Here is a 57671-nt window from a genome sequence, read left to right on the forward strand (position 1 = left end):
CACTGCGTTCTTAAAGGAAGAACGTTCTGCCCCTGGAATCTACGTCCATGGGTAGGGTTGTGATTGGTAGATATCACGCATGTCTAAAGCTGTGAATGAGGCCCACCTAAAAATGTAAAATTCGGACTGCGCCGAAGAGCACTCGCGTTTTGTGGTGGGTTGTTGAACGGCGAATTTACAGCGACTATTCAGGAGTCACACTTACCCAAATATCCACAAATTGAACCCCTTAAATCGTCTCCAGAGTGATCTCAGTGAATTGTCCAACTTCGCGGACATTTACGGTGCGGAGACGGTTGCTTTCGATCCGGCGGGGCATCGCTGGTTTGCCTTCATCTAAAAATACTGGCGTCATGGTCAAAATGATCCGGTCGAGTGCACCCGTGTCAAAGAATTGGCCCGCCAGATCGCCACCACCGACGATCCAGATATCGGTGTTTTCTGGATTGTTTTCCAGTATGGCGGGGAGAACATTGGCGACATCTCCATTCACTACTTTGACGGGTTTTCCTTCTGGCGTTTCCAAGTTCCTGCTGCTAAACACCCAGGTCGGACGGTCTCCATACACATCAGTCCACTTTTGGGGATCGCTTATGAAATCCAGATCTTTGAGCAGCCATTCATAGGTAGTAGATCCCATGACAAGGGTGCCAACTTTTGACAGGAAATTGCCGAAATCTTCAGAGGCACTGTTGCTGCCGGGGACGTCGAAAAGCCATTGCAGGGAGTTGTCTTTGTCTGCGATGAAGCCGTTGAGCGTGCTGGATGTGTTGTAGATGATCGCCATCACACGATGGTACCTACGATGGGGATCATGGGAATTAAACGTTTGGACAACGTGGCGATTGTGGTGGAATCGTTGGATGAAGCTGTTGGTTTCTTTGAGAAATTAGGGATGTCCCTAAATGGCCGAACAACGGCCCAAGGGGACTTCGTCGATCACACCGTCGGCCTCACTGGAGTGACTTCTGAGATTGCAGTTTTAGAGACTCCCGATCGGCATTCTCGGGTGGAGCTTACTCAATATCTGCATCCGGAACCGATTACAACCGCTCCACCCGCACCAAATCAGATTGGTATGCACCGTTTGATGTTTGCGGTGGATGATATTGAGGAAACGATCGCACATATCGGTGCGGAACCACTAGATGGGATCGCAAACTACGAGGACACCTACCGATTGTGTTATCTGCGCGGGCCGTCTGGAATTATCGTGGCGTTGGCTCAGGAACTCTAATTAAGGCGGCGCTTTCGCCAAGCCCGCCATACTGAGACGGTGGCGATTACTAAAACGAGCGCGAGAAGAGCTGGCCACACAGCAGGTTCGGGCTGTAACACGTTGATGATTGCCTGGATGACGGCGAGAAATGAGAAAAATCCCAGGAATCCAAGCAACGCTTCGAGTTGAAGCCCTTTGCGTTGCGATTCGGATTGATCCTGGGATTTATCAGCACTCATGAGTATCTAGTCTAGGCTTTCACGCCACCTGCGGTGAGTCCGGAGACAATGCGGCGTTGGAAGATCAGCACCATGATGATCAGCGGGATGGTCACTAATGCTCCTGCTGCCATCACGGCGGCGTAAGGGTATTCAAAAGCGCTTGGTCCGCTGAAGCGAGCGATCGCAACGGTGACTGGTTCTGTGGAAGTGTTGGAGAGCTGTCGAGCCAGCATGAACTCATTCCACGTTGCGATGAAAGCCAAGATTGCGGTGGTAAATAGTGCTGGTGCTGCCAGCGGAAGCAGAATCATTCGGAAGGCTTGGCCACGGGTGGCTCCATCGACTCGCGCTGATTCTTCAAGTTCCCACGGCAGTTGCCGGAAAAAGGAAACCAATGTGTAAATGGTCAGCGGTAGAGCGAAGGAAATATTTGGGATGATCAGTGCTTGGTAGCTGCCGATCCAGTTGAGGTCACCAAAAAGCTGGAACAGCGGAGTGACCAGGGCAATGCCGGGGAACATGGAGGCAGCCAGGATGATGCCGGTGACAATGCCTTTTCCGGGGAATTCCAGTCGGGCTAGAGCGTAGGCGGTGAACACTCCCACGAGAACAGCGATCGCTGTGGTGGTGACGCTGATGATCAGTGAGTTTCCAATCGCTGCAAGGAAGTTGTTGCCTTTGTCGGTGGCTAGCGCGTCACGGAAGTTATCCAAGGTGACGTGCGTTGGCCAGGGAGTGGTGTCAAAAGTGTGCTTGGAATCGCGTAGTGCGGTGATCACCATCCAGTAGAAGGGAGCCAGTCCCCAGAACAGGATGAATACCACTCCGGCGTAATTGAGGATCAGGCCTTTTGTTCGTTTAGTCATGGCTTAGCTACTTCCTTCACAGCAGAATCGTCCTTTACGGCAGTGCCCTTAGCAGCGGGTTTCTCATCCTTGGTTCCACCAAGCTTCTTTTTCTTCATCCCTCGCTGGCCTGAGACATCGGCTCCCAAGAATCGAATCATGATGAACGCGACGAAGAAGATCAGCAGGAAGATTAGCGTGGAAAGTGCGGAAGCGGAGTTGAAGTTGTTTTGACGCATATCTTCCACCACCAGTTGGGAGATAACAGCAGTGGGGGAATTGGAGGAGCTGGAGATCATGATGACTGGGAGGTCATACATGCGAAGCGCATCCAAGGTGCGGAAAAGAACTGCCACCATCAAAGCTGGGCGCACCAGCGGGAGGGTGATTTTGGTGAACTGTTGCCAGGTGGAGGCGCCGTCGACACGCGCTGCCTCGTAGGTGTCTTTGGGGATCATCTGCAGTCCAGCGAGGATAAGTAGCGCCATGAATGGTGTGGTTTTCCAGACATCAGCCAAAATAACAGCAGCTCTGGCAGCCCACGGGTCGGTGGTCCAACTGATGCTGAGGCCAAACATGGAGTTGATAATGCCTTGTGGCGCGAAGATGAACTGCCACAGTTTTGCAGTCACAGCGGTGGGGATTGCCCATGGGATAAGAATTGCTGCACGCACGAGGGCACGGCCACGGAATTCTTTGTTCATGATCAACGCCATCGCGGTACCGAGGATGGTTTCAAGGCCGACGGTGACCACTGTGAAGAATAAGGTGATGCGCAGTGATGGCCAAAAATCTGTGGCAAGTGTGCCGGGTGGGCAAGTGCGGATGGTACCGTCTGCGCCCATGCATCGTTGTGTTAGCCAGTAAAGGTAGTTATCTAGTCCGGCGAAGCCACCGTCGGTGAAGAGTCCCGTGGTGGGGTCGAGGCCTTTGTCGGCTTGGAAAGATAGCCAAATCGCGCGGACGATGGGGTAGCCGATCACCACGGCGAGAACTACCAGGGCGGGGGCGATTAGCCAGGCAGCGCTTCTGGCCTGTTTGAATGTGGCCATACGTCGTCGCTCCTTATAAGAGGTCAAAATAAGTTGATTACCAGTTCAGTGAAACTGCACATTCTTGTTATATGGATCATAATCCGCCGCGGCGAGTGATGGATACATCGGCTATTGCTTATAAAACCCATCTCGGAGAGTTACTCCATATTCCATCCATGCTTTTAAAGCAGAGAGCATTCCGGTCCATCCCATTTGGCTGCCTAGTGCTTCTTGGGCTCCGGCGTGGGTAAGTGGCCAGCTGCCTTCGGTGATGGTGAGTTTTGTGCGGGTGAAATCTCTAAACGGTTCGAATTCAAAATTAACGGATCGCAGCGCATCTGATTGTCCCCAGCGGATTTCAATTTGTTCGGCTTGGGTAGCGGAGACTACTTCAACGGGGAATGCGCCGGGAAAATCGGCAAAATCCCAGTAGACGGTGGCTCCAGTTTCTAGACGGCCGGACACGCCGCCAGTAGCAAAGTAGCGTTCTAGTTGCCGGGGGTCGGCAATTGCTTCATAGACTTGGACCGGGCAGCGGGAGATGTAGCCAAATGTGGAAATTTTAAGATCGTTGCTGGAAGCCATACGAACTCCTTTCAACGCGGAATCTATTACACCCAACAATAGGACAAAACTCCGGCCACCTCGCGGGAATCCGAACAGGATTTCAGGGAAGGTGGCCGGAGAATAAACCTAAAGCAGAAACCTTAAAGCCGAACTAGCTGGAAGCGTTTTCGATCGCTGCCTTCATGTCGGAGGTTGCCTGGTCAACGTCAACGTTGCCGTTTAGAGCTGCGTATGCGTTGTCCTGGATTGCCTTGGAGATGGCTGGGTAGAAAGGAGAAACTGGGCGTGGTGCTGCGTTTTCGAGGGATTCCTTCAGTGCTGGCAGGTATGGGTACTGCTCAACAAGGGACTCATCATCGTAGATGGATGCCAGAACTGGTGGGAAGGAGTTGTCTGCGAACCAGGTTTGGTTTTCTTCGTTGATGATGAACTCAATGAAGTCGCGGGCGGTTGCCTTGTTTTCGGAGTTGATGTTGATGCCGTTGTTGTAGCCTCCAAGGGTGGATACACCGACGCCGTCTTTACCAACCAGTGGCTGAACTTCAAATTTGCCTGCTACTGCTTCGGCATCTTCGGAGTTGGTGTACATGTATGGCCAGTTAATGGCGTAGGCGGTTTGGCCTTCGGTGAATGCGAGGTTGGTTTCTTCCTCGGTTGCGGCAAGTGAGGCCTGGGAGATGGTGCCGTCGTCGAAGCCGTCGACAAGCGCTTGAAGGCCTGCCTTGGCGTCGTCGCTGTCGACGGTGACGTCGCCGGAATCATCAAGCACGCTGCCACCCCAGCCTTCAATGAAGCCGATGGTGTTAACTGAAAGGCCTTCGTATTGCTTGAGCTGGGTGGTCAGGCAGTCAACGCCAGCTTCTTCTGCAAGGGTGCAGGAATCAACGAGCTCAGCCCAGTTGCTTGGTGCTTCTGGGATGATTTCGGTGTTGCGGAACAGCAGCTGGCCGTTGGTGTTTTGAGGCAGTGCATAAAGGGTGCCGTTGTAGGTTGCGGAATCCACGGTGGATTGCAGCAGTCCGGAGGTGTCTACCTCTAGGTCGCCTTCAAGTGGTGCAAGCCACTGGTTTGCGGCGAAGTCGGCGGTCCAGATGACATCGAGTGCCATGACATCGTAGTCAGAGTTACCAGCTTGGAGGGATTGAACGAGGGTTTCGCGCTGTGCGTCTGCTTCGCCGGCAAGTTCGTTGAGGGTTACTTGCTCATCGGGGTGGGCTTCATTCCAGCGATCGATAATTGGAATGACCTTGTCGGTGTCGTTCTTACCCATCGCAAAAGTGATGGGGCCGCGGCTATCTGCGCCTTCGCTAGCTGCGGAACTTGAGGAATCGGAGCTGGAATCTGAACTACAACCGGCCAGTGCGATCGCTGCCAGCAGGGTGGTGGCTGCAAGCGACGTGCCGGTCTTGCGGGAAATCGAGGACATAAAAAGTCACCTTTCTTGAACGACAGATGACTATCAATCTAATGACTTTGGACACGTTAGTGCAGTTTTTTGCACCAAATCACCCCCGGAGGGTCAAAAGAAAGATGCTTTTCGACGCCTCCCCACACCCGAAACTAAGCGATACGCTCTCCGGTCTCAAGATCGAAATGATGCGCTTGCGCTGCATCATAGGAAAAGGTCACAGGCGTGCCAGGAGAGGGAACTGAGCCTTCCACCCAACGCGCAACCAGGCGGTGGCCCTCCCAAGTGGCATAGACATAGGATTCAGAACCAAGCTCTTCAACAATATCCACCACAGCATCAATGCTGGTGAAACCCTCAGGGGTCTCATTGACCAACATTTTCTCAGGACGCACACCCATTGTTTGCCCATTGGCAGGAAAAAGGTTCATGGACGGTGAGCCGATGAAACCGGCAACAAATTCGTTGACGGGGGCGTCGTAAAGCTCTCTGGGCGGTGCGACCTGCTGCAGCAACCCGTCCTTCAAAACCGCAACCCGATCGCCCATCGTCATTGCTTCGACCTGGTCGTGGGTGACATACACCGTGGTGGTTCCCAGGCGGCGCTGCAAAGCAGCGACCTCAGCGCGGGTTTGCACACGCAACTTTGCATCCAAGTTGGACAACGGCTCATCCATGAGGAACACCTTCGGATCACGCACCAACGCGCGACCCATCGCCACACGCTGGCGCTGACCACCCGACAAATCTTTAGGCTTACGATCCAAAAACTCCGTCAACCCAAGGATCTCCGCAGCCTTATGCACCTTCGCATCAATTTCCGACTGCGGCAGCTTGGCCAACTTCAACGCAAAACCCATGTTCTTCGCCACCGTCATGTGGGGGTACAGCGCATAGTTTTGGAACACCATCGCGATATCCCGATCCGCCGGCTCCTGGCCCGTGACATCCAAACCATCAATTTTGATCACACCCGACTCCACGCCCTCGAGCCCAGCCAAAGCGCGCAGTGTGGTGGATTTACCGCAACCCGAAGGGCCGACGAGTACTAAAAACTCGCCATCAGCGATATCTAAATCAAGCTCATGAACAGTTGCGCGCTCCGCGCCGGGGTATCGGATTGTGACCTTGTCGAATGTGACCGTTGCCATGTTCTACTAAATTACCAGCACCAGTACACATTGTGGTTCTAATGGTGGTTTTAATGGGGTCAAAACGCCCCCGTCACACAAGAGATCTCCAGCGGGTCATCTGCACTCACGCGATTGATTAAATCCACTGCCTTTTCAAGTCGCAGATGCCGTAGCAACTCAAGCGAGTGGACCGAGCCCAACGCATCTGCCGCCTCAGCGCTGTCAAGCGCCACGGTTTCCAGCGCAGGCAGGGCGCCGAGCGCTTTCACGTTTAAAAGCTTTTCGACGTTTTCCTCCCTCACCACCCTCAACGTTGGGTGTGTTGCTAGAGGCGACAGATCGGTGTTCTCAAGATCAATCAAACAAAGCTGTTGTAACGGAAGGTGCTGAATACCTTCAAGATCAACTGTTTTGATATTTCTCAATAGCAGCGATTTCAGCGGAAGATCCAATACCGCAGATACAGTAAAAGAATTTAAATTAAACAGTCTGAGCGACTCCGTATCATCTGGAACATCCGCACGCACAAAAGGCCCCTGCGTACTTGGACGAACCTTGTGATCGACCTTCTTAGTAGGCCACGGATATCTTCTCTCTGCGAGAAAGTCGATCAGTGAATCTGCACACCGCACCGGCCCATCGTGGAACTCGCGCCCATACTGCAGAATCTGCCCTGGTACACCATTAGGTCCTGGTACAAGATCAATTCCTAGGACATTTCCACCATAATCGTGCGCAAAAGGAATCCACCCAGGGTGGAGAATGCGAGGCTGTGTGACTCCTGGAGATCCTTTGTCATAGGCAACACTGGAAGAGCAGCCCTGAGTTTGATGTTGCTTGATGATTTCCGAAGAGGAGTACACCGACCATCCACCGGTTAGTATCTTGCCTTCGATACTGAAATCAATCTCCGCCCCATTGCTGATTCGTAGCAGGGCATGCAAGTGAGATGGAATTTTATACCCAAGATACTTTTCTAACTCATAAGCTTTTTGCTCGGAGATTGGTGGCTGAGTGAAATACGCGGTGTCTCCCTTTGCACACAACTGATGTAGTTCAGCTAATTCTTCAGAAGTAATTGGTGGTGTCTCGAGGCGTTTGGTGTCTAAATCCACCGGCCGAAAAATTACGTGGTCTAGTTGAGAATCCACATCGCGTGCCTCCCAAAGCCCATTTTGATCAAGGGAGATTTCGATACTCAACGTGGCTTCATGATTGGTGGGGCGCAACGCATGCAAAGTGTCTTCGAATCGTTTAAAAATATCGAAGTCTTAAGGTTTGTCCCATCTTCTTTAAGACAAGTGATCTGTAATGAATAGGACCCCTGAAGAAAAGTACATTTTAAGATCAAGATTTGTGCAGCCGGGTTCTCCCTCAGAACCGTTGAAAGGACGCCGTGGGATTGGTCAATCGAGGCCGGTGGCAAAGTCATGCGCCCATTATTCACGAGAAAACTATCTAGACGCGGTGATTAGTTTTTTCGTTTGTAGCGATCTGATCCAAACGATCCGTATCAGCAAGTCCCGTCACGATGACCGTCGAGCCACCAACGGCGAGTGGTTCTAACACTTGATGATTAAAAGACTTGGTGTCTGACCACCCAGTAGCAAGAACTCGGGCTCCAGTTGGAATATCGGTGCGCTCAATGATTTCCGGTAGGGCAGGGGTGGGGTTGAAGAATTGGTCGCCATAGAAGCGGACGGTGGGACCAAAGTCGATCGCTCCGTTAGGCAATTCACCACCACTTTCAACGATGCCACGTCCAAAAGGATCATCACTGACTAGTAGTACATCGCTGTGAGCCTCATATGGCTTGTAGCGATCAAGAGATGTGAAAATAACATCAGCGTCGGTCTCGCCGGAAACGAAATCAACTTCAACACCCGTAGCTAAAGCACCAAGCACGATCACCGCAGCCTGCCAACTGACAGGAAGGTCGATCGCGATAGTGGATCCTTCTTCCAAATCAAGCTCATCAAGCAGCATGTTTCCTACTTTTGAAGCCCAGTTATCCAACGTGATCGCGGAGAAATCCAAACGAGCACCAGTGGTTTCGTTGTAGACAGTCAATCGGGGCGAAGCAGGATCAAGCGCGAGCAAATGTGAAAGAAGTTCCATGGCCCCCAGAGTAAATAAAAGATGCAGACTGTGCTTGAACGAAAAAATCCCTCCGGCAGATAAGAGCCGGAGGGAGGCGTCGAAAAGCAAAAATCTTTTAGTTCACGCAGCGCGGACCGTCGCCGCCGGCATCGAACTCTGGGCTCTCGATGGGCGCTCCGATATCGGCGCCGGGCTGGCCGACGGTGCTGGACGTCGCGGCGTTTGCTTCCGCGGTGGGGCCAGCGTAATCCTCGGAGGAGACAACGATGACGGTGTTGTCGTCGAGGGAGGAGTTAGCAACGATCGGCAGACCACCGAGGGCTTCGGAAATAGCTAGGGCCTTTTCGCTGTTTTCGTCGGCGGCGAGGATCTGAGACTCGTAGTAGAGGCCTTCGGCGGCATTGCCAGTTTCGGAGATGGTGTAACCCATTTCCTGGAGGTGCGCTGCGATGCCGTTGGCCAGGCCCTCGGTGTAGGAAGCGTTGAGCACGTGGACTTCGACCTGGCTTAGGTCAGGTGCCTGGTCAGCAGGTTGATCGGCGGACCCGTCTTCTGGAGCTGGCTCTGCTTCGCCGAGTGCTTCTTGGAAGAATGCGTGCACCTGGTTGACGTCGATGGTGACAACTGACTCGCCGTAATCGCCGGTGCCGTCGATAGAGGTAACCGGGATGGTGGCAAATGTGACGTTGCCGCCAGCGAGATTTTGAAGCTGAGTGGCAAAGCTCATGACTTCCCAGCCTTCATCGATGACGACGGAGCGGGTGACGGCATCCGCAAGTGCGGAAAGCTTTGCAGGGTTGGTAAGGGTTCCAGAAGACAGCACCTGATTAACAAGCGATGCCATATAAGACTGCTGGCGAACGATGCGGTCAAGGTCGCCGCGAGGAAGATCGTGGCGCTGGCGAACATAAGACAACGCGTCGGATCCACCTAAGGTTTGACGACCAGCGGGGAAGTTCGCGCCAGATAAAGGCTCATCGACGGCTTCGTTGAGGCAGACTTCGACACCACCGACAGCATCGGTGAGGAGGACGAATCCTAAAAGGCCAACTTCGGCGTAGTGATCAACAGTGATGCCGGTGAGATCTGACACAGCATTGATCAGACCTTCACGACCCGAATCCTTGGCGCGGGTTTCCAACTCGGACTCATTGGTAAAACCCTGGTCCATCAACTCAGTACGACGGGCATCCTTGTACGCTCCGTAGACACCGTTGATCTTCATGTTTCCGTACTCAGAATCATGAATATAAGTGTCGCGGGGGATCGACACAGCGGTGGCAGACGAGCCATCGTTAGGGATCCTAATCACCATTATTGTGTCAGTGTTGTCGTTTTCTTCATCGCCGGCACGAAGCATCGCCAGCTCTTCTTCCGACAAAGTATTGCCCTGAGCATCAGAACGTGAATCAGATCCAACAAGCAAAATATCGGTAGCGCCGTCAGCTGAATCGCCATCTTGAACGCCTTTACCTCCACCGAGTGAGAGGTTTCCAGACGCAACGCCGTCCACCTTGCCCACCGCGAAATAGCCCAAGCCTGACACCAACAACACCAGCACAGACACAAAAGCAATCACGCTTCTCAGTGCAGGATGCCCAGCTTGCTGAGTCGATTGCATTGCTGCCGGAGCAGGCTTAATGTCACGGACGGGACGATACTTTTCAGTCACGTGCGGCTAACCCTTCGCGGTAAGTTAAAAAAACAGGCAAGAAAACTGTGGTCCCGTGGAATTGGGGGCTGTATATATACAGTGTCGATTGTGAGGACTCGATGTGCTGCAGATCAAGCCTTCGAGTCACGGCGCGATAAGTGGAGCTTGTCTGAAACTCGGTTAAAAGCTCGCCGGAAAGCTCGCCCGAAAGCTTGTCTGAAGCGGGAAACTATCCTCACAATCGTTAAGAATTTCCACGAAACCATAGGTTCTGGACAATTCTAAGCCATATGGGAGCGTTTTCCTTATCCGTTGTCGGGAGTGGCGGATTCTTCTTGCAAACTTAAACCACTAAGCTTTCGCATCGTGAGTACTTTGAATTCCCCCATCGCTGTGATTACGGTGACCTATTCGCCAGGCAAGTACTTGGCGTCGTTCCTGGATTCCTTGCCAGGTGCGACTTCCTTGGACACCTACGTCGTGATGGCAGACAACGGATCGGTAGATGGCGTTCCTGAGCAGGCAGCAAGCGAGCGCAGCAACGTGGAGTTCTTGTCCACTGGCGGCAACTTAGGATACGGAACGGCAATCAATATCGCAGCCAGATCCTTACGTGCACGCAGGGAAGCCGGAGAGATCGATGGTGAATTTTTCCTCGTATCAAATCCCGATGTCGTCTTTGATAAAGACTCCATCGATCAGTTGTTAGAGTGTGCCAAACGTCACCCTCAAGCCGGAGCCATTGGACCGTTGATTAGAGAAGCAGACGGCTCGGCATATCCTTCGGCCAGAGCAGTTCCAACACTTGCCAACGGCATCGGCCACGCATTACTGGGATCCGTATGGAAATCCAATCCGTGGTCTGCCGCATACCGCGATGATGAAGACATGGACACCGAACGCACCGCCGGATGGCTATCAGGCTCATGCCTATTAATAAGGTGGGAAGCCTTCGACCAAGTTGGTGGTTTTGATGAACGCTACTTCATGTACATGGAAGATGTAGATTTAGGCGATCGTTTGTCTCGAGCCGGTTACACCAATGTTTTCTGCCCCAGTGCTCAAATCACTCACGCAAAAGGACACGTTGCGGGGAAAAACCCAGAAAATATGTTGCCTGCGCACCATGAGAGTGCGTATCGTTTCCAAGCTGATCGTTTGGCTAAACCCTGGCAGGCGCCGATTCGGCTGGCGTTGCGCATTGGATTGAAAGTGCGCGCCGGGGTAGCGGTAGGTGTCTCAAAGGTGAAGAACAGGACTTAATTTAGACAAATGTAGAGTGTGTTTAATTAATGGACTTTAAGTTCTTTAAGTAACGGGCTGGGATCTTGCGTCAGAGTCTGGCCCTAAAGTCGCACAAACAGATTCGTACTATTAGATTTACACAATCAGATTTAAATAGTCAGAAATTGCACAATTTGGCTTGCACAAGCCCTCATTCGAGTGAAACAGGAACACATGACTTTAACTGACAACAGCACAAACGTAGATGCTGTCATCTTGGTCGGTGGCAAAGGTACCCGACTGCGCCCTCTGACCGTCAACACTCCAAAGCCTATGCTGCCAACTGCTGGTCATCCTTTTTTGACCCACTTGTTGGCTCGCATTAAGGCAGCCGGTATCACCCATGTTGTTTTGGGAACGTCTTTCAAGGCTGAAGTGTTTGAAGAGTACTTCGGTGACGGTACTGAAATGGGCTTGGAAATTGAGTACGTGGTTGAGGATCAGCCTTTGGGCACTGGCGGTGGTATCCGCAATGTGTATGACAAGCTGCGCTACGATACCGCGATTGTGTTCAACGGTGATGTGTTGTCTGGCGCTGATCTCAATGGCATTTTGGATACGCATCGAGAAAATGATGCTGATCTGACGATGCACTTGGTGCGAGTGGCTAATCCACGCGCGTTTGGCTGTGTGCCTACTGATGAAGATGGTCGAGTGAGTGAGTTCTTAGAAAAAACTGAGGATCCTCCGACTGATCAGATCAATGCCGGTTGCTATGTGTTCAAAAAAGAACTCATCGAGCAGATTCCAGCGGGGCGAGTTGTGTCCGTTGAGCGTGAAACTTTCCCGCAGCTACTGAAGGAAGATAAGCGTGTTTTTGGACACGTTGATACTTCTTATTGGCGCGACATGGGCACGCCGAGTGATTTTGTTCGTGGCTCGGCGGATCTGGTGCGCGGCATTGCGTACTCGCCACTGCTTGAAGGCAAGACAGGAGAGTCGCTTGTCGACGCCTCCGCCGGCGTTCGCGACGGTGTCCTGTTGCTGGGCGGTACCGTAGTGGGTCGCGGCACCGAGATCGGCGCCGGATGCCGCTTGGACAACACGGTCGTTTTCGACGGCGTGACTATTGAACCAGGAGCAGTGATTGAAAATTCCATCATTTCTTCCGGTGCCCGCATCGGAGCTAACACGCATATCTCTGGCTGTGTCATCGGAGAAGGCGCCCAAGTTGGTGCTAGGTGTGAGCTAAACGCAGGCATGCGGGTTTTCCCAGGGGTTGTTATTCCTGATAGTGGAATCCGCTTCTCCTCAGATCAATAAGCATTTTCAAAGGCGTCCAGACGAGTTGTTGTTTGGGCGTTTTTTATTTTTGTTTATGTATCTTTTTCGGAGTTAAAAGTACTGTTCAAACTTGTAGCGAGCACTGATATTGTGGCAATATCTGCCCTTGGGAGAATTACACCACTATATGTAGTACCCCTGTAAATTACCCCCAGGGGGCAGCTTTTGTGGCTAATGTGAATATTGTGAAATAACCAATGAAAGATTTGCACAATTTTTCCCGAACGGTTGACGTTGATATACGGGCACGTGTGTAATCACTTGGGAGTAAGAAAAGTTTTTCTAAACCTGCTCGGGATCCAAAATATTCCCGATGGGAACAGACTTAAAGTAGATTTGAAAGTGAGAGGGGGGCGAGGGATGGAAGATTCAGCAGGGGATGTATCTGCAAAGTTGCAAGCAGGCCAGACTCGCACCGCACTGGAAATGACTTTGGATGATCTGTTCGGAGCAGTTGAGCAGGAATGGCAGGAACAGGCACTGTGTGCCCAAACTGATCCTGAAGCATTCTTTCCAGAAAAGGGTGGCTCAACTCGTGAAGCCAAGCGGATTTGTCAGGGCTGCCCGGTTCGAGATGATTGTCTAGAGTTTGCGTTAGAACATGATGAGCGTTTCGGTATTTGGGGTGGGCTCTCTGAACGTGAGCGGCGTCGCCTAAAGCGCGAAATTTCTTAAAAAACCTAAGCCCAGCAAGCGGACCTTTAACAACTTTAGAGGTTCGCTTTTGTTGTTTCTGTGCTCAAGTTGCCAAATGCGGTGCGTGGTTAGGATTCACCATTTTTCGAGGGGTCCCTTAGGAAATGTTGAATTGGCACACTTTTGAGACCAAAAAGCGTGAGGATTCACCATCTTTTAGTCAAGGGGGTCGGAAAATGGTGAATTGGTACCGTGCGATGGATGAGATGCGTCCTATCCATATATTGCAAACCCCAATCGAGACCGCTTAATTACAGATCCTGAAATCCAGGGTCGATATCTCGTGGATCCATGTTCAGGTAGTTCGCTACCAAAGACGTCAGCACGTGCGTGAGTAGTTCGTGCCTTTCTGCTGCATTGGCAATGCGCTGTTCGATGGGCATCCGAAAAATAACGATGCGTGCTCTCGTGGGATTCCCCTTAGTGTCAATTGCCGGGGGAATAACTCGGCCAAGGGGAACGGGGCCGTCGGCGGTGATCTCATCCGGGAGGATGGTGAGGTCTGCGCTTAGTCGCATTCGGGGAACGGTATCTACGGCAATGTCTAAGTTGCTTAGTTCTCTTTGGTAAATCGCATAAAGCGGAGAGTATGCCTCAAGGACGGCTCGGTCGAAGGCTGCGCGTCTGGAAGCGTGGCGAGGAACTTCGATGGGCAGAAGGGGGCCGCGGAGACCGCGTCCGTGCCGATTGCGGAAAGTTCTCGTATGCATGGAAAGAAATTCTAGGTGTGTTGAGCTGCCAAAAGGGGTTGGCGCGCCGAATATGACTGTCCAAACCTCAACCAAGGGTCTAAACTTTGGGCTCGTGAGTCAGTTTCGTCGTTGTTCCCGCCCCGGTTGTGGCAAGCCTGCCGTCGCAACCCTCACCTACGCTTATTCGGATTCCACTGCGGTGGTTGGTCCGTTAGCTCCTGCCGCAGAGCCTCATAGTTGGGATTTGTGTGAGCATCATGCTGAGCGTATTACTGCACCCCTTGGTTGGGAGATGCTGCGGGTCAATGACATTACGGTCGATGATGATGAGGATCTGACTGCCCTTGCGCAGGCGGTTCGTGAGGCCGGGCGCACTGTGAGTGGTCTTGTTCCAGAAAATGAGGTGGGGGGCAACCACCCGGTTAACCGTAGTGCGCGGATCGCGGAACGGAAGGTTCACCGCAAGGGTCACCTTTATGTTGTGCCTGATCAGGACGAATCCGAAGATTAGCTATTCGGATTGGGGGTATGCAGCGGGGTAGTATTGCAAACGTTATTTTGTTGTCTATACCCATCGAGGATTTATGCGTACCCGTGAATCTGTCACAGCTGTAATCAAGGCCTATGATGTCCGAGGTGTTGTCGGCGTTGATATTGATGCTGATTTCATCTCTGAGGCCGGTGCGGCGTTCGGTCGGCTCATGCGCAGCGAAGGGGAGACCACGGTTGCCATTGGCCATGACATGCGTGATTCCTCACCAGAACTTGCTGAGGCTTTTGCTGCTGGTGTGACAGCTCAAGGTCTTGACGTTGTGATGTTGGGTCTGACGTCTACTGATGAGCTGTATTTTGCGTCTGGCACTTTAAAGTGCGCCGGAGCGATGTTTACTGCGTCGCACAACCCTGCAGAATATAACGGCATCAAGCTGTGTCGTGCGGGCGCTCGACCTGTTGGCCAGGATTCTGGTTTGGGCAACATTATTGATGATCTGGTTGAGGGTGTTCCAGCATTCGATGGCAAGCAGGGGTCTGTTTCTGAAAAAGATCTGTTGAGTGCGTATGCAGACTACCTCAATGAGCTTGTCGATCTGAAGGACATTCGCCCGCTTAAAGTCGCGGTGGACGCTGCTAACGGTATGGGTGGTTTCACGGTTCCTGAGGTTTTCAAGGGCCTTCCTTTGGAAGTAGCTCCGTTGTATTTTGAGCTCGACGGAAATTTCCCCAACCATGAAGCAAATCCTTTGGAGCCCGCCAACTTGGTTGATTTGCAGAAGTTCACGGTAGAAACCGGATCTGATATTGGTTTGGCTTTTGACGGTGACGCAGACCGCTGCTTTGTTGTCGATGAAAAGGGACAGCCTGTTAGTCCTTCTGCGATTTGTGCGATCGTGGCAGAGCGTTACTTGGAGAAGCTTCCTGGCTCAACCATCATTCACAATTTGATCACTTCAAAGGCTGTTCCCGAGGTGATTGCTGAAAACGGTGGCAAGGCAGTTCGTACTCGTGTGGGCCACTCCTTCATCAAGGCGAAGATGGCGGAAACGGGTGCGGCGTTTGGTGGTGAGCACTCGGCTCACTACTACTTCACTGAGTTTTTCAATGCGGATTCTGGAATCTTGGCGGCGATGCACGTTTTGGCAGCGTTAGGCAGCCAAGATCAGCCACTGAGTGAAATGATGGCTAGATACAACCGATACGTTGCCTCAGGCGAGTTGAATTCCCGTTTGGCTAACGCGGAGGCTCAGAAAGAGCGCACTCAGGCGGTTGTGGATGCGTTTGCTGATCGCACGGAATCGGTGGATACCCTCGATGGTGTGACCGTGGAACTTAAAGGCACCAAGGCGTGGTTTAACGTTCGTGCATCCAACACTGAGCCGTTGTTGCGTCTTAATGTTGAGGCAGCAACGACTGAGGAAGTTGATGCTTTGGTTGCTGAAATCCTGGGAATTATTCGCGCTTAAGCGCATTTTCCGGCGGGCATCACGGTATTTCCTTATTCTTGGTAAGCAACACTAGGAAAGGACAGCAATCCCCGTGGTGCATGCGGATAATACCTTTTATGACGGTTCGTCTTATGATCCTGAAACCGTCCGATTTTTTGATGTTGCGCAGGAAGGCGCGCAGGTTCGCTTGATTGGTGGGCTCGTTGCCCAGGGCGCGCTGAGCGCTTTTGAGGGGTTGCGGCCACGCAGCGTGGTGGTGATGGTTGATGGTCAAATTCACCGTGAGTGCGTGCGCCTGGTGGAATCGTTGTATTCGCCAATGCGTCAACCGCTGGTTATAACATCTCAGTTGCCGCATTACATTGGCGCCCTTGATGTGCTGGTGGTGGTCACCGATAATGGCGGGGATGAAAAAGCGCTCAAGGCACTCATCACGGCGTCGCAGCGTGGCGTAGCCACGCTTTTAATCGGACCAGGTTCAGGCCCGCTTATCGACGAGTCCCCTCAGGACACCTATGTCCTACCCACCTTGCCCACAGCTGCGGGCTTGTCGCCTGCCCGCATCGTGGCGTCGATAAGCACTCTTTTGGATCTTTTTGAATCGGACCCACCCATTATTTCCAACCGCCTGGATCATTTGGCTGATTGCATCGATGAAGAAGTGGAATCGCTGTCGCCGGAACGTGACGAGCTTGTCAACCCGGGTCGCCAACTGCGTTCCTATGTCGATCATGCACGGATCGTTCACACCGGTCGATCCGATGTAGGGCTTGCGCTTGCCAACGTCGTTGCAGCACTGTGGACAAAACGCGGTCTTGTATCAGCAAGTTTGGACTTCCCAGAACTTATGGAATCGCTGCCAGAATTACGCGGACCGCAACCGATCGCTGATGATATTTTCCACGACCCATTCCTAGATGACGAACCAACAGTGGTACCGTTTAGGGCTGTTGTCTGGGCCGAAGAGAAACCCGGAATCCCCGATGCCATGGCGCAAAGCTGCGACGGACCTAGCAAAGGGGCGCTGACACAAGCACTGCGATTGTTGGTGCGCGGACAGTCAGCCACGATTTATTCCGTTGAAGAAAAGGATTTGTAAATGGAGCTATTGGAAGGCTCACTGCGTACCTACCCCTGGGGCTCGAGAACGCTGATCGCTGATCTCAAAGGCGAACAATCACCGTCACTTCGCCCAGAGGCAGAAATTTGGTTCGGTGCCCACCCAGGAGCTCCATCAACCATCGATGGTCACGCACTCAACGAAGTCATCGCAGCGAATCCAGAAGAGGCATTAGGCGCACGCGTTGCCTTAGAATTTGAAAACGAACTTCCATTCCTTCTCAAAATCCTAGCGGCCGGTGCACCACTGTCCCTGCAGGCGCATCCTTCCCTGGAACAGGCACGTGAAGGATACGCCCGCGAAAACGCGGCCGGCATCAAACTCGATGCACCCAACCGCAACTACCGCGATCCAAACCATAAACCAGAGTTGATCGTCGCACTCACAGAATTCATTGCGATGGCAGGTTTCCGCCCACTCAAAAAAACCCTCAACATTTTTGACGTGTTGGCCTGCGAACCCCTAGACCGCTACCGAAGCATGCTCACCGTGGACAACGAGGAAGAGTCCCTCCGTGCACTGTTTACCACCTGGATCACCATCCCAGTTGCCAAACGCCACGAGCTTATAGACGCCCTCCTTAACGCCGCACATACTTACCTTGAGAAAAACGATCGTGATGAAGAGATCGCATTCGTACTCACACACATCATCGAACTCAACGAACAATACCCCGGCGACGTCGGCGTTTTGGGTGCATTGCTGCTGAACTTCTACAAACTTGCCCCAGGCGAAGGCCTCTACCTCGACGCCGCAAATCTGCATGCCTACATCAGCGGCCTCGGCGTGGAAATCATGGCCAACTCCGACAACGTGCTTCGCGGTGGACTCACAGCCAAATATGTCGATGTTCCAGAGCTAGTTCGCGTCCTGGACTTCAACTCATTAGCCAATGCACGCGTAGATGCAGACACAGTTGGTGCAACAACCCACTATCCAGTACCCATCAAAGAGTTCCAACTCGACCGCGTCGTTGTCCTCGGTGAGGAACAAGCACCCCACGACGGTCCCATGATCGTTTTGTGCACTGCCGGCACCGTAACGTTGGCATCAGGGGAGAAAACACTCGAAGTGTCTGCGGGCCACGCCGTGTGGGTGCCTGCGAACGATCCCACTGTAGAAATGCGATCCGATAATGCGGAGGTATTTTTAGCACGAGTCTAACGATCCGTCGCCTCAAGCGAAAAACTGCGTTCCGGAAAGAAACGCAGTTTTTTTACTTACTCAACTAGCTGGTGGTCGGTGTGGCTGAGTTGGTGGTGGCCTGTGGACTGGACTGTGAGGGCTGATTGGGATTTAAAGGTGCCGTTGGTTCTTCCACGAACTCAGTTGGAGGGGTATCGGTTTCCTCAGGCTGGGGTGTGCTCGTGGGGTCGGTGGGATCCGTTGGCTCAGTCGGCTCAGTGGGATCTGTCGGATCCGGCTCGGTTGGATCTGTTGGATCCGTTGGCTCAGTGGGATCGGTTGGATCTACTGGGTCGGTAGGATCTGTCGGATCGGTTGGCTCAGTAGGGTCCGTAGGTCCTGGCTCGATAGGAGTTGAGGGATTAGCTGGTTGATCAGTGGTGGGCTGGCCACCTTGATCAGTTGGCTCACTTGGTTCATTTGGTAGCGATGTGGTTGCAGAACCAGGTGTGTTCGGGGACCGAGGGGAGGTAGCGGAACTAGCACGTGACGTGGCGGTGGGATTGCCACCTGCAGTTGCAGATCCGGAACCTCGACCGTTGTTTGGACGCACGTATGCATTTGGTGGAAGATAAGGATCTTCAGTGTTGATTGGTGCTAAAGTCTGATTTTCCACGTCAGGTTCTGCGTCTATTGTGTCTGTATTACCTGCCGAATCGTATGGGGAATCATACCTCGCCTGGGTTTGGGTGGTAGACGTAGTAGTAGACATGGCAATATCAGAGGTGGGTCTGGTTGGACTGGACATCTGCCAGACAAGAAAACCCAAGGCTGCGGCGATTAAACAGCCGACGACGATGAAGGTGAGAGCCCGTTGAGTTTCTGTTTTCATCGCGGTTCACCTCCGAAATGCAGTAATTGTCTAAAAACTGGAAAATAACAAGTCAATAACAAACGCTATCATGTCTTGGCTTTCATGAATAGGTGGCCAAGTAAAACTGCAGGTAAAAAGTGATCCACCTGGTCGCTATTGTGCTGTTTGATTCGTGAAAGCGCTTCATGAATTGTTATAAACCGGATGTAAAACCGAGTTTTGAATTGTGGACTAGAAAGGTTGAAAGATCATGGGTGCATGGGACGATGCAATTTTAACTGAGGAAGTTAACATTGATTTTCTCGATGAAATCGCAGAACTAGATACTCAAGACATTCTTGAAGCACTGGAAGATGCATGTTTGCTGGTGGTTAACCAAGCCAAAGCCACTGAAGATGAGCACCTTAATGGACAGGCCGCTGCCACTATCGCAGCCATCATGTTTGGTGCTCCATATTCTGCAGGACAGGTTGTGGAAAACTACCCATTTATCAGGGAACTGATCGGTGAGGGCTCCGAGGCTTTGCGCGGTGCAGCAGCACAGGTCTTGGAAGAAGCGGATGTGGAGTATGACCTCGAGGCGTATTTAGAGGCGCTCAACTAAAAGCTTTCACCATTTCGATGTGCGGCCCAACATGTCCCGGCATGTAGAGTGGTGCGCGGTAAAAAAGTTTTCCTCATTTTTAGTTTTCAAAGGAGCTCGCCAGGACATGGCACAGGTTACGGACTTCAAGGTTGCCGATCTTTCACTAGCAGAAGCAGGACGCCACCAGATTCGACTCGCAGAGTATGAGATGCCAGGTCTTATGCAGCTGCGTAAAGAATATGCAGAGGAGCAGCCACTGAAAGGTGCTCGAATCGCGGGTTCCATTCACATGACGGTCCAAACTGCCGTGCTGATTGAAACTCTCACTGCGTTGGGTGCTGAGGTTCGTTGGGCTTCCTGCAATATTTTCTCCACCCAGGATGAAGCCGCAGCAGCGATCGTGGTGGGTTCCGGCACTGTGGAAGAGCCTGCTGGTGTTCCGGTGTTTGCTTGGAAGGGTGAATCACTGGAGGAGTACTGGTGGTGCATCAACCAGATCTTCAGCTGGGGCGAAGAGCTACCAAACATGATCCTCGACGACGGCGGTGACGCCACCATGGCTGTTATTCGTGGACGTGAGTACGAGCAAGCTGGTTTGGTTCCACCGGCTGAGGCTGACGATTCAGATGAATACATCGCGTTCCTAGGCATGCTGCGCGAAGTGTTGGAAAATGAGCCAGGCAAGTGGGGCAAGATCGCAGAGGCAGTCAAGGGTGTTACTGAGGAAACCACCACTGGTGTGCACCGCCTGTACCACTTCGCTGAAGAAGGCGTTTTGCCGTTCCCAGCGATGAACGTCAATGATGCTGTGACCAAGTCGAAGTTTGACAATAAGTACGGCACCCGCCACTCGCTGATCGACGGCATCAACCGTGCAACCGATATGCTCATGGGCGGCAAGAACGTGCTTGTGTGCGGTTACGGCGATGTGGGCAAGGGCTGCGCGGAAGCATTCGACGGCCAAGGTGCGCGCGTGAAGGTTACTGAAGCTGACCCAATTAACGCTCTCCAGGCGTTGATGGATGGCTACTCTGTGGTCACCGTCGATGAGGCAATCGAAGATGCCGACATCGTGATTACCGCAACAGGCAACAAAGACATCATTTCCTTCGAGCAGATGCTCAAGATGAAGGATCACGCTTTGCTGGGCAATATTGGTCACTTTGATAATGAGATCGATATGCATTCCTTGCTGCACCGCGACGATGTCACCCGCACCACCATTAAGCCACAGGTTGATGAGTTCACCTTCTCAACCGGTCGTTCCATCATCGTGCTGTCTGAAGGCCGCCTGCTCAACCTCGGCAACGCAACCGGACACCCATCATTTGTTATGTCCAACTCCTTCGCCGACCAGACTATCGCGCAGATCGAACTGTTCCAGAACGAAGGACAGTATGAAAATGAGGTCTACCGCCTGCCTAAGGTTCTGGATGAAAAGGTTGCACGCATCCACGTTGAGGCTCTCGGCGGCAAGCTGACCGAGCTGACCAAGGAACAGGCCGAGTACATCGGCGTTGATGTTGCAGGACCATTCAAGCCGGAGCACTACCGCTACTAATGATTGTCAGTATTGAGGGAATCGACGGCGCCGGCAAAAACACCCTGGTTTCGGCATTAACGCAGGTTATTGATGCAAAAGTCCTTGCATTCCCACGTTATGAAACCTCGATTCACGCCCAGCTCGCCGCGGAAGCTCTCCACGGACGCATGGGCGACCTCACCGATAGCGCCTACGCCATGGCCACGCTTTTTGCCCTCGACCGCCACTTCGCGATCGACGACTTAAACGCGCCCGGCGTGGTGCTACTCGACCGATACGTCGCCTCCAACGCGGCTTATACCGCCGCAAGATTGCTTGACGACGACGCCCCCCGCTGGGTTGCCGACCTCGAATTCGGGCGGCTTAAGCTTCCACGTCCGACGCTCCAAGTGTTGTTGGATACCCCCGCGGAGGTAGCGCAGGATAGGGCTAGGCGTCGAGAAGCAATTGACTCGTCGCGGGCTAGAGACCGCTATGAATCTGATTCGGCGCTGCAGGAACGCACCGCCGAGTACTATCGGCGCCTAAGCGCGGAAAACTGGATTTCGCCGTGGATGGTGGTTGCCCCTGATGAAGATCCCAGTCGCGTTGCGCAGAGAATCGTCGAATTCCTGGGTACTATAAATTAATCCCTATTAGCAGGAAGGATTCTCATGTCACAGAAAATTCTCGTCGTTGATGATGATCCCGCCATCTCCGAGATGCTCACCATTGTGCTTGCCGCAGAAGGCTTTGACACAGTAGCCGTCACCGACGGTGCATTAGCAGTGGAAACCGCCTCCCGGGAACAACCGGATCTCATTTTGCTTGACTTGATGCTTCCAGGCATGAACGGCATCGACATCTGTCGAGTCATCCGCCAAGAATCCTCAGTTCCCATCATCATGCTCACCGCCAAAACCGACACCGTTGACGTGGTGCTCGGATTGGAATCCGGTGCCGATGATTATGTGAACAAGCCTTTCAAAGCAAAAGAACTCGTTGCCCGCATTCGCGCCCGCCTTCGCGCAACCGTGGATGAGCCAAGCGAAATCATTGAAGTCGGAGATCTCTCCATTGACGTTCCAGCACACACCGTGAAAAGAAACGGTGTGGAAATCTCATTGACTCCACTGGAATTTGATCTCCTGCTTGAACTGGCCCGCAAACCACAGCAAGTGTTTACCCGTGAAGAATTGCTGGGCAAAGTGTGGGGCTACCGCCACGCATCCGATACCCGCTTAGTCAATGTCCATGTGCAGCGCTTGCGTGCCAAGATTGAAAAAGATCCAGAAAACCCGCAGATCGTTCTCACAGTCCGCGGAGTCGGCTACAAAACTGGACTCAACGACTAACAATTTTTAATTCACAAAGGGGCAGTTTCTCATTCTTGCCTGGCTCAAGCGACTTCGACATCGCATTGTAGATAAATGGCGTACCTCGCTACAGGTCCGTGTGCTCGGCTCCATCTTCACAGCATCGGCCATCGTGATGCTGTTGCTTGGGCTGGGCATGCTGACCGTATTCACCCAACGCCTGGTGGATCAAAAAATAGACATCGCAAGCTCAGAAATCGATAGAGCACGCGTGATTGTGGAGGAACAAATCACCGCATCCGGCGCCTCTACATCGGTGCAATCGCGAGTAAATTCAGCACGCGCAGCGCTATCTAGTTTGGGCACAAGCGGTGGTACTGAAACCAATGCGGCTTATGATCCTGTGGTTTTGGTCAACAACGATGACGTGGTGGTATCGCCAGAAGGGTATCAAATCCCAGAACGACTCCGATACTTCGTCTCTGAGAACCAAGTCTCATACCAATTTTCCAATATTGATCAAGGCGACGGATCGTCGTATCACGCATTGATTATTGGAACACCCACTGAAAGTGACATCCCAAACCTTCAGGTCTATTTGGTGTTTTCCATGGAAAGCGATGAATCCTCCCTGGCATTGATGCGAGGTTTGCTATCTGCAGCCCTGTTGATTGTGGTGGTGTTGCTCGTTGGTATCGCGTGGCTAGCCACACAACAAGTCACTGCCCCGGTGCGCTCTGCAAGCCGGATTGCGGAGCGTTTCGCTCAAGGAAAACTCCGCGAACGCATGGTGGTTGAAGGCGAAGATGAAATGGCAAGGCTGGCTGTTTCCTTCAACGCGATGGCTGAATCCCTCTCCGCACAGATCACCCAGCTTGAAGAGTATGGAAATCTGCAACGACAATTCACTTCAGATGTCTCACACGAATTGCGCACACCGCTGACCACGGTGCGCATGGCAGCAGATCTGATTGCAGATAGCGAAGATGAACTATCTCCCGGTGCTAGGCGTGCCAGCCAATTGATGAATAGGGAACTAGACCGATTTGAGTCTTTGCTCAGTGACCTATTGGAGATTTCCCGACACGATGCCGGTGTAGCTGAGCTATCTGCAGCTCTTCATGATGTTCGTAGCCCCGTGCGTTCTGCAATTGAGCAGGTGCAGCATTTGGCTACCGAATTGGATGTGGAATTAATCGTCGATATGCCGGAAAAATCTGTGAATATCCATGGCGATTCCAGGCGCATTGAAAGGATCATCCGCAACCTATTAGCCAACGCGATCGATCACTCAAAGGGTTTGCCAGTTGAGTTAAAGATGGCCGCTAATGATGATGCAGTAGCGATCACAGTTACCGATCACGGCGTAGGACTAAAACCTGGACAAGACGAATTGGTATTTAACAGGTTCTGGCGAGCCGATCCTTCCAGAGTCCGTCACTCCGGCGGTACTGGCCTAGGTCTTGCGATTTCGCGTGAGGATGCCATGCTTCACGGTGGCAATCTTGATGCAGCAGGAACCATCGGTGTGGGTTCTGTTTTCCGATTGGTGCTGCCAAAGGAACCACATGGAAAGTATCGTGAAGCACCGATCGCTTTGATCGCTCCAGAAAAACCGTGGGAAGGGGAGAAGTGAATAGCATCAAGAACCTCAAATCCCTCACTGCAGTGCTTGCCGTGACTACATTGGTGGCGGGATGTTCCACGCTTCCTCAAAATACGGATCCTCAAGTGTTGCGATCTTTCGTTGCGTCGGAAAGCACTCAGGAGATTGCGGGACCTACACCGAATCAAGATCCCGATCTGTTGATCCGAGGATTTTTAAGTGCTGGTGCTTATCCAACCCAGCAATACGAAGCAGCGAAAGCATATCTCACTGAAGACACACGCGATACGTGGAATCCAGCATCATCGACACGGATTTTAGATCGTGTTGATCTAAACACTCTGCCTGGTTCAACCGATGATGAACGCACCATCGCGGTTCGTGGAACCCAAGTGGGCAGTTTGCTCAGCGGTGGTGTGTACCAGTCTGACAATGCGGAATTTGAAGCTGAAATTACAATGCGTCGAGAAAATGGGGAGTGGCGCATCGATGCTCTTCCTGACGGGATCATTCTTGAGAGAAACGATCTGCGCAACCATTACGCCCCCCACGATGTGTTTTTCTTTGACCCATCGGGGCAGGTGTTGGTGAGTGATCGGCGCTGGCTGTTCAACGAAGCTCAGTCGACCGCGACTGTTTTGATGTCGCTTTTAGTTAATGGGCCTTCTACTCCGATTTCACCTGGTGTGGTTAATCAGCTGTCCACTGATGCAACTTTCGTTGGCTTCAACGATGGTGAGTACCAATTTACCGGTTTGGGCAATCTTGATGATGACGCGCGGTTGAGGTTTGCAGCACAAGCGGTGTGGACGTTAGCCCATGCCGATATCCCAGGTCCTTATACGTTGGTGGCCGATGGTGCTCCACTGCTTGCTGAATTCCCAACTTTGACTACCGACGATCTCGCCGAGTACAACCCAGAGTCCTACACCAACACGGTGTCCACGTTGTTTGCGTTGCAGGATGGATCGTTGTCTCGGGTAAGTTCCGGAAATGTCAGCCCGATGCAGGGGGCGTGGAGTGCCGGCGATATTGATTCGGTAGCGATTTCCTCTTCGGCCAATGTGGTTGCTGCGGTTCGTCATCGAGTTAATGAAGCTGTGCTCTCTGTAGGTGCGTTGCAAGGAACTGCCTCGGATGTGTTGAGCAGTGAGACGATCACCAGGCCGACTTTTGAATATGCTGCTAATGCTTTGTGGGCTGTGTTGGATGGGGAGACTCCGGTTAGAGTCGCACGATCGTCGACAACCGGTGAATTGGTCCAGACGGAATCGGAGATTGTGTTGCCTCGTGATGTAACGGGTCCGATTTCAGAGTTCCAACTTTCCCGCACTGGGGTCCGGGCTGCCATGATCATTGAAGGGCGGGTGTACGTCGGCGTCGTAACGCGTACTGGCCCCGGCGAGCGTCGGATCACCAATATCACCGAGGTGGCGCCGAGCTTGGGGGAGGCGGCGCTGTCGATTAACTGGCGCCCCGATGGGATCTTGTTGGTTGGAACATCAATTCCGGAAACACCGCTGTGGCGGGTTGAGCAGGATGGGTCATCGATAGCGTCGATGCCGAGCGGCAATCTCAACGCGCCGGTGGTTGCGGTAGCTAGTTCAGCGACGACGGTGTACGTCACGGATGCGCATGCGATGTTGCAGCTGCCGACGTCGGATAATGATATTTGGCGCGAGGTGCCCGGGTTGTTGGGTACGCGTGCGGCGCCGGTGGTTGCGTACTGATGGAGCTGTTCCTCCCGCGCGCATGCGGTGGTTGTGGGGCGCCGGGGGCGTCGTTATGCATAAATTGCCAACGCGTGTGGAGGACACCGCCGAAATTAGCGCGGCTCGATTTAGATATTCCGGTGTGGACCTTGTCACCCTATGATGGCCCGCATCGCAAAGTGCTAATCGCGATGAAGGAGCACGGCCGCACGGACCTTGCGGCGTTTGTGGGGGCGGCGCTGGGGGCGTCGATAAGCTATCTGGCGTCCAGGGGCGAAATTGAGCACGATATCACGCTGGTGCCTGCGCCTACTCGCCCCACATCCCGGCGCCGGCGAGGCGGCGATCCAGTTGAGCGGGTGTGCAAGGCTTCACGCTTATCGACGTTTCCCTGCCTTTCCATATCCTCCGGTACACCTGACTCCGTTGGCCAAACTGCGCAACAGCGCCGACTGAATATGCGGGTGGATTTAGTGCGACAACCTCGGGGTTCTGTGTTGATCATCGATGATGTGGTAACAACGGGGGCAACTATTTCTGCATCTGCAAACGTTCTTCGAGCAGCGGGTGTGCAGGTCAGAGGAGCTTTAACTTACTGCCAAGCGTGATTTTGGCAATAAAAGGGGCCCCTATTGGCAATGTGGTTATGACCAGAAGTAGTATAAGAAGTGAAGTTGATCGCGTCACCGCAGTAAGAGTAATTCCACTCACACGCCAACACGGTGACCACAATTGGGAGGAGAAGTAGCACGTGACTACACCTGCTGAGAACAACACCCTTAGCCCCGAGACCAAGGTAAGCATCACTGGTCGAAACGTTGAGGTTCCTGATCACTTTGCTGAACGAGTAAATACGAAACTCGCAAAGATTGAGCGCCTCGACCCAACGCTGACCTTCTTCCATGTTGAGCTGCAGCACGAACCAAACCCACGTCGTGCTGATGAAAGTGATCGTATTCAGATCACCGCAACCGGTAAGGGACACATCGCACGAGCAGAAGCCAAAGAAGACAGCTTCTACGCTGCGTTGGAAACTGCACTAGCTAAAATGGAGCGCTCACTGCGCAAAGTTAAGGCACGTCGCAGCATTTCCCGCTCCGGTCACCGCGCACCACTAAGCACTGGTGAGGTCGGTGCTCAGCTCGTCGCCGAAGCCCAAGAGGCACGTGGCGCCGACGAACTAGGCAAGTACGATGTTGATCCTTATGCAGATAAGGTCGATGACGTCATGCCGGGCCAGGTTGTTCGTACCAAGGAGCACCCAGCTACCCCAATGAGTGTGGATGACGCACTGTCTGAAATGGAATTGGTTGGACATGATTTCTACCTCTTCGTCAACGAAGAGACCAACCAGCCATCGGTTGTGTACCGTCGCCACGCATTCGACTATGGACTAATTTCCCTGTCCGATGCATAGCAATTAGTTGCTAAGTACCCGCTGCCACTTCGGCAGCGGGTACTGTGTTTTAGGAACCGTGCGTAGTTTTAGGATCTGTGCGTACAATATAGGTTCGTTATCAAATTTCCGTATCGCTATTTAATAAGGACGACTGCTCGTGTTTGGATTGTCCAAGGTGCTCCGCGTCGGTGAAGGCCGTGCCGTGAAGCGACTTCACAAGATCGCTGACCAGGTCATCGCGCTGGAAGAACAGTACGCCAACCTGACCGATGAGGAGCTCAAGGCAAAAACAGCCGAGTTCAAAACCCGCATCGCTGACGGTGCAAGCCTCGACGAAATTTTCCTCGACGCATTTGCCACCGCACGTGAAGCATCTTGGCGCGTACTTGGCCAAAAGCACTACCACGTACAAATCATGGGTGGTGCAGCATTGCACTTCGGCAACGTCGCAGAAATGCGCACCGGTGAAGGTAAAACCCTCACCTGTGTGCTTCCCGCATACTTAAACGCCCTAGAAGGAAAAGGCGTTCACGTTGTCACCGTCAACGACTACCTGGCAAAGCGCGACGCCGAAATGATGGGACGTGTCCACCGCTACCTAGGCCTTGAAGTCGGAGTTATTCTCTCCGAAATGCGCCCAGATGAGCGCCGCGAAGCCTACGCAGCCGACATCACCTACGGCACCAACAACGAACTTGGCTTCGATTACCTGCGCGATAACATGGCTCGTTCCCTAAACGATCTAGTTCAGCGCGGACACAACTACGCCATCGTCGATGAGGTTGACTCCATCCTGATTGACGAAGCCCGCACCCCACTGATCATTTCCGGTCCCGTAGATGGCACATCGCAGTTCTACAACGTCTTCGCACAGATCGTCCCACGCATGACCAAAGACGTTCACTACGAAGTCGACGAACGCAAAAAAACCGTCGGTGTTAAAGAAGAAGGCGTGGAATACGTCGAAGACCAACTGGGCATCGACAACCTCTACGCACCAGAGCACTCACAGCTAGTTAGCTACCTCAACAACGCGATCAAAGCCCAAGAGCTCTTCACCCGCGACAAGGACTACATTGTCCGCAACGGTGAAGTGATGATCGTTGACGGCTTCACCGGTCGTGTCCTTGCAGGCCGACGCTACAACGAAGGCATGCACCAAGCGATCGAAGCCAAAGAGCGCGTAGAGATTAAAAACGAGAACCAAACCCTGGCGACCGTTACCCTCCAGAACTACTTCCGCCTCTACACCAAGCTTGCCGGCATGACCGGTACCGCAGAGACCGAAGCAGCAGAACTTCACCAGATCTACAAACTCGACGTCATCGCGATCCCCACCAACCGACCAAACCAGCGCGAAGATCTCACCGACTTGGTCTACAAAACCCAAGAGGCAAAATTCGCCGCAGTAGTCGACGACATCGCAGAACGCACCGCCAAGGGCCAACCAGTCCTCGTAGGTACCGTCTCCGTTGAACGATCCGAATACCTTTCACAGCTGCTGACCAAACGAGGCATCAAACACAATGTCCTCAACGCAAAGCACCACGAACAAGAAGCTCAGATCGTCGCCCAAGCAGGCCTTCCAGGAGCAGTCACAGTAGCCACCAACATGGCCGGACGTGGAACCGACATCGTGCTCGGCGGCAACCCAGAAATCCTCCTCGACATCAAACTCCGCGAACGCGGACTTGACCCCTTCGAAGACGAAGAAAGCTACCAGGAAGCCTGGGACGCTGAACTTCCAGCCATGAAACAACGATGCGAAGAACGCGGCGACAAAGTCCGTGAAGCAGGCGGCCTCTACGTTCTTGGCACCGAACGCCACGAATCCCGACGCATCGACAACCAGCTCCGTGGACGATCCGCGCGTCAAGGCGACCCAGGATCCACCCGCTTCTACCTCTCCATGCGCGACGACCTCATGGTTCGCTTCGTCGGACCAACCATGGAAAACATGATGAATAGGCTCAACGTCCCAGACGATGTGCCGATCGAATCCAAGACCGTCACCAACTCCATCAAGGGTGCCCAAGCACAGGTGGAAAACCAAAACTTTGAGATGCGTAAAAACGTTTTGAAGTACGACGAAGTCATGAACGAACAGCGCAAAGTTATCTACAGCGAACGCCGCGAAATTCTAGAATCTGCAGATATCTCCCGCTACATCCAAAACATGATCGAAGAAACCATCAGCGCATACGTCGACGGCGCCACCGCCAACGGCTACGTCGAAGACTGGGACCTCGACAAACTATGGAACGCACTCGAAGCCCTCTACGACCCATCCATTAACTGGACCGATCTCGTCGAAGGCAGCGAATACGGCAAACCAGGCGAACTCTCCGCCGAGGACCTACGCACCGCGCTTATCACCGATGCGCAAAACGAATACGCCAAACTCGAAGAAGCCGTAACCGCGATCGGTGGCGAAGCACAGATCCGCAACATCGAACGCATGGTGCTCATGCCAGTCATCGACACCAAATGGCGCGAACACCTCTACGAAATGGACTACCTCAAAGAAGGCATCGGCCTACGCGCAATGGCACAGCGCGACCCTTTGGTCGAATACCAAAAAGAAGGCGGCGACATGTTCAACGGCATGAAAGACGGAATCAAAGAAGAAACCGTCCGCCAGCTTTTCCTCCTCCGCAAACAGTTCATCAAACAAGACGCGGAAGTCGCTGACTAACTCAGCACCCTGAAATTCAGCATCCGCCACATGCCGCCCGATTCAACCAATCGGGCGGCATACGCCGTTCTTCGTGCACCCACAGAAATACTTCCACACACCTCTGCAGAACTTTCCCCGAGTTGGACATGACAAGACAACAGATCCGCCGACTCAGTAAACCCCTGCCGGCGGCGAGCGGAAACGTGGGCGCGGACGGGGGCGTCGAAAAGCTTTGGTGTTAAATGCGTAATCGGCCGCAGGCCGAACGCAGAATCCAATGCGACCCGAACCAACACTGACACCTCGCGCGGCACCTCATTGCGGGTGTGAATTGCCTGAGGCGACGGATCCGGGACAAGATATAACAAATGCGCAAAACCAGGAATAGGAACAAGCACAACAAAACTCCTTGAGAGAAAAACTCAAGGCAAAAAACACACCACCCCGATCTGTGGGACAATCAAATCACAGACTACGACTATTATGTCACGAAGAAACCAAAGAAAGGCACAAAATGCGCGGATTAATTGTTGACTACGCCGGAGTTCTAGACGGAACTGACGAAGACCAGCGTCGCTGGCGTAACCTACTTGCAGCAGCGAAGAAAAACGGAGTCGGAACTGCCGTCCTGAGCAACGATCCAGGCGGAATCGGCGCAGCGGCGATCCGTGACCTCGAAACCAACGGGGTAGTGGATAAGGTGCTGCTGTCGGGAGAAATTGGCGTCGAAAAGCCTGAAGAAGCCGCTTTCCAGGCCGCCGCAGACGCCATCGACCTGCCCATGCGCGACTGCGTGCTTGTCGACGATTCCATCCTCAACGTCCGCGGCGCCGTCGAGGCCGGACTAGTCGGCGTCTACTACCAACAATTCGACCGCGCAGTCGTCGAAATCGTCGGACTCTTCGGCCTCGAAGGAGAATTCTAATCTTGCGCGTCTACATCCCAGCAACGTTCTCCACACTCCGCGGACTCAACGAATCACACGTCATCACCGCACGCTCCGGATACGGCTTCGCAGTCACCCCAGCACTCCTTGACTTCTACACCGACGGCGACGAAGAAGAAATCGCACACGCAGCCTTCCAAGACGCCGCAGAAGCCTCCATCCGACTACTAGCAATCGGCGATGAAGAAACATTCCCATACCGCAGAGTCGTCGTCTCAGTAGACGTCAACGACGCTAACGTGACCTACCAACCCGAAAACGGCGAATCCGTAGTCAAACTCAACCCCGCGCACATCAACCTCGTTGACGTCGCAGCCATCCACATCGACGTCGAAGCCTCCGAAGCCGACACCAAAAAAGCCATCGAAGTCATCGACGAATCCGACCTCGGCGACGAAGACGCCGAACTCACCGTCGGAGACGCCCAAGACAACTTCATGGCCTGGTACGACCCAGAAGAGCTCCCGTTCCTAGTCGAACTCCTCTAACTCACATATCCCACGCGTCGTTGCTCCTCAACGCAACGAGCAACGCACGCACCGCCTCAACACGGCGCGCACTCGCACCCTCCAGCCGATCCAACGCACAACCCGGATCCGCCGGAGGCCCCAAATGCGAACACCCACGAGGACAATCCTCCGCAGCCAACGCCAAATCATCAAACACGCCAACCACCGTGTCCGCATCAACATGCGCTAAACCAAACGAACGAATACCCGGCGTATCGATAATCCACCCATTATCGATGGCGAGAGCAACCGACTGAGTCGACGTATGCCGACCCTTACCAACCCCAGAGACCACACCAGTCTCACGATCGGCATCCGGCACCAAACGATTCACCAACGTCGACTTACCCACACCAGAATGCCCAATCAGCGCCGTAATATGACCCTCCACGACCTCCAAAACAGGCTCCAAAGGATCATCCACACCACACACAACAACCGGAACTTCCAACGCCTCAAACTCCGCAGCAAACTCAGAAGGATCCGCCAAATCCGACTTCGTCAAACACAAAACCGGCTGCAAATTCCCCACAAAAGCAGCAATCAGAGCACGCTCCACAAAACCCGCCCGAGGCGGCGGATCGGCGACAGCTGAAACAATCAACAACTGATCAGCATTCGCCACCACAATCCGCTCAAATGGATCTGTGTCATCCGCAGTTCGACGCAACACACTCGTGCGCTCCTCCAAGCGGACAATACGCGCTAAAGATCCTGGACGGCCCGACGTATCGCCGACGACTCCGACACGGTCACCCACCTCAATTGCGGTACGGCCCAATTCGCGAGCACGCATCGTCACAATGGCATCTTTACGACCATCGAGAACAACACCCCAACGCCCGCGATCCTTAGTCACAACCATGCCTACTAGAGCATTCTCGTGTGAAGGTCGATCTTTCGTACGAGGCCGCGTACCTTTACCTGGGCGAACACGAACATCGGATTCGTCATAGCTGCGTCTAGCCAACCATCTCCTCCCAAACACTCTCAAAACCAGGGAACGTCTTCGAAGTAGTTTGAATGTCTTCTACCTGGACCCCATCAACAGCAAGACCAATAATTGCGCCGGCAGTAGCCATTCGATGATCCGCGTAAGAATGCCATACACCACCATGGAGCGTGGCAGGCTCAATCAGAAGACCATCAGCAAGCTCGGTGCACTTTCCGCCAAGCTTATTGATCTCTGCAGTGAGTGCAGCCAAACGATCAGTCTCATGCCCCCGCAAGTGCGCAATACCCGTTAACCGAGACTCAGAAGACGCCAATGCAGCAAGTGCAGCGACAGTGGGTGTGAGCTCGCCGATATCAGACATATCGATCTCAATCCCCTTAAGCGTCGCTGGGCCCGTCACTGACAAATCATAGCTATCACCACGAGCAATCAACTCAACTTCGCAGCCCATACGCTCGAGGATGGTGCGAATCGCGTCACCTGGCTGAGTAGTCTTAATCGGCCAGTGGTTGATCCTAACGGTACCGCGAGTAACGGCGGCAGCAGCTAGGAATGGGGTCGCATTTGAAAGATCTGGTTCGATGCGCCACGTCCGCCCCAGGATTTCTCCTGGATGAACAACCCATTGGTTCTCAGATACTTCGATTTCAATGCCGGCACTGCGGAGCATGTCAATAGTCATTTCGATATGCGGCATGCTCGGAAGCCGACCTCCTACGTGCTTAACAGTCACACCGTTTTTAAAGCGTGGTGCTGAAAGTAAAAGACCGGAAACAAACTGAGACGAACCCGAAGCATCGATTTCCACGACGCCACCCTCGGGAGTCTCACCAGCATTAACCGTAAAAGGCAAGCTGTTGTTATCCACATCTACCCCCAGTGAGCGCAGTGCGTCCAGGATGCTTGTCATGGGACGAACACGGGCTTGAGGGTCACCATCGAAATGAACAGGGCCGTCAGCAAAGGCTGCAACAGGAGGCAGGAATCGCATCACTGTTCCTGCAAGGCCACATTCCACGGAACCAGCAGACAGTTGTCCCGGCTCAACATGGTAACGATCGACAGCTTCTTCAGTAATGGAGATTCCGAGGCTTCGCAGACCTTCGGTCATGAGGTCCGTATCACGACTGCGCAAAACATCAATGATTGTCGATGGAGTCGATGCAAGTGCAGCCAGGATCAGGGCACGGTTAGTGATTGACTTGGAACCGGGGATAGCCAGGTCCGAGACTATGGGGCCGCGAGCGCGCGGAGCATCCCAAATGGGCAAAGATGTAGACGAATCAGACACAAAGACCATAATAGATGTTATGTGTGGAAGATTCGTTTTGTTCACCACCGGTGATTCTCTTATTGAAGCGGCTGAAGCTGTGGTCGGAAGATCCGTTGTCGCACCGCAAGGGACGCCGGGTCCACGTTACAATCTTGCGCCGACTCAGATAATCCCGATCGTTCGCCCCGGAGACGAGATGATCTTGGAACCAGCCCGGTGGGGATTGTTTCCACATTGGAAGAAGGATGATTCAGGACCTCCACTTTTTAATGCTCGCGGTGAAACAGTGGCGGAGAAGCCGTCGTTTCGTGATGCGTTTAAACAGCAGCGGTGCCTAATTCCTATGGATGGCTATTACGAATGGCACGATAAGAAACCTCATTTCGTTTCACTTGGTGATGAAATTATGTGGGCTGCAGGGTTGTGGTCAACAGGGTTGAATCAGGTTTCGGCAACGATGGTGACTACTGAATCTGTCGAACCAATTGCTTGGCTGCATAATCGGTTGCCTCGGTTTTTAGAGCACGATGAAATTGACGCGTGGTTGTTTGGCTCTGTTGAGGAGGCTTCGGGATTGTTGCATCCGGTTTCTCAAGAGTGGGTGAAGCACTTGAGTATTCGAGAGGTGTCTTCAGAGGTAGGTAATGTTCGTAATGACCACGAAGGGTTGCTGGCTTAAGCTGCGATTTTGCGCTCCATGTAATCGCCGAATTTTGTGCCCCACGTTTTATTTGATCTTGACAAGGGGCCATCAGGAATAGATACAACCGGAATGCCGTCGATGAGGAATAGGACGGTGCCATCGGGGAGTGGATAGCACTTTAGCCGCTCTTCTGTTTTTTGGATGTGGTGGAATACGCACAAGGGGTGAATATTCCATGGAGTTGTCGGTCCACCTTTACCCCAAGGGATAATGTGGTCAAGTTGGCAGTTTTCAACCGCTACACAACAACCTGGGACGCTACATGTTCTGTGTAGCCCCTTAATGTAGATGCGCATCTCCTTGGTCGGAGCGTAGGCGTCAGTGTAGGCAAAGTGTGCAGCATCCATATCGTGGCCAGAGGTGGTGCGAGTCTTCCAGAATTCTGACTGCTCCTTGGAAAGCCACACGCCGCCCTCTAGATATTCGGGTTTGTCCTTGGAGCCGTAAGTATTCAAAACCACCTTGGTTGGCAGTCCGCGGATGATTTTGAGCAAGGAGGTGCCGGGTGTGCACTTTTTATCTTTTGACATTTGTTCAAGGGCAGCTTTAATCTCGACCCCTTCGGCTGCTGTGGAATCAATGGTGATGCTGACTCCACCTTTTTTATTTCTGCGGTAGCGGATCGTTCCTTCCTCGGACGCTGAGGCTGCGCTGTCATCCGGGCAGTGCTGGGCTATGAATTTCCGCATCATCGCAGCGATGGAGCTTGCCTGAGGCAAGCACTGAGCCTCCGCTCGGGGTGTCAGGTAATCGACGAGGTAGGCGTCGAAAAGCTCTCTTTTTTCGATGGGCACTTTGCCGCCAGCCTTAGTGATAGCGTTTATGCGCGCCATGTCGAGATGTCCGAGCTTTTCGACGAGTCTGTGAAAGTTCGGTAAGCAGGGCAGGAAACAGACACTAAACAGGCAAGCGGCTATTAGTTTGCGAGGAAGGCCTGTTCGGGTGCATATTTTGTTGATTGATGTGGCTAAATCAGCATCATCGTCGGGTCGCATACGGTGCCAAAAGGCTAGGTCACGCCGATTAGTTTCAACAATTTCAGCGCTGATTGGATCGTTCGGGTTGTTAACAGTGAAGTAGAACATTGTTTCTCCTAAAAATTGAAGTGGTACATATGTTCTAAACTATGAGGTGGACACGCGGGGGTAGCGTAAGGTTTAAATAACAGCTCAAGCGGATTTATAGCTACCCCCGAAAGGTCAGGTTTGCATCCGAAGTAGAATAGTCAACACGCATTTTCGAAAGGGGCCACATGGCTGAAAACCGAACCGGCACAGTCGATGGAGACGCGTTGGCTGCCCGCTTTGAAGAGGAGGCACTGCCACTCCTTGACCAGCTTTATGGCGGTGCTTTGCGCATGACCAGAAATCCCGCAGATGCGGAAGATCTGGTGCAAGACACCTACATCAAGGCATATCAAGCGTTCGCAAGCTTCAAGCCTGGCACTAACCTGAAGGCTTGGCTCTATCGGATCATGACGAACACGTACATCAACATGTACCGAAAAAAGCAGCGGCAACCATCGCAAACCTCAGCTGATGAGATCACGGATTACCAGCTCGTTGAGTCGCAGTCGCACACCTCAACCGGGTTGGAATCCGCGGAAGTGGAGGCATTGAAAAACCTTCCAGATGGGCAAATCGGTGAGGCAATGAACCAACTCAGCCCGGAATACCGAATGGTGGTTTATTATGCCGATGTAGAAGATCTCGCATACAAAGAAATCGCCGAGATCATGGATGTTCCACTCGGAACTGTAATGTCACGACTCCATCGTGGAAGAAAACAGCTTCGAGGAATGTTAAAGGAAGTAGCGAAGGAACAAGGCATTGGTCTTGAACATCCCGACATGAAGAAAAATTCGGAGGCATAACGATGACGAATCTCAACCGCAGCGACTCGAAAGGCGATTGTGGCTGCCCTGAATTCTTCGAGGAAATGCATCAGCTACTCGACGATCAACTAAGCGAAGCCGCCTGTGAACGCCTCAGAATCCACGCCGCAGGATGTCCCAAATGCCTACAGCTCCTAGAAGCCGAATCGGAATTTCGGAATCTGCTACGCAAATGCTGCTGCGAATCTGCACCCGTAGAACTTCGCCAGCGTATTTCGTACCGAATACGAGTTGAATACCATCAGGAATAGAAAAACCGCCAGGAAGAAAATTTTCTTCCTGGCGGTCAACTCTTTTTAAGAGTTAGGGCGACGTCCGTGGTTCGCGCCCTTCTTGCGACGATCCTTACGCTTGCGTCCTCGCTTGCTCATGAGTCCTCCTTATAATCCAAATGTTGATCAACTGTAGATACTTTAGCGGGTGCTCATCAGCGGAACAAAGATGAGGTTACGCAGCGGTTAAAAATGTAGTTTTAAAAATTGCTTAAACAGCGATGCGTGCACGTCCGCGACCGCGGTTCTTGCGACGCTTGAGAGCACGACGCTCGTCTTCGCTCATGCCACCCCATACACCAGCGTCCTGACCAGTTTCCAGGGCCCATGCAAGGCACTGGGAGGTAACTGGGCAGCGGTTGCAGACCATCTTTGCAGATGCAATCTGTGCAAGAGCTGGTCCGGAGTTGCCGACTGGGAAGAACAGTTCGGGATCCTCTTCACGGCAGATTGCCTCGTGGCGCCAATCCATTTCGATAACTCCTTTTCGTTAAAGCTTGTTGTCACTGTTCGGGCGCGCAAAAAATGAGACCATTTAAGTGGTCTGGAGAGTGGATTTCACAACCGCGATCGACAAATAGGGACGTTCTATACGTCCTGTTATTTACCTTGGGTTCATCTTGCGCTGCACCGGTGTTAAGAACTAGTTTTTCTTGAGTTCTTTTTGGTACTTGAAAATAGTCTCATGTGCACCCGCTGTTGGCTAGACCTAGACCCCCTTTTGTGAGGTAATTCACATATTCAAGGTGAAAATTGACGGGCTTGAGGTGAAATCTTGTGGGGTGGAACACATTTCGTTGCCATTTGAGGCGTAATAAAAACCTAACTACCTGTAGTTTCTTGAAATCGGGTAGAAGATTACTTTCCTATCATGTGTCAAATCTCTCAAAAACTTTCGCCGGAAAGTATTGTCACCTGGCGCAATGGAAAAGTTCACCAATCTGTCATCTGCAATATTGCTTAAGTAGTCTTCCCAAAGTTAACAGCTAGAATCATGCCCGTGACTTCTCCACACATGCCTGCATCAATTCGCTGGGGCGGTATCGTCGCCCTCATTCAATCCACCATTGGGCTCGTTTACGCCTTTTTCCTCATCTATAGGGAAGCTACGGGCGAAACGGATCCAAGCATCGTCTATGAGGCCGACGGTGCCAATACTTGGGTTGGGTATGGAACCGCAGCGTTTTTCATTATCGTTTTCGGAACCGTGATCGCTGGCGCCATCAACATGATGCGCGGGCATCGCTGGGGTCGAGGTGCCGTAGTCATGCTGAACATTATTTTGTTACCGGCGGCGTACTACATGTTTATTGAAGGTCGCCTTTCCTGGGCGATCATCACTGGCATCTCAGCGATTTTCGTTTTGGGCGCGCTGTTCAATAAGCGCGCGGTGCTCTGGGCGAACGAAGAGTTCTAACCAAGAGCAACGATCTCAGAACCACGCTTTTCGACGATTGCCTGCCCCACAACGCCGAGCGAAACTTCACCGCCGAAGCCACCACGGTCCACAGGAATGGTGCGAAGTACCTCGCCGGTGTCCCAATTAGCTACAGCAATTCCGTCAGCAGTTGGATAGAGCAAGCTTCCGTTTAGGGCAATGCCAGTGCCTAGTGCATCGTCGAACGTTTGTCGCACATTAAGTTGCGTGGGGGAAAACAATATGAGGCTTGTACCGTTGAACCAACTCATATGGTGTGGCAGATCCGCTGTTGAGTTTTGATACGGCGGATCTGGAATCTCTGAAACCTCGACGGCCTGATCTCCGACCTGTTCGCCGGAATCGTTGTACGACACGATGCGAGGCGTGGGATCGTTAGTGTAGATAGCTGCAGCTGATTGACCGATCGCCACGATATGGCCATCGGTTATTTTTATGGCTTGGTTGATTTCTGGGGAGCGTGAGTCCTCCGGCGTAGTGTCCATGAACCGTAAATAGGCAGAGCCGTCTGGGCATGTTTCTGTTACTGCTAAGAGGGCTTTGCGGGTCATGGCGGAGGTAATGGAGCATTCTGCGTGTGGTTGCTGACCAGATTCTTGGGGAGCTTCCACATCGCCGTATTCGATTGTGCGCACAAGATCTGATCGCCATAATTCGAGACGTTCTGTACTGAGAACACCGATCCGGTCATTCGAAACGATCGGTGCTACTTTGTCGCTGGAAATGGCGCTGCGGGTTGCTTTGTATGTTCCATCGTTGGCGTTGATGGCGGTTGTCTCTCCGCATCCGACTCCGGTTTTGTAGGTGGCTATGGTGGCGTCGAACCCGACGGAGAGTGCGCATAGTTCTTTGTTGCGTTCATAGCTCCAGAGGAGGGATCCGTCGGGTGTGTAGGTGTTTATGGTGTTTCCGTCAGCGGTGGAGAGGACTCCTCCGGTGATTTGTGGTTTGTGGTTTGTGGAGGTGTCGGTGACGCGCCATTGTTCGGTGAGTTGTTCCGGGATGGTGTCTAGCGCTGCGGAGGCTATGAAAGGTTCTGTCGCAGGGGTGAGTTCGGTTCCTCGGATTGGTGCTGTGGCCCATACGGTTCCGGCGCCGATTACTGCGAGTGCGGTGATGACGCCGGTGGCGATGAGGTCATTTTTTGTTCTTTTGAGTGGTGGAAGCTTTGCTGACATGAGGGTTATTTTCTGGTGCGGCGTGGTCGGGGTGTTGTTCCGCCGAGAACTTTTGTGGGAGGGCCTACGCGTTCGGTGGCGCCTTCGGGTATGTCTAGTGCTTCAAGTAGTTCTGGTGATGTGGAGAACCATTGGGGTGGGTTTGGTTGGCCGAGTTCTAGTTCACTGTCGATGACGGTCCATTTGAGGGTTTCGTCGTAGCCAACGAGGGTGATGGCTGTTCCGTTGTGCCCCGCGCGTCCCGTGCGTCCGATACGATGTACGTAGGTCATGGGATCGTCGGGGGTTTGGTAGTTGATGACGTGGGTGACGTCATCAACGTCGATGCCTCGGGCGGCTACATCTGTGGCTACAAGGATGTCTATTTTTCCACTGCGGAAGGCGTTGAGTGATTTTTCGCGGGCTGGTTGGCCCATGTCGCCGTGCACTGATCCGACGGTGAATCCTCTGGAGGCTAAGTCTTCTGCGACTTGAGCTGCGGTGCGTTTGGTGCGGGCAAAGATGATTGTTTTGCCGCGGTCTTTCGCTTGGAGGATTTTTGCAGTGATGGCTTCCTTGTCCATTCGGTGTGCCAGAAATACCACTTGTCGGGTGGTTTTGTGGGTTGCAGCGGAGTCGGCGGTTTCGGCTCGGATGTGCACTGGTTTGTTGAGGAAGCTGCGGGCGAGGGTGAGGATCGCGCCGGGCATTGTTGCTGAGAACAGCATTGTTTGGTGTGGCTGTTCAATCGCGTGCAGTATTTTTTCGATGTCTGGTAGGAAGCCCAGGTCGAGCATTTCGTCGGCTTCGTCGAGGACGAGGATCGCGATGTTGTCTAGGGTTAGTGCGCCTCGTTTGTGCAGGTCTAGGAGCCTGCCTGGTGTGCCAACGACCACATCGACGCCGACTTTGAGTGCATCGATCTGTTCTTCGTAGGGCGTTCCGCCGTAGAAGGTGAAGATTTTCAGCGGCAGGTTGGTGGCTGCGCGTTGGAGGTCGTCGCCGACTTGGACTGCGAGTTCGCGGGTGGGCACGATCACGAGGGCGCGTGGTGTGCCGTCGATTTCGGGGATGTCGGCGGAGTCGAAGACTCGGTCAAGGAGTGGCACGCCGAATCCGTAGGTTTTGCCCATGCCGGTGCGGGCTTGTCCGATGAAGTCGTGGCCGTCGAGCGCGATGGGAAGTGTGTACTCCTGGATCGCGAAAGTTCGGGTGATGCCGAGGGCTTCGAGTGCGTCGGTGATTTCAACTGCGACGCCGAGCTCAGTGAACGTAGGTCTGGGGCTTTCAGAAGACACATCTTAGATACTATCGTTGCACGGTTACAATAGGGTCATTCCAATACAACGATTCTTTTAGGAGAAGCATGGATATTAAGATCGGATTCGCCGATACTGCCCGTGAGCTGGTTATTTCTTCTGCTTTGGAGCAGGATGAGGCAGCAGCGAAGGTGTCTGAGGCTTTGGCTAACGACTCTGGAGTTTTAGATTTGAGCGATGAAAAAGGTCGCCGCTACATTATTCGCAATAGCCGAATCGCATATGTTGAGGTCGGCACCAACTCTCCTCGTACCGTCGGCTTCGCTGGCGTATAGGGGTTTTTAGGTCAGTGTCGTCCAAGGAACCGTTTTTGGTCCGCTTTGCGCGGGATTATGGTTGGCGTGCGTATGCCATCCCGGTGTTGACAGTCATTACTGTCTGGGTGCTTTTCGACGTGTTTTCCGCCGATCAGCCGGCTTCAGGTGCGAGTGGGGAAGCGTCGACAAGCTTTTCGACGCCCACCTCCTCCCTCCGCGCAGGCCCCGACCCCGCTCAGGCCGAACCGCAAAGCGTTCCGCTGACGGAACTGCCGCCTGGCGGTGCCTACACCGAAAATGGTGCAGGCACATACCGCCAGGTCGGCGCACCCCTCCCGCGCGTCGGTGAGGGACAAGAGCGCACATTTACGTACGTTATTGAAATTGAAGATGGTGTGAATACCGCACCCTATGGCGGCGACGATGCCTTCGTTGCAGCAGTTGACGCCACATTGTCCGACCCGAAAGGTTGGACCGCCGATCCCGCCTACGCCTTCCAACACGTCTCTGGTGATGAGAACCCAGATCTGCGTATTCAGCTGACCTCGTTGAACACCACACACGAATTGTGTGGCCACGACATTGAGATGGAAACCAGCTGCTTTTATTCGGATGGTGGCCGCGTAATGATCAACGAATCGCGATGGATCCGTGGTGCTTCGCCTTTCAAAGGCGACTTGGGCTCATATCGGCAATACTTGATCAATCACGAGGTAGGGCACGGACTTGGTTACGCCGCACACGATGCGTGTACTGCGCCCGGCGAGCTAGCTCCGATCATGATGCAACAAACACTCAGTCTGAATAATTCAGAACTGTTCCGCATCGATCCGAACGAGGTCTATCCCGACGACGATGCCACCTGCGAATTCAACCCATGGCCGTATCCTCGCGGATTTTAGGAGAATAATGTCTAATCAACTTCCCGATCACGTTCGCGATGCCTTTCGAGTAGGGGCAGGCCCTGCCGAACAACTCGGTCAAGCCTGGGACTACGGATTCCGCGTGGGCAATACTGTGTTTGCCAAAGCGATGGCACCAGAAGTCACCGGATGGTCATCGAAAACCCGAGAAACCCTCAAACCGGAAGGCGTGCGAGTCGTTCGCCCGATCCGCTCCACCGACGGTCGTTTTGTAGTCGCCGGATGGCGCGCATCGGTGTTCTCTACGGGAACGATTAGCAAAAGGGTCGATGAAACCGTGGTGGCGGCGCTGAGGTTGGCGGATGCGTTGGTCGATGCGCATGCACCAGAACCTGTGGACAATGTGTTTCATCGTGCCGATGTGCAGGCGTGGGAAGATCAACCTGGTCGCATCGGGGAGTTGTTGCAACCAATCAATCGTGTGAATCAAGTGGGTCATGCCGATATGTTGGCTACCACGCTGTATGCGGGAACTCAACCGCCAGCTGTGACCGATTTGGTTCCGGTGTTGCGCCCGCATGGTTTTACAGCGGCGCTGGTGATTGTTGATGGTTTGCTTCTGGGAGCGGTGGATGAGGGAATCTTGCGGAGGTTTTCGCATCTTCCAGATATTGATCAGTTGGTTTTGAGGGCGTTTTTGTTCCGTCGAAACGTGCAGGAATTTTCTGAGAACAACGATCCGAATATTATTTCGAACCTAAACAGGGTGGAATCGACACTCGTGTCGTATGTTTCTGACAAGATTTGAGGTATGTCGGAATATAAACCACCCATTCCATCGGATCCACAAGTTCGGTTAGTTAAGCCAACTTCTAAACTTCGCTCTCGTTCGTGGGAGGGCGAAGTTTCGCATTTGGTCCACGAGGGCACCGGGCTGTGGCGTGTGACCGGTGAAGCAGGTTCGGGGGTGAGCTCTGCTGTTGTTGATACTGTCATTGAACGCATCCGCCAAGGCTGGGAGCCGTCGTCGATGTTGGTGGTGGCAACGTCGAAAGAGGCGGCTAGTCGCTTGAGGCAAGAGATCTCTGAGTTCGTAAGCCGAATGGATTATGTGTCGGAAGGCCCTCTCGTGCGATCGGTGCACTCAGTGGCTTTTGCATTGATTCGTGATGTGGCCGATGATGAGATTCGTTTGATTACCGGTGCTGAGCAGGATGCGGTTATTCGTGAGTTGTTGCGAGGTCAGGCTGATGATGGTCGAGGTGGGTGGCCGCCGGAGCAGCGTGAGGGTTTGCGCATGGTGGGGTTTGCTAGGCAGTTGCGTGATTTCTTGTTGCGCGCGGTTGAACGAGGTGTCGGCCCGGATGAGTTGGTTGCCTTAGGCGAGCAGTATGAGCGGGTGAATTGGATCGCAGCGGGTGAGTTTCTGCGTGAGTACAAACAGGTGATGAGGCTTTCGGGATCGCATAGTTTGTCGGCCTCGGAGTTGGTGACGGAAGCGTTGGCTGGTCCTGAACCGTCGGTGAAGTATCGCGGTGTGTTTATCGACGATGCGCAGCATTTGGATCCGAAGTCCGCTGAATTAGTGTCGCGGTTTATTCCTCATGCGGAGTTGGCTGTGGTGGCAGGCGATCCGCAGCAGTCGGTGTTTAGGTTTCGTGGTGCGAATCCGGATTTTCTTAACAAATTGGAAGTGGACCATGAGGTGGTGTTGGAAGGGAGGAGGGAGGCGTCGAAAAGCGTTGTCGTGGCTGAAACCGAGTCGGCGCATGCGGACCTGATTGCTGATACGGTGCGGCGCGCGCATCTGATTGATGGGCGTAGCTGGTCGGAAATCGCGGTGATTGTGCGTTCGGCCGGCATGATCGCGCCGATTAGGCGCACTTTGCTCGCTGCAGGCGTGCCAGTTCACATCAGCCCGACGGATGTGGTGCTTTCCGAACAACGCATCGTCGCCGCAATGATTCTAGGGCTACGCGCACTAACGGAATCGCTGAATCCCATCGAGCTTGAAGATCTACTCCTAGGGCCGATCGGGGGCGCCGATCCGGTGACTCTACGACGCCTGCTGCGCGGACTGCGGCAAGCGGAAATGAAGATGGGTGGGCAGAGGCGAGCGATCGAGGTTCTCAAAGGCCTTCTCGAAGACTCAGATGAGCAGATGCTTGATTATTTGACGGAACGCGAGCTGAATTTGCTCGAGCGGGTGCGTTCGGTGCTCGAGGCCGGCCGGCAAGCGCTTGCCGATCGCGGCAGCATCGAGGAAGTGCTGTGGGCGCTGTGGTCGGCGACCGATCTGTCGAACTCGCTTTCCGCAATCAGCCTCCGAGGCGGCGCATCGGGGTCCCAAGCCGATCGCGATTTGGATGCGATGATGGCGCTTTTCGACGCCGCCGGCGACTACGTGGAGCGCTACCCATCAGCGGGCGTGCGGAGTTTCATCCACCACATCTCCGAGCAAGAGCTGCCCACCGGTATGCGTGAGCGCCGGGGTGCGATCCCGGAGGCCGTCGAAGTGCTTACCGCACACGCGACGACGGGGCGCGAATGGAAACGCGTCATCGTGGCGGGTGTGCAGGAGGGAAGTTGGCCGTCGCTGGGGGAAACGGGCACGCTGCTTGGTCAGGAAGAATTTGTTGATCTGGTTGATGAAGGCATCGAACCCGATATCATCATTTCCCGATCAGCAGAGCGACTTGCTGAGGAACGCCGACTGTTTTATCTGGCAACGACACGCGCTACCGAATCGCTGTTGGTAACCGCAGTAAATTCTCCCGACTCCGATGAAGTTCAAGAGCCCTCCCGGTTTTTGGAGTTGCTGAGGCAACCGATCGTTTCTCTCGAGGGCGAAGTACCATCGGCGATCGCTGAGCCGGAAGAAATTGGGCATCGGTTGTTGTCAATTCCTGCGATGGTGGCTGAGTTACGCCGTGAGGTTAACGATCCGCGAAGTACGCATCGGAAGCAGGCGGCTCGGCAGTTGTCGCGTTTGGCGGAGGCCGGGATTCCGGGGGCGGATCCTGCTGAGTGGACGAATCTGCGTACTCCGTCGACTGAGGAGGAGTTGTCTAAAGGTCAAGTTTCTTTGTCGCCGTCTCGCATTGAGCAGGTGCTGCATTGTCCGCTGCGCGCTGAGTTGGATCGGTTGGATAGTGAGGAGGAAACACCGATCGCGATGCTCAAGGGCACACTGGTGCACGCGTATGCGGAGGCGGTTGCCGGTGGCGTCGATCCGGCGATCGCCGAAGAGAAGGTCACCGGTGCCTTCATACAGCTGGCGAATGTGCCGGGCTGGTCACGCGATAGCACCGAAATTGCTTTTCGACGCATCCTCTCACGCACCCACACCTGGCTGCAGACTTCTCGCGCCGATTTCGAGGAAGTGGGAACGGAAATGGATGTATCGGTGACAATTGATGAAACTGTGTCAATTCGTGGGCGCATGGATCGTTTGGAAAGAAACAAATCTGGCGAGTTGGTGGTTGTCGATTTCAAAACCGGCAAAACTCAGATCGCTGTTAAAGACATGGCAGATCACCCGCAGCTTTTTGCGTATCAGTTGGCGTTGTCAAAAGGTGTTTTGAATGAAGATAAAACGGGTGGGTTGAAAATCAGCGATCCAAATCCCGGTGAGACGCCGGAACCTGTAGGCGGCGGATTGCTTGTCTACCCAGCCACCGACACCAAGGCGGTCGGGCAACGAATGCAAGATCCGAAAACTCAGGAAGATCTTGACGAGTTCGCCGCGATGCTTCCTGGTTTGGCGGATCAACTCCGTGGTCCTAATTTGTTGGCTCGAGTAAACCCCACCTGTTCGACGTGTCCCGTGCGAAGCCTGTGCCCAGTTCAACCCGAAGGACGTTTGATCCATGCCTAAGATTTCTCCCCGACTCCTGTCTCAATATTTAGGTCAAGAGCACGCGCCAACTGATCAGCAATCGGCAATCATTGGATCAGAACCCGGCCCACTGTTGGTGGTAGCTGGTGCTGGTGCGGGTAAAACTGAAACGATGGCTGCTCGAGTGGTGTGGTTGGTAGCCAACGGATACGTCGCCCCTGACCAAGTGTTGGGTTTGACCTTTACTAGGAAGGCTGCGCAGCAACTGTCGCAGCGTATTCGTCAACGCCTGGAAACTCTTGCCGGTGTGCCACGGTTGAAAGATATTGATCCCACAGGTCGGTTGGAAAAAAATCTCCAAGCGATCACCCCAACTGTGTCCACCTATGACTCCTATGCGGGAACGTTGATCAGAGAATACGGATTGCTGCTCCCTGTGGAGCCGTCTGCTCGGTTGATCACCCAAACGGAGCTTTATCACATCGCTCGCACCGTGGTAAATAACTACGACGGCGAACTCACCGCTACTCAGACACCTGCAACGGTCACGGACTATTTGCTGAAATTGGTCTCTGAAATGGACAACCACATGGTCACGGCGGAAGATATCCGCGATGAATCCGATCCGTTCATTAAGCTTTTCGACGAACTCCCCAAAGGTAAAGGCCAACGCGACAACCTTAATGCGGAGATGACGAAGTGGCGAGATACCCAGATCGCTCGCCTCCAGTATCTGCCTTTAGTTAAAGCACTGAAAGAGGAACTACACAATCAAGCAGTGGTGACTTTCGGTGAGCAGATGTCAAAGGCAGCGAAACTCGCATCGACGCATCCGCAGGTGGGATATTCACAAAGGCGACGTTTTCGTGTTGTCATGCTCGATGAATATCAAGACACCAGCCATTCCCAGCGAGTGTTGCTGAGTAGTCTTTTCGGTGGCACTGATCCGGGCCTGACAGTTAATGCTGTTGGCGATCCAATGCAAGCGATTTATGGATGGCGCGGTGCAACAGCGGCGAACTTGGAGAACTTCGTCGATGATTTCCCGGTTATCCATCTCGATGGGAAAACGAAAGCACCCAAAAATGAATTGACTACCAGTTGGCGAAACCCACCTGAGGTACTCACTCTCGCTAATGCTGTTTCACGCGAAGTACTTGGGTCGCCCGATGCGCCGACTCGGACCGTTCAACCACTTCAGTCTCGGGAGGGAGCTCCGAAAGGTGAGGTGTCGTTGGGATGGTTCGGTACCGCGATTGATGAGCGAAACTTTGTTGCCGATGAGTTGGAAAAGCATTGGAATGCGCGTGAGGAAAAAGGTGCGTTTACTGCTGCGGTGTTGGTGCGTAAGAAACGCCATTCGGCTCCGATGGCAGAGGAACTGACAAGGCGAGGCATCCCAGTGGAGATCGTTGGTTTGTCTGGGTTGTTGGATATTCCTGAGATTGCCGATCTGATTTCTCTAGCAACCATGCTCGTTCGTCCTCAAGATAATAGGGCAGCACTGCGCATCTTGGCTGGGCCGCATGTTGGTTTGGGTGTGGCGGATCTGAAGCGGTTGCAGGCTCGTGCGCGAAATATTGCGGGCCGAGTAACGAGAGAGCGTAGGGACAAGAACCCGGATCCGCTGCTTGAGTTGGAGGCAGTGATTGAAGAAGCGACTGCAATTGAACCGGAGTCTGTTGTCGGTTTAGCCGATGCGGTGTCTGATTTAGGTGAGGGCGATCGTTTCAGTGAAGAAGGTCTGCTGCGATTGAAGCGTCTCGCCGGACAGTTGCGTTATTTGCGTAAATACAGTTTGGGTCGTTCGGTGGCGGATATTTTCGCCGATATTGAAACGGTGTTTAATATCCGCACTGAGGTGTTGTCGAGGCAAAATCCTCATGATGATGGTGCTGCTGGAACTGTCCATTTGGATAAGTTCGCGGAAGAGGTCGCAAGTCATGGTGGCATTGGGCTGCCTGAATTGCTGGATTATTTTGAGTTGGCGAAAGATCAAGAAGAAGGCCTTGAGCCGGGCGAGGTGACGGTTCGTAGCGATCGCGTACAAATCCTCACCGTCCACAAAGCGAAGGGTTTGGAGTGGGACATCGTGTCGGTGTTGCATGCGGATGCGTCGACGTATGATGCCAAGGCTTCGACGTGGTTGAAAAATGTCACGATGATTCCGTCGTCCCTTCGCGGTGATGCCGGTACTGGCGCACCGGAGTTGGATACGTCTGAGGCGGACGATCGCAAATCTCTAGAAGACGCCGGCAAGGAATACACCAATGAGGTGCGGGAGGGGTTGCGGGAGGAGAACTCTCGGCTGTTTTATGTCGGCATTACTCGCAGCGAGCGGGTGTTGATGGTGACAGGATCCGCGTTTGATGAAAGTGGCACTAAAGCAAAACAGCCGTATGGCCACTTAGAGATTCTGCGGGAGAAAGCACCAGAGTCCGTGGTGGCGTGGTGGGATGGGGAGGAGGGAGACGTCGAAAAGCAAAAACCTGCGGAAGGCATCTTCCCGCAACTTCGCCCCGCAGACCGCTCTGGTGCGGATCTGGTGCGCGGCCCACTGCCGGAGCCAAGCCACGAGGGCGGGCTGGAAAGCTTGTGGGAAAGAGAGGTAAGCGCGCTTATCGACGAACACCGCCGCCTTTCCAACCCCATTTTGGACGTCGAAATCTCCCGTGAGCTTACCGCCACCGATCTCGTCTCTATGAAAAATAATCCAGAGCAGTTCGCTCGCCGGATGCGCCGCCCCGTGCCCTTTAAGCCAAATACCTATGCAAAACGTGGAACGCTGTTTCACCAATGGTTGGAAGATCACTTCGGGCACACCGCGCTTTTAGACGAAACCGAACTTCCCGGCATTGACGAAGACTACTCCGACGACGCATTCATTGACCTTCGCGATGCGTTTTTAGGATCCGAATGGGAAAACCGCACCCCGGAATACGTCGAGCATCCCTTCGAAGTGACCATCGGCGAACACGTTATCCGCGGGCGCATGGATGCTGTTTTCCACATCGATGGCACTTGGATGGTTGTCGACTGGAAAACAGGCCGCACCCCAACTGGTCCGGAAATGTCAGCCGCGATCATCCAGCTCGCCGTCTACCGACTCGCCTGGGCTCGCCTAAAAGGACTACAACCCGAAGATGTGCGTGCAGCATTCCACTACGTTGCGCACAATCACACCTTTGAGCCGAACGATCTGCCGACTCAAGAAGAACTAGCCCGGCTGCTTAGTCAGGAATGATGCGCCTAAGATCAAACAAGAATGAAAGGACGGTGAAACAATGGGCCGGATAAAAAACGACGGTGAACTCGCCGATCTGCCGGATCATGCGCTTTTAAGCATCATCCGCATCCCACAAGCAGCGAAGAAAAGTCCCTGGGCACTGATCTTAACGCGCGTGCTGTATGCGATGGTGCTGTTGGTGATCGTCACCCTCGTTGTCTATTTCGATCGTGAAGGCTACTCCGAAGAGCTCACATTCATCGACGCGATGTACTATTCCACCGTCTCGTTAACCACAGTGGGATACGGCGATATCACCCCGGTGACACAATCAGCACGCCTGATCAACATCATCGTCCTCACCCCAGCCCGCATCGGCTTCCTGATCCTTCTCGTCGGAACAACCTTGTCCGTCCTCACCGAAGAATCCCGCCGAGCCCTGCAAATTCAACGTTGGAGAAAACGCATGCGCAACCACACCGTCGTTGTCGGATATGGCACCAAAGGGCGCTCCGCGGTCGCCGCATTGCTTGCCGACGGCGTCCCCGCCAACCAAATCGTTGTCATCGACACCGACCCAGCATCACTTGATGCTGCCAACAACAGCGGACTCGTCACAGTTAAAGGCTCTGCCACAAAAGCAGATGTGTTGCGTCTAGCAGGAGTCTCACGAGCACGAGCCGTTGTTGTTGCACCAAACCTTGATGACACTGCCGTTCTGGTGACTCTATCCGTGCGCGAAATCGCACCACAAGCCATGATCGTTGCCAGCGTCCGCGAATCTGAAAACCAACACCTTCTGGAACAATCCGGTGCCGATTCAGTCGTGATTTCCTCCGAAACGGCAGGACGCATGCTCGGCCTTGCTACCGTCACACCATCAGTGGTGGAAATGATGGAAGATCTACTCTCACCCGATGAAGGTTTTTCAGTAGCGGAACGACCAGTCGGCGAAGACGAAATCGGATCCAACCCACGACACTTGGCTGACATTGTCCTAGGAGTCGTGCGATCCGGCGAGCTCTACCGCATCGACTCACCAGAAGCAGAAACCGTCGAGCCCGGCGATCGTTTGCTTTATGTCCGTCGAGTATTTAGCGAAGAGGTAAATGATAAATGAGGATCCTTCCCATCGGCCCCAAAGACGAAATAGCAGTCAACGGATCGATCGTCTTTTTACCCGAAGCACACGGAGACGTCGTATCTGTTGCCCCTAACCTTGGCGCGGTGCGCGTAACTGCGAAAGAAATCGAAGCTTTAGGAACACCAACAGCACCGCGTGATCTGAGCTCCCGGGAAGTCGACGCATGCGTTTCTTTACTCCGCAATCGCGAATTGGTGCGCTTTGATCCACTCGATGGCAGCGAACTAACGTACAAAGAACACAGTGTTGCCTATGGTGCGAGCGGTCGACCACTATTCCCACGGCTTGATCCAGCAGTCATCGGCATTGTGGAACTTCGAGGGGAAGATCGTTTGCTTCTAGGGATGAATGCACAAAGACGTCAGCGGTATTCTCTGATTGCCGGTTACGTCTCTCATGGTGAGTCACTTGAAGATGCATTTGCTAGGGAAGTGTTTGAAGAGGCGGCGCGCCGGGTATCTGAGATTTCGTATGTGTCGTCTCAACCATGGCCAATTTCTGGATCGTTAATGCTGGGGATGAAAGGCTTTACAGAAGATGAGTTGCCCCAAGCGGAAACTGATGGTGAGTTGGCGGAGACGATTTGGGCTTCGCCTCTAGACATTATTGATCGTAAGATTCCGATCGCACCACCCGGATCGATTGCCTACGACATGATTAATGCTTGGGCACGAGAGAAACAAAATTAAGGGAGCTTTTTACAGTGATCAATTTGCAGGACCTCGACGAGGATCAACGCATCGCTGCTTCTGCACCTCGCGGGCCAGTGTGTATTCTCGCCGGAGCCGGCACGGGTAAAACTCGGACGATTACTTATCGCATTGCGCATTTGATTGATCAGGGTTTTGTGAGCCCGAATCGTGTTCTTGCGGTCACTTTTACTTCTCGTGCGGCAGGGGAGATGCGGCATCGCCTGAATCTGATGGGGATTGGTGGTGTGCAGGCGAGAACTTTCCACGCGGCGGCAAGAAAGCAGCTGTTGTATTTTTGGCCGCAGGTGGCGGGGAATCTGCCGTGGCGATTGTTGGATAATAAGTTTCAGTTGGTTGGTCGAGCGGTGCGTGGTGCGCGGTTGGAGTCGCAGACTGAAAAAGTTCGCGATATTTTAGGTGAGATTGAGTGGGCGAAGGCTTCGTTGATCACGCCGGAGCAGTATCCGGATCGTTTGGGAACGCGGACCCCTCCTGCTCCTGCGGAGAAAGTCGCTGAGGTGTATCAGCGATACGAAAATATGAAAACAACCCCTGAGGGGATGTTGTTAGATTTCGACGATCTGTTGCTTCATACCGCAGGTGCGTTGGAAAATTCGCCGGCGGTGGCTGAGGAGTTCCGACAGCAGTATCGCAGTTTTGTGGTTGATGAGTATCAGGATGTCACACCTTTGCAGCAGCGGGTGCTTGAGGCGTGGCTGGGGGATCGTGATGATCTCACCGTTGTCGGTGATGCGAACCAGACGATTTATTCGTTTACGGGGGCGACACCGGAGTATTTGTTGAATTTTTCACGTAAATATCCGGAGGCGACCGTCGTCAAGCTGCAGCGCGACTACCGCTCAACGCCGCAGGTCACCGGATTGGCCAATACCGTCATCGGTCAGGCGCGGGGGCGTGTGGCAGGCACGCGCCTGGAGCTAGAGGGCATGCGCATCGCCGGGCCGGAGCCCGAGTTTACGGCTTACGACGACGAACCCACCGAAGCCCGCGAAGTTGCGGGCCGCATTTTAACGCTGCTTAAAAACGGCGTCCAGGCCTCAGAGATCGCCGTTTTGTACCGCATTAACGCGCAGTCGGCGGTTTTTGAACAAGCGCTTGCCGACGCCGGGATCGTCTATCAAGTAAGAGGCGGCGAAGGATTTTTCACCCGCCCAGAAATTAGACAAGCCTTGAGTCAACTGATCCGGACATCCCAGCGTGATGTTGATGAAAGCGATCTGGTGCGTCTAACTCAACGCACCCTCGTTCCGTTGGGATTGAGTTCGGAAGAGCCAAGCGGCGCCCAAGAACGCGAGCGCTGGCAATCCCTTAACGCATTGGTTGATCTGGTGAAAGATTTAGTCAAAGCCACACCCGACCTTGATCTCACCGGACTGCTACTGAAACTGAGGGAGAGACAGGAGGCAAAGCATCCGCCGACCGTTGAAGGCGTTACCTTGGCATCGTTGCACGCAGCGAAAGGACTTGAATGGGATGCCGTGTTCCTCGTTGGTCTTGTCGATTCCACGTTGCCCATTAGCCACGCGATTAAAGCTGGCGATGAAGCGATCGAAGAAGAACGCAGACTGTTTTACGTCGGTGTGACACGTGCTCGCGAACACCTCCATTGCAGTTGGGCGCTAGCCAGGCAAGAAGGTGGACGCAAAAGCCGTAAGCGCAGCCGATTTTTAGACGGCATCGTGGTGGATATGGCATCTGAGTCTGGCACCCCACGAAGCAACCGACCCAAAAACTGTAGAGTATGCGGATCGGTGCTCTCAAGCGCCTCGGAAAAAGCGATCGGTCGGTGCGGAAGTTGTCCCATCCAAGCTGATGAAGAGACCTTCGAAGCTTTACGCACCTGGCGCAACGACACAGCGAAGCGAGAAAACAAAGCCGCCTACATGGTGTTTAGCAATGCCACACTGATGGCGCTTGCTGAGATGAACCCCACCAACGAAAACGAACTCCTCGACGTTCCAGGTGTGGGACCAATGAAAATCGAAAACTACGGCGATGATGTTTTAGAGATCCTGGCTAAGCACGCGCATTAAGATTCCAACACATCGGGCACCTCGGGTGCACAGGCAACGTGCGTACCGAGTTTGTCCGATCGTGTGGATTGACTTCCTCCACCACCCCGGGCCTCCACGTATCGGAGGTTACCCATGCGACCAGCCTGGCGGCTGTAGCCATCTCGGTAACGGGATCGGGAAATGTTGGGCCGTGGGGTTGCTGATTAATAATGGACAACCAATGCGGATCGATATCGCAATGATGTAAATCCACACACATCAAACAAGGACCAATTCTATTTCGGCGGCCCGGACCGATGATGCCACGACTATCAATAATCGATGCACACAGATACGTCGGGGTGTACTTGTTCAACAGCGGAGCCAACTGCGGCGAACTGGCAAGTTGGTTGAGAACCAAGATGTGGCTTGAAGGAAGTTCCAAAAACTCCCGAGGCGATTCATCGATGATTTGGGGACGGGGAATAAAGCCGGAGGTTTCGAGAAGGAAGGAGGTGACGTCGACAAGCGAACCGTCGCCGAACAGCAACACCTGCGACCCGGCCGATTCGCGCAGCACGCCGAATGCCAATAAATCATCAAGCAAACTCGCGGCCGCGGTGGGTGCAAGCCCGGCGCTTGTGAGATCGGCTATGACATCAGCGATCGGCCGAGCCGTACGCAAATTCCGCAAGATAGGTACAATCTTCGAAGAATGCGATGGGTCGATATCAAGTACGCCAGCGCGAGTGGCATCTATGCCGAATTGGATCGCTGAATCCGGGCGGATCAACACTTGAGCAGAATTAACTAGAGCGATCTGTGTCATCGAAAATTTCCCCCAAAACTTGATCGACACGTTTGCTCTATTTCATCACAGTTACAATCATCTGTCATGCAGGAAATGCTCGACATTGAAGTCATCCGATCGGCAAAACGCACCAAAACAGTACAAGCTCGCATTGTCGATGGGAAAATCCAGGTGAGGATCCCGGCGAGGATGTCTAAGGCGGAGGAAGAAAAAGCGGTGGGGGAGATCGTCGAAAAGCTTCGTCGACGCAACCGATCGTCCGCCTCAAGCGATTCCGACCTCCTTGAGCGCGCGCATCGGTTAAATAAATCTGTCCTTGACAGCAAAGCGCGCGTGGAAAGTGTGCGGTGGGTGAGCAATCAGACGGGGCGGTGGGGTTCATGCACCGTAGCGACTGCGGAGATTCGGATTTCGGATCGGTTAAGAAACGTGCCGGATTATGTGTTGGATGCGGTGTTGGTTCATGAGTTGACGCATACGTTTATTCCAGGCCACTCGGCGGAGTTTTGGGAGTGGGCAGACAAAACACCCTTGGCGGAGAGGGCCAAGGGCTATTTGGAGGCGTATCAGCGGTGGGGATAAAGTTTTAGGATTTGTCTGAATCGTCGGGGTTGTCTTCTGATTCCTCACTAGAGTCAGAGTCTTTGCCTTTCTTCTCTGCTTCTTCTGCGAGCAGTTTTTCCAAGGCGGTGATTTCTGCGATCGGGTCGAAGGAGTCGCCGTCGGATTCGCCGAGTAGTGCGTCGATGAATTCGGCTGGTTTTTCGATGTCTTCGGCGGTGGGGAGGAAGTCGGGGTGGTTCCAGACAGCGTCGCGGCGTTCAATTCCGACGGCGTTTTCGACGCGTCGCCAGAGTTCGGCTGCTTCGGAGACTTTTGGTGCGCCGAGTTCGATGCCGACGACTTGGGAGAAAGCTTGTTCAGCGGATCCGCCGGTTGCGCGGCGACGCTTCCAGGCTTCATTCATCGCATCGGTGGAAGGGATGCGTTCTTGGAGTGCTTCGGTAACAACGATGTCGACCCAGCCTTCGACAAGCGCGAGGAGGGTTTCTAGGCGGGAGACCGCGTTGGCGTTGCGGGAGCCGATGCGTGGGGAAAGATCCATGCCTTGGAGTTCGTTCATCATTTCTTGGAGGCGTTCTGGATCTGGGTTGTCCATTTGGAAATTACCCATCGCCTCTTGGATGTGTGAAGTATCGATTTCAAGGCCAGCTGCGTATTCCTCGACGGAAGATACGAGACGTTCAACAAGCCATGGCACATGTTTGAAAAGGCGCTGGCGGGCGGCTTCGCGGGCGCAGATATAAACAAGCATTTCTTGCGGAGCAACGTTAAGGCCCTTGGATGCTTGAGAGATGTTTCCTGGGAGAACTGCGGATACTCCCACTGGGGAAATCGGAAGGCCGAAATCAGAACCAGTGAGGGTTTGCTTAGCTAGATCGCCGAGTGCATTGCCTAATTGAACACCGAAGTTCATTGATGACATGGAGTTCATCAATGAAGACATCGGGCCCATCATTTCACGGGCTTCTTCAGGCAAGTTTTCTAATTGAGCTTTGTTCATTTGCTCTGCCACAGGGGAAACAAGACGCTTCCACACAGGCAAAGTGTTTTCTAACCAGTTCTCCGGATTCCATGCTTCTACGCGGTGTCCGGAGGTAGGCAGTTGGGTGGAGTTATCTAACCACAGCTCTGCCAAGCGCAGGGATTCCTCGACTGCTTCCTTTTCTGAATCTTTAATCGGTGTAGCTCGCCCAATCTGCTGGCGGGCGATACGTGCTGCTAAATCATAATTAACTGGACCTGCGGCCTCGGGGGAGTTCATGGAATCACCCATGCCGGACAGCATTTGGCCAAATTGGTTAAGGATATCGCCTAATCCGCCAGGCCCTCCGGCACCTCCTTGTTGGCCGAAACCGAAGTTGCCACCGAAAAAGCCGAAAGGATCATTGTTTCGGTTTTTGTCATCATCGTCGTCGTTGTTGCCAAAAGAGAAACCAAAGCCATTAGAATTCATATTTACCAATCTACAAGGCAACTATTTCCTATTGCTACGATCCGAACAACGCTGATAGCGAACACAGGTTGTAGGGTGGATATTCGTGAATCGCCGAATCAAGACTCTCACGTGGGGTGCAATCCCTTTGGTGCTGCTGGCATCATTGGTAAGCATCGACCATATCCCTGGTACAAACATTAACTTGACTGTGCCTTATGCCGCTGAAGGCCCCGGGCCAACGATCAACACGCTTGGTCAAGTTGATGGGCAAGATGTTGTTTCCATCAGTGGTACTGATTTGGATGAAACCGAAGGCAACCTGAATATGACCACGGTGTCGGTTCGTTCCGGCATGACGCTGTCGCAGGTGATCTCACGTTGGCTGTTTACCGATGACACGATCGTTCCCATCGAGCAGATCTTCCCACCCGGACAAAGCACCGAGGAAGTAGAAGAATCAAACCGCACTGCATTTACCGCATCGGAATCTTCAGCAACGATCGCCGCGATGAACTACCTCAATATCCCAGTCGAAGTTGAAGTAGTAGAAGTACTCAACGAAAGTGCCGCGACCGGAGTTTTCGAACCCGGCGACAAACTACTCAGCATCGATGGCACCGCGATTTCCACTCCGGGAGATGCACAAAACATTGTTCGCTCCAAAGCTCCCGGCGATGAGATCACGATTTCTTATGAGAGAAACGATCGGGAATCTCAAGCTTCCATCACCTTGCGCGAGCACCCGGATGATCCTTCGATGGCACTGCTCGGTATTTCAATGATGTCAGTTCCCTCGAGCCAGATTGAGGTGGATTACAACTTGGAAGATATCGGTGGGCCTAGCGCGGGCATGATGTTTTCGCTGGCGGTCGTCGATAAGCTTTCTCCTGGTGCGCTGAATGGCGGCAAGTTTGTCGCTGGCACGGGCACGATCGCTGAGGACGGATCGGTGGGCCCGATCGGCGGAATTGCGCACAAGGTGCGCGCGGCGGAGGATGCTGGTGCGGAAGTGTTCTTAAGCCCGGCTGACAATTGCGCGGAGGCGATGAGCGCGAAGCCAGAGAATATGACGGTGCTGAAGGTGGATTCGTTGTCTCAAGCGATTGATCAGATGGCGGCGTTCAACGACGGTGCGGACTACCAGACCTGTAGTTAGTTTTTGGAATCGGAAGCCATTGAGGTTTCTGAAGCCTCTGTTTCTTCCGTTTCCTTCGGCGTTGCTAATCCGAGTTCGTAGATGCGTTCTTCGGGATCAATTTTGTCCGACGACACCATTTGTTGCAGCACGAGGCCTTCATCGTTGTCGACGACAGTAATAATCGACATGGTGCCGATCGTCGTCCAGCCAACTACTTTTGATCCGGTGTCTTCGACAACGCGTGAGCTGCGCAGTTCGGTGAGTAGCTGCGTGGTGCTTGTGGCTTTGGATGCGTTGTCAAAGAACTGAAACTGCCCGACTTCCGGGCCGTTGCAGGCAAAAGAATCTTCGACCCCTGAGGGGTCACAGGTGTCAAATTGCTCAAAAAGCTCGACCGGCGCCAGCGACGCGAAAACTTTATAGGCGGCTTCGACGTCCTTAGTCATCCGCGGTTTGCTTGTCGACGTCTCCCCACTTTCTTCCGTCGACGTTTCGGCAGTGCTTGACTCTGGGGTGGTTTCAGAGGTCTCTTCCGTAGTGGTTTCAGCAGACGTCTGGGTTGTGCTCGGCTCAGTTGTCGTTGGTGTCTCGGTATTTCCACCCGAACATGCAGCTAATAGAGGAATAAGCGCCACGAATCCCAATGCAACGCGGACATGCTTGTGCGGGGTGGACGCCACAGTGTGAACTCCTCATGTGAAATGTGGGCGGGGTTAACTTAATTTATCCTAGCGAACGGGGACGGAAAGTCAGTTTTTAGATCTCTTCGGGGTCTGCTTCGAGGGTATAACGCAGTGCTGCGATGACGCCTGGTGCAACTCCTGGGCCGCCACGCAGTTCGATTTCGTCTTCCGCAAAGGGACCGCGTTCGCTAAGTTCTTCTTCGGTGGGGCGCAGCTGCAAAAGGGTTAGTTCGGCGTCGCCTCGCAACACTCCAGAAAATAGGCGCGCGGGTCGAGGTTCGGATCCTGCGACGGCTGCGTCGGTGAACATGATTTCTTGCGCAAGCACCGCACCGACGATTTCGGCAGGCCATGCCAGTCGGGAAATGTAATCGCCGAGGGCTTCAGATCCTGGCAGTAAGTTCTCTGGCAGGTTGTCTTGAACAACCAACGTCAAAGGGGATTGTTCATCGGCGTCATCCAAGGTGTCTACCAGCATTTCGGTGGGAACCAACGCAAATAGTGTTGGCCCGGCATCCCAAC

Annotated in this window: 57 protein-coding genes (1 of these 57 running past the window's edge); 33 read left to right on the top strand and 24 right to left on the bottom strand. The window is 53.4% G+C overall.

Annotation, left to right across the window (positions count from 1 at the left end):
* Positions 1-229 precede the first annotated feature (229 nt).
* The gene (locus N24_RS04385) at positions 230-787 is read right to left on the bottom strand and encodes a dihydrofolate reductase family protein (RefSeq protein WP_096454672.1); all 558 of its coding nucleotides are present in this window, start codon (positions 785-787) and stop codon (positions 230-232) included.
* A 27-nt stretch (positions 788-814) separates the two neighbouring features.
* Here N24_RS04385 and N24_RS04390 point away from each other — a divergent pair, with 27 nt between their 5' ends.
* Positions 815-1237 (top strand): VOC family protein, encoded by a 423-nt coding sequence (locus tag N24_RS04390; RefSeq protein ID WP_096459719.1) that lies wholly within the window; start codon positions 815-817, stop codon positions 1235-1237.
* Here the strand turns inward: N24_RS04390 and N24_RS04395 are convergent.
* From N24_RS04395 to lcpA, 9 genes are all read right to left on the bottom strand, one after another.
* Positions 1234-1458, bottom strand: a complete 225-nt coding sequence (locus tag N24_RS04395; RefSeq protein WP_096454674.1) for a hypothetical protein — start codon at positions 1456-1458, stop codon at positions 1234-1236. The two genes, N24_RS04390 and N24_RS04395, sit on opposite strands and share 4 nt — an antisense overlap.
* A gap of 11 nt (positions 1459-1469) precedes the next feature.
* On the bottom strand, positions 1470-2306 hold the full coding sequence (locus tag N24_RS04400) for a carbohydrate ABC transporter permease (RefSeq protein WP_096454676.1): 837 nt from the start codon (positions 2304-2306) through the stop codon (positions 1470-1472).
* Complete coding sequence (locus N24_RS04405; protein WP_096454678.1) at positions 2303-3337, bottom strand: carbohydrate ABC transporter permease; 1035 nt, start codon at positions 3335-3337, stop codon at positions 2303-2305. The genes N24_RS04400 and N24_RS04405 overlap by 4 nt, the downstream gene beginning before the upstream one ends.
* A gap of 111 nt (positions 3338-3448) precedes the next feature.
* Complete coding sequence (locus N24_RS04410; RefSeq protein WP_096454680.1) at positions 3449-3904, bottom strand: SRPBCC family protein; 456 nt, start codon at positions 3902-3904, stop codon at positions 3449-3451.
* A gap of 133 nt (positions 3905-4037) precedes the next feature.
* The gene (locus tag N24_RS04415) at positions 4038-5312 is read right to left on the bottom strand and encodes an ABC transporter substrate-binding protein (protein WP_096454682.1); all 1275 of its coding nucleotides are present in this window, start codon (positions 5310-5312) and stop codon (positions 4038-4040) included.
* Positions 5313-5446: 134 nt separating this feature from the next.
* Positions 5447-6445, bottom strand: coding sequence for an ABC transporter ATP-binding protein (locus N24_RS04420; protein WP_096454684.1), 999 nt, complete (start codon positions 6443-6445; stop codon positions 5447-5449).
* A gap of 59 nt (positions 6446-6504) precedes the next feature.
* The gene (locus N24_RS16335; protein ID WP_167382026.1) at positions 6505-7656 is read right to left on the bottom strand and encodes an SMI1/KNR4 family protein; all 1152 of its coding nucleotides are present in this window, start codon (positions 7654-7656) and stop codon (positions 6505-6507) included.
* A gap of 229 nt (positions 7657-7885) precedes the next feature.
* The gene (locus tag N24_RS04430) at positions 7886-8545 is read right to left on the bottom strand and encodes a TIGR03089 family protein (RefSeq protein WP_096454688.1); all 660 of its coding nucleotides are present in this window, start codon (positions 8543-8545) and stop codon (positions 7886-7888) included.
* Between the two features lie 97 nt (positions 8546-8642).
* Positions 8643-10199 (bottom strand): arabinogalactan--peptidoglycan ligase LcpA, encoded by a 1557-nt coding sequence (gene lcpA / locus N24_RS04435; RefSeq protein ID WP_096454690.1) that lies wholly within the window; start codon positions 10197-10199, stop codon positions 8643-8645.
* A gap of 348 nt (positions 10200-10547) precedes the next feature.
* Between lcpA and N24_RS04440 the strand changes: the two genes are divergently transcribed.
* The 3 genes from N24_RS04440 (at position 10548) to N24_RS04450 (ending at position 13424) form a co-directional block, all read left to right on the top strand.
* Positions 10548-11444 carry a glycosyltransferase family 2 protein gene (locus N24_RS04440; RefSeq protein ID WP_408607586.1) on the top strand — a complete coding sequence of 299 codons (897 nt, stop codon included), beginning with the start codon at positions 10548-10550 and terminating at the stop codon, positions 11442-11444.
* Positions 11445-11639: 195 nt separating this feature from the next.
* On the top strand, positions 11640-12728 hold the full coding sequence (gene manB / locus N24_RS04445) for a mannose-1-phosphate guanylyltransferase (RefSeq protein ID WP_096454692.1): 1089 nt from the start codon (positions 11640-11642) through the stop codon (positions 12726-12728).
* Positions 12729-13109: 381 nt separating this feature from the next.
* Entirely contained in the window at positions 13110-13424 is a 315-nt protein-coding gene (locus N24_RS04450; RefSeq protein WP_096454694.1) for a WhiB family transcriptional regulator, read from the top strand.
* 272 nt (positions 13425-13696) lie between these two features.
* Here N24_RS04450 and N24_RS04455 read toward each other — a convergent pair whose 3' ends face one another.
* Positions 13697-14155 (bottom strand): metallopeptidase family protein, encoded by a 459-nt coding sequence (locus tag N24_RS04455; RefSeq protein ID WP_167382027.1) that lies wholly within the window; start codon positions 14153-14155, stop codon positions 13697-13699.
* Positions 14156-14249: 94 nt separating this feature from the next.
* On the opposite strand from N24_RS04455, the gene N24_RS04460 reads away from it, so the two are divergent.
* From N24_RS04460 to manA, 4 genes are all read left to right on the top strand, one after another.
* Positions 14250-14648 carry a DUF3499 domain-containing protein gene (locus N24_RS04460; protein WP_096459728.1) on the top strand — a complete coding sequence of 133 codons (399 nt, stop codon included), beginning with the start codon at positions 14250-14252 and terminating at the stop codon, positions 14646-14648.
* A 73-nt stretch (positions 14649-14721) separates the two neighbouring features.
* Complete coding sequence (locus N24_RS04465; protein ID WP_096454696.1) at positions 14722-16098, top strand: phosphomannomutase/phosphoglucomutase; 1377 nt, start codon at positions 14722-14724, stop codon at positions 16096-16098.
* A gap of 73 nt (positions 16099-16171) precedes the next feature.
* On the top strand, positions 16172-17179 hold the full coding sequence (locus N24_RS04470; RefSeq protein WP_096454698.1) for a hypothetical protein: 1008 nt from the start codon (positions 16172-16174) through the stop codon (positions 17177-17179).
* Positions 17180-18364, top strand: coding sequence for a mannose-6-phosphate isomerase, class I (manA, locus tag N24_RS04475; protein WP_096454700.1), 1185 nt, complete (start codon positions 17180-17182; stop codon positions 18362-18364). It begins immediately after the preceding gene.
* A 64-nt stretch (positions 18365-18428) separates the two neighbouring features.
* On the opposite strand, the gene N24_RS04480 is transcribed toward manA, so the two are convergent.
* Positions 18429-19217, bottom strand: coding sequence for a hypothetical protein (locus tag N24_RS04480; protein WP_096454702.1), 789 nt, complete (start codon positions 19215-19217; stop codon positions 18429-18431).
* A gap of 232 nt (positions 19218-19449) precedes the next feature.
* On the opposite strand from N24_RS04480, the gene N24_RS04485 reads away from it, so the two are divergent.
* The 9 genes from N24_RS04485 (at position 19450) to secA (ending at position 30035) form a co-directional block, all read left to right on the top strand.
* Positions 19450-19803: a hypothetical protein gene (locus N24_RS04485; RefSeq protein ID WP_096454704.1), complete on the top strand. Its 354-nt coding sequence runs from the start codon at positions 19450-19452 to the stop codon at positions 19801-19803.
* 106 nt (positions 19804-19909) lie between these two features.
* Positions 19910-21346, top strand: a complete 1437-nt coding sequence (ahcY, locus tag N24_RS04490; RefSeq protein WP_096454706.1) for an adenosylhomocysteinase — start codon at positions 19910-19912, stop codon at positions 21344-21346.
* Positions 21346-21957 carry a dTMP kinase gene (locus tag N24_RS04495; RefSeq protein ID WP_096454708.1) on the top strand — a complete coding sequence of 204 codons (612 nt, stop codon included), beginning with the start codon at positions 21346-21348 and terminating at the stop codon, positions 21955-21957. Before ahcY ends, N24_RS04495 begins: the two co-directional genes overlap by 1 nt.
* 24 nt (positions 21958-21981) lie before the next feature.
* On the top strand, positions 21982-22662 hold the full coding sequence (gene mtrA / locus N24_RS04500; RefSeq protein WP_096454709.1) for a two-component system response regulator MtrA: 681 nt from the start codon (positions 21982-21984) through the stop codon (positions 22660-22662).
* Between the two features lie 64 nt (positions 22663-22726).
* On the top strand, positions 22727-24259 hold the full coding sequence (gene mtrB, locus N24_RS04505; protein WP_197702424.1) for a two-component system sensor histidine kinase MtrB: 1533 nt from the start codon (positions 22727-22729) through the stop codon (positions 24257-24259).
* A gap of 5 nt (positions 24260-24264) precedes the next feature.
* Positions 24265-25959 (top strand): MtrAB system accessory lipoprotein LpqB, encoded by a 1695-nt coding sequence (lpqB, locus tag N24_RS04510; protein ID WP_167382160.1) that lies wholly within the window; start codon positions 24265-24267, stop codon positions 25957-25959.
* A 74-nt stretch (positions 25960-26033) separates the two neighbouring features.
* Positions 26034-26549, top strand: coding sequence for a ComF family protein (locus N24_RS04515; RefSeq protein WP_231910872.1), 516 nt, complete (start codon positions 26034-26036; stop codon positions 26547-26549).
* Between the two features lie 143 nt (positions 26550-26692).
* The gene (hpf, locus tag N24_RS04520; RefSeq protein ID WP_096454717.1) at positions 26693-27358 is read left to right on the top strand and encodes a ribosome hibernation-promoting factor, HPF/YfiA family; all 666 of its coding nucleotides are present in this window, start codon (positions 26693-26695) and stop codon (positions 27356-27358) included.
* 139 nt (positions 27359-27497) lie between these two features.
* Positions 27498-30035 (top strand): preprotein translocase subunit SecA, encoded by a 2538-nt coding sequence (gene secA / locus N24_RS04525; protein ID WP_096454719.1) that lies wholly within the window; start codon positions 27498-27500, stop codon positions 30033-30035.
* Here the strand turns inward: secA and N24_RS04530 are convergent.
* Complete coding sequence (locus tag N24_RS04530; protein ID WP_096454721.1) at positions 30032-30415, bottom strand: Rv3235 family protein; 384 nt, start codon at positions 30413-30415, stop codon at positions 30032-30034. The two genes, secA and N24_RS04530, sit on opposite strands and share 4 nt — an antisense overlap.
* A gap of 116 nt (positions 30416-30531) precedes the next feature.
* On the opposite strand from N24_RS04530, the gene N24_RS04535 reads away from it, so the two are divergent.
* Both N24_RS04535 and N24_RS04540 read left to right on the top strand, forming a co-directional pair.
* Positions 30532-30942 (top strand): HAD-IA family hydrolase, encoded by a 411-nt coding sequence (locus tag N24_RS04535; RefSeq protein WP_096454723.1) that lies wholly within the window; start codon positions 30532-30534, stop codon positions 30940-30942.
* Positions 30943-30944: 2 nt separating this feature from the next.
* A complete protein-coding gene (locus tag N24_RS04540) occupies positions 30945-31451 on the top strand; it encodes a DUF6912 family protein (RefSeq protein WP_096454725.1) in 507 nt (168 codons plus the stop codon).
* A 1-nt stretch (position 31452) separates the two neighbouring features.
* Here the strand turns inward: N24_RS04540 and rsgA are convergent, their stop codons facing one another.
* Both rsgA and aroA read right to left on the bottom strand, forming a co-directional pair.
* The gene (rsgA, locus tag N24_RS04545) at positions 31453-32442 is read right to left on the bottom strand and encodes a ribosome small subunit-dependent GTPase A (protein WP_167382029.1); all 990 of its coding nucleotides are present in this window, start codon (positions 32440-32442) and stop codon (positions 31453-31455) included.
* Entirely contained in the window at positions 32435-33727 is a 1293-nt protein-coding gene (aroA, locus tag N24_RS04550) for a 3-phosphoshikimate 1-carboxyvinyltransferase (RefSeq protein WP_096454729.1), read from the bottom strand. The genes rsgA and aroA overlap by 8 nt, the downstream gene beginning before the upstream one ends.
* Positions 33728-33737: 10 nt before the next feature.
* Here aroA and N24_RS04555 point away from each other — a divergent pair, with 10 nt between their 5' ends.
* On the top strand, positions 33738-34379 hold the full coding sequence (locus N24_RS04555; RefSeq protein WP_096454731.1) for an SOS response-associated peptidase: 642 nt from the start codon (positions 33738-33740) through the stop codon (positions 34377-34379).
* Here N24_RS04555 and N24_RS04560 read toward each other — a convergent pair.
* Positions 34376-35236, bottom strand: coding sequence for an HNH endonuclease signature motif containing protein (locus tag N24_RS04560; protein WP_231910873.1), 861 nt, complete (start codon positions 35234-35236; stop codon positions 34376-34378). The two genes, N24_RS04555 and N24_RS04560, sit on opposite strands and share 4 nt — an antisense overlap.
* 419 nt (positions 35237-35655) lie before the next feature.
* Between N24_RS04560 and N24_RS04565 the strand changes: the two genes are divergently transcribed.
* Entirely contained in the window at positions 35656-36276 is a 621-nt protein-coding gene (locus N24_RS04565) for a sigma-70 family RNA polymerase sigma factor (RefSeq protein WP_096454735.1), read from the top strand.
* Between the two features lie 2 nt (positions 36277-36278).
* On the top strand, positions 36279-36548 hold the full coding sequence (rsrA, locus tag N24_RS04570; RefSeq protein WP_096454737.1) for a mycothiol system anti-sigma-R factor: 270 nt from the start codon (positions 36279-36281) through the stop codon (positions 36546-36548).
* A 45-nt stretch (positions 36549-36593) separates the two neighbouring features.
* Here rsrA and N24_RS16695 read toward each other — a convergent pair whose 3' ends face one another.
* Together N24_RS16695 and whcE are read right to left on the bottom strand one after the other, a co-directional pair.
* A complete protein-coding gene (locus N24_RS16695; RefSeq protein WP_020948532.1) occupies positions 36594-36668 on the bottom strand; it encodes a 50S ribosomal protein bL37 in 75 nt (24 codons plus the stop codon).
* A gap of 112 nt (positions 36669-36780) precedes the next feature.
* On the bottom strand, positions 36781-37041 hold the full coding sequence (gene whcE, locus N24_RS04575) for a WhiB family transcriptional regulator WhcE (protein ID WP_003858159.1): 261 nt from the start codon (positions 37039-37041) through the stop codon (positions 36781-36783).
* A gap of 522 nt (positions 37042-37563) precedes the next feature.
* Between whcE and N24_RS04580 the strand changes: the two genes are divergently transcribed.
* Positions 37564-37986 (top strand): hypothetical protein, encoded by a 423-nt coding sequence (locus N24_RS04580; RefSeq protein WP_096454739.1) that lies wholly within the window; start codon positions 37564-37566, stop codon positions 37984-37986.
* Here the strand turns inward: N24_RS04580 and N24_RS04585 are convergent.
* Both N24_RS04585 and N24_RS04590 read right to left on the bottom strand, forming a co-directional pair.
* Positions 37983-39185, bottom strand: coding sequence for an Rv3212 family protein (locus N24_RS04585; RefSeq protein ID WP_096454741.1), 1203 nt, complete (start codon positions 39183-39185; stop codon positions 37983-37985). The two genes, N24_RS04580 and N24_RS04585, sit on opposite strands and share 4 nt — an antisense overlap.
* Before the next feature lie 5 nt (positions 39186-39190).
* Complete coding sequence (locus N24_RS04590) at positions 39191-40462, bottom strand: DEAD/DEAH box helicase (protein ID WP_096454743.1); 1272 nt, start codon at positions 40460-40462, stop codon at positions 39191-39193.
* A gap of 68 nt (positions 40463-40530) precedes the next feature.
* Between N24_RS04590 and N24_RS04595 the strand changes: the two genes are divergently transcribed.
* The 8 genes from N24_RS04595 to N24_RS04630 are packed head-to-tail and all read left to right on the top strand — an operon-like array spanning position 40531 to position 52557.
* On the top strand, positions 40531-40758 hold the full coding sequence (locus N24_RS04595) for a DUF3107 domain-containing protein (protein WP_096454745.1): 228 nt from the start codon (positions 40531-40533) through the stop codon (positions 40756-40758).
* A 14-nt stretch (positions 40759-40772) separates the two neighbouring features.
* Positions 40773-41642, top strand: coding sequence for a DUF3152 domain-containing protein (locus N24_RS04600; RefSeq protein WP_096454747.1), 870 nt, complete (start codon positions 40773-40775; stop codon positions 41640-41642).
* 7 nt (positions 41643-41649) lie between these two features.
* The gene (locus tag N24_RS04605) at positions 41650-42411 is read left to right on the top strand and encodes a TIGR02569 family protein (RefSeq protein ID WP_096454749.1); all 762 of its coding nucleotides are present in this window, start codon (positions 41650-41652) and stop codon (positions 42409-42411) included.
* Positions 42412-42414: 3 nt separating this feature from the next.
* On the top strand, positions 42415-45480 hold the full coding sequence (locus tag N24_RS04610; RefSeq protein WP_096454751.1) for an ATP-dependent helicase: 3066 nt from the start codon (positions 42415-42417) through the stop codon (positions 45478-45480).
* The gene (locus tag N24_RS04615) at positions 45473-48685 is read left to right on the top strand and encodes an ATP-dependent helicase (RefSeq protein ID WP_096454753.1); all 3213 of its coding nucleotides are present in this window, start codon (positions 45473-45475) and stop codon (positions 48683-48685) included. The genes N24_RS04610 and N24_RS04615 overlap by 8 nt, the downstream gene beginning before the upstream one ends.
* A gap of 40 nt (positions 48686-48725) precedes the next feature.
* Complete coding sequence (locus tag N24_RS04620) at positions 48726-49787, top strand: potassium channel family protein (protein WP_096454755.1); 1062 nt, start codon at positions 48726-48728, stop codon at positions 49785-49787.
* Positions 49784-50500: an NUDIX domain-containing protein gene (locus tag N24_RS04625; RefSeq protein WP_096454757.1), complete on the top strand. Its 717-nt coding sequence runs from the start codon at positions 49784-49786 to the stop codon at positions 50498-50500. The genes N24_RS04620 and N24_RS04625 overlap by 4 nt, the downstream gene beginning before the upstream one ends.
* A 14-nt stretch (positions 50501-50514) precedes the next feature.
* Complete coding sequence (locus N24_RS04630; RefSeq protein WP_096454759.1) at positions 50515-52557, top strand: ATP-dependent DNA helicase UvrD2; 2043 nt, start codon at positions 50515-50517, stop codon at positions 52555-52557.
* On the opposite strand, the gene N24_RS04635 is transcribed toward N24_RS04630, so the two are convergent.
* Positions 52541-53347: a hypothetical protein gene (locus tag N24_RS04635; RefSeq protein ID WP_096459733.1), complete on the bottom strand. Its 807-nt coding sequence runs from the start codon at positions 53345-53347 to the stop codon at positions 52541-52543. The genes N24_RS04630 and N24_RS04635 overlap by 17 nt on opposite strands.
* A gap of 75 nt (positions 53348-53422) precedes the next feature.
* Between N24_RS04635 and N24_RS04640 the strand changes: the two genes are divergently transcribed.
* On the top strand, positions 53423-53911 hold the full coding sequence (locus N24_RS04640; RefSeq protein ID WP_096454761.1) for a M48 metallopeptidase family protein: 489 nt from the start codon (positions 53423-53425) through the stop codon (positions 53909-53911).
* Between the two features lie 4 nt (positions 53912-53915).
* Here N24_RS04640 and N24_RS04645 read toward each other — a convergent pair whose 3' ends face one another.
* Positions 53916-55346: a zinc-dependent metalloprotease gene (locus N24_RS04645; RefSeq protein ID WP_096454763.1), complete on the bottom strand. Its 1431-nt coding sequence runs from the start codon at positions 55344-55346 to the stop codon at positions 53916-53918.
* A gap of 85 nt (positions 55347-55431) precedes the next feature.
* Between N24_RS04645 and N24_RS04650 the strand changes: the two genes are divergently transcribed.
* Positions 55432-56484, top strand: a complete 1053-nt coding sequence (locus N24_RS04650; protein WP_096454765.1) for a YlbL family protein — start codon at positions 55432-55434, stop codon at positions 56482-56484.
* Here the strand turns inward: N24_RS04650 and N24_RS16530 are convergent.
* Together N24_RS16530 and N24_RS04665 are read right to left on the bottom strand one after the other, a co-directional pair.
* Positions 56481-57146: a hypothetical protein gene (locus tag N24_RS16530; protein WP_231910875.1), complete on the bottom strand. Its 666-nt coding sequence runs from the start codon at positions 57144-57146 to the stop codon at positions 56481-56483. The genes N24_RS04650 and N24_RS16530 overlap by 4 nt on opposite strands.
* A 76-nt stretch (positions 57147-57222) precedes the next feature.
* Positions 57223-57671: the 3' portion of a PPA1309 family protein gene (locus N24_RS04665; RefSeq protein WP_096454771.1), read on the bottom strand. 76 nt of this gene lie beyond the right edge of the window; 449 of the gene's 525 nt are visible here — the last part of the coding sequence; the start codon falls outside the window, past its right edge; it ends in the stop codon at positions 57223-57225.

Source organism: Corynebacterium suranareeae (assembly GCF_002355155.1).
Taxonomy (GTDB): domain Bacteria; phylum Actinomycetota; class Actinomycetes; order Mycobacteriales; family Mycobacteriaceae; genus Corynebacterium; species Corynebacterium suranareeae.

What these genes read in the sequence shown, in the direction of transcription:
- N24_RS04400 (WP_096454676.1), bottom strand. Translation starts at nt 2,306, where the DNA reads ATGACTAAACGAACAAAAGGCCTGATCCTCAATTACGCCGGAGTGGTA.
- N24_RS04535 (WP_096454723.1), top strand. Translation starts at nt 30,532, where the DNA reads ATGCGCGGATTAATTGTTGACTACGCCGGAGTTCTAGACGGAACTGAC.
- N24_RS04610 (WP_096454751.1), top strand. Translation starts at nt 42,415, where the DNA reads ATGTCGGAATATAAACCACCCATTCCATCGGATCCACAAGTTCGGTTA.
- N24_RS04640 (WP_096454761.1), top strand. Translation starts at nt 53,423, where the DNA reads ATGCTCGACATTGAAGTCATCCGATCGGCAAAACGCACCAAAACAGTA.
- N24_RS04480 (WP_096454702.1), bottom strand. Translation starts at nt 19,217, where the DNA reads ATGAAAACAGAAACTCAACGGGCTCTCACCTTCATCGTCGTCGGCTGT.
- N24_RS04495 (WP_096454708.1), top strand. Translation starts at nt 21,346, where the DNA reads ATGATTGTCAGTATTGAGGGAATCGACGGCGCCGGCAAAAACACCCTG.
- manB (WP_096454692.1), top strand. Translation starts at nt 11,640, where the DNA reads ATGACTTTAACTGACAACAGCACAAACGTAGATGCTGTCATCTTGGTC.
- N24_RS04555 (WP_096454731.1), top strand. Translation starts at nt 33,738, where the DNA reads ATGTGTGGAAGATTCGTTTTGTTCACCACCGGTGATTCTCTTATTGAA.
- N24_RS04390 (WP_096459719.1), top strand. Translation starts at nt 815, where the DNA reads ATGGGAATTAAACGTTTGGACAACGTGGCGATTGTGGTGGAATCGTTG.
- aroA (WP_096454729.1), bottom strand. Translation starts at nt 33,727, where the DNA reads ATGGTCTTTGTGTCTGATTCGTCTACATCTTTGCCCATTTGGGATGCT.
- whcE (WP_003858159.1), bottom strand. Translation starts at nt 37,041, where the DNA reads ATGGATTGGCGCCACGAGGCAATCTGCCGTGAAGAGGATCCCGAACTG.
- N24_RS04485 (WP_096454704.1), top strand. Translation starts at nt 19,450, where the DNA reads ATGGGTGCATGGGACGATGCAATTTTAACTGAGGAAGTTAACATTGAT.
- N24_RS04450 (WP_096454694.1), top strand. Translation starts at nt 13,110, where the DNA reads ATGGAAGATTCAGCAGGGGATGTATCTGCAAAGTTGCAAGCAGGCCAG.
- ahcY (WP_096454706.1), top strand. Translation starts at nt 19,910, where the DNA reads ATGGCACAGGTTACGGACTTCAAGGTTGCCGATCTTTCACTAGCAGAA.
- N24_RS04560 (WP_231910873.1), bottom strand. Translation starts at nt 35,236, where the DNA reads ATGGCGCGCATAAACGCTATCACTAAGGCTGGCGGCAAAGTGCCCATC.
- N24_RS04585 (WP_096454741.1), bottom strand. Translation starts at nt 39,185, where the DNA reads ATGTCAGCAAAGCTTCCACCACTCAAAAGAACAAAAAATGACCTCATC.
- N24_RS04415 (WP_096454682.1), bottom strand. Translation starts at nt 5,312, where the DNA reads ATGTCCTCGATTTCCCGCAAGACCGGCACGTCGCTTGCAGCCACCACC.
- N24_RS04605 (WP_096454749.1), top strand. Translation starts at nt 41,650, where the DNA reads ATGTCTAATCAACTTCCCGATCACGTTCGCGATGCCTTTCGAGTAGGG.
- N24_RS04405 (WP_096454678.1), bottom strand. Translation starts at nt 3,337, where the DNA reads ATGGCCACATTCAAACAGGCCAGAAGCGCTGCCTGGCTAATCGCCCCC.
- N24_RS04410 (WP_096454680.1), bottom strand. Translation starts at nt 3,904, where the DNA reads ATGGCTTCCAGCAACGATCTTAAAATTTCCACATTTGGCTACATCTCC.
- N24_RS04580 (WP_096454739.1), top strand. Translation starts at nt 37,564, where the DNA reads ATGCCCGTGACTTCTCCACACATGCCTGCATCAATTCGCTGGGGCGGT.
- N24_RS04645 (WP_096454763.1), bottom strand. Translation starts at nt 55,346, where the DNA reads ATGAATTCTAATGGCTTTGGTTTCTCTTTTGGCAACAACGACGACGAT.
- manA (WP_096454700.1), top strand. Translation starts at nt 17,180, where the DNA reads ATGGAGCTATTGGAAGGCTCACTGCGTACCTACCCCTGGGGCTCGAGA.
- N24_RS04595 (WP_096454745.1), top strand. Translation starts at nt 40,531, where the DNA reads ATGGATATTAAGATCGGATTCGCCGATACTGCCCGTGAGCTGGTTATT.
- N24_RS04565 (WP_096454735.1), top strand. Translation starts at nt 35,656, where the DNA reads ATGGCTGAAAACCGAACCGGCACAGTCGATGGAGACGCGTTGGCTGCC.
- N24_RS04465 (WP_096454696.1), top strand. Translation starts at nt 14,722, where the DNA reads ATGCGTACCCGTGAATCTGTCACAGCTGTAATCAAGGCCTATGATGTC.
- N24_RS04430 (WP_096454688.1), bottom strand. Translation starts at nt 8,545, where the DNA reads ATGGAACTTCTTTCACATTTGCTCGCGCTTGATCCTGCTTCGCCCCGA.
- N24_RS04420 (WP_096454684.1), bottom strand. Translation starts at nt 6,445, where the DNA reads ATGGCAACGGTCACATTCGACAAGGTCACAATCCGATACCCCGGCGCG.
- rsrA (WP_096454737.1), top strand. Translation starts at nt 36,279, where the DNA reads ATGACGAATCTCAACCGCAGCGACTCGAAAGGCGATTGTGGCTGCCCT.
- N24_RS04625 (WP_096454757.1), top strand. Translation starts at nt 49,784, where the DNA reads ATGAGGATCCTTCCCATCGGCCCCAAAGACGAAATAGCAGTCAACGGA.
- N24_RS04635 (WP_096459733.1), bottom strand. Translation starts at nt 53,347, where the DNA reads ATGACACAGATCGCTCTAGTTAATTCTGCTCAAGTGTTGATCCGCCCG.
- N24_RS04455 (WP_167382027.1), bottom strand. Translation starts at nt 14,155, where the DNA reads ATGCATACGAGAACTTTCCGCAATCGGCACGGACGCGGTCTCCGCGGC.
- N24_RS04615 (WP_096454753.1), top strand. Translation starts at nt 45,473, where the DNA reads ATGCCTAAGATTTCTCCCCGACTCCTGTCTCAATATTTAGGTCAAGAG.
- N24_RS04620 (WP_096454755.1), top strand. Translation starts at nt 48,726, where the DNA reads ATGGGCCGGATAAAAAACGACGGTGAACTCGCCGATCTGCCGGATCAT.
- mtrA (WP_096454709.1), top strand. Translation starts at nt 21,982, where the DNA reads ATGTCACAGAAAATTCTCGTCGTTGATGATGATCCCGCCATCTCCGAG.
- N24_RS04385 (WP_096454672.1), bottom strand. Translation starts at nt 787, where the DNA reads ATGGCGATCATCTACAACACATCCAGCACGCTCAACGGCTTCATCGCA.
- N24_RS04395 (WP_096454674.1), bottom strand. Translation starts at nt 1,458, where the DNA reads ATGAGTGCTGATAAATCCCAGGATCAATCCGAATCGCAACGCAAAGGG.